At 65.6% G+C, this 56,498-nt stretch carries 50 protein-coding genes (2 of these 50 only partly in view); 26 read left to right on the forward strand and 24 right to left on the reverse strand.

Annotation, left to right across the window (positions count from 1 at the left end):
• From typA to ACT89O_RS15720, 10 genes are all read right to left on the reverse strand, one after another.
• Nucleotides 1-380 carry the 5' end (the start) of a translational GTPase TypA gene (gene typA / locus ACT89O_RS15675; protein ID WP_055398157.1) on the reverse strand. The gene continues 1,447 nt to the left of window position 1, outside the view, so only the first 380 of its 1,827 coding nucleotides appear in the window; its start codon is at nucleotides 378-380; the stop codon falls past the left edge of the window.
• Nucleotides 377-1,369, reverse strand: a complete 993-nt coding sequence (truB, locus tag ACT89O_RS15680; protein WP_487260528.1) for a tRNA pseudouridine(55) synthase TruB — start codon at nucleotides 1,367-1,369, stop codon at nucleotides 377-379. The genes typA and truB overlap by 4 nt, the downstream gene beginning before the upstream one ends.
• A 3-nt stretch (nucleotides 1,370-1,372) precedes the next feature.
• On the reverse strand, nucleotides 1,373-1,744 hold the full coding sequence (rbfA, locus tag ACT89O_RS15685; protein ID WP_010458038.1) for a 30S ribosome-binding factor RbfA: 372 nt from the start codon (nucleotides 1,742-1,744) through the stop codon (nucleotides 1,373-1,375).
• 18 nt (nucleotides 1,745-1,762) lie between these two features.
• The gene (gene infB, locus ACT89O_RS15690) at nucleotides 1,763-4,636 is read right to left on the reverse strand and encodes a translation initiation factor IF-2 (RefSeq protein ID WP_487260529.1); all 2,874 of its coding nucleotides are present in this window, start codon (nucleotides 4,634-4,636) and stop codon (nucleotides 1,763-1,765) included.
• A 24-nt stretch (nucleotides 4,637-4,660) separates the two neighbouring features.
• The gene (nusA, locus tag ACT89O_RS15695) at nucleotides 4,661-6,145 is read right to left on the reverse strand and encodes a transcription termination factor NusA (RefSeq protein WP_121420486.1); all 1,485 of its coding nucleotides are present in this window, start codon (nucleotides 6,143-6,145) and stop codon (nucleotides 4,661-4,663) included.
• Between the two features lie 79 nt (nucleotides 6,146-6,224).
• Nucleotides 6,225-6,821: a ribosome maturation factor RimP gene (rimP, locus tag ACT89O_RS15700; RefSeq protein WP_176886345.1), complete on the reverse strand. Its 597-nt coding sequence runs from the start codon at nucleotides 6,819-6,821 to the stop codon at nucleotides 6,225-6,227.
• 276 nt (nucleotides 6,822-7,097) lie between these two features.
• Nucleotides 7,098-10,547 carry a DEAD/DEAH box helicase gene (locus ACT89O_RS15705; RefSeq protein ID WP_487260530.1) on the reverse strand — a complete coding sequence of 1,150 codons (3,450 nt, stop codon included), beginning with the start codon at nucleotides 10,545-10,547 and terminating at the stop codon, nucleotides 7,098-7,100.
• A 92-nt stretch (nucleotides 10,548-10,639) separates the two neighbouring features.
• Nucleotides 10,640-11,044 (reverse strand): thioredoxin family protein, encoded by a 405-nt coding sequence (locus tag ACT89O_RS15710; RefSeq protein WP_487260531.1) that lies wholly within the window; start codon nucleotides 11,042-11,044, stop codon nucleotides 10,640-10,642.
• 51 nt (nucleotides 11,045-11,095) lie between these two features.
• Nucleotides 11,096-12,376, reverse strand: a complete 1,281-nt coding sequence (locus ACT89O_RS15715; protein WP_218300149.1) for a cytochrome c — start codon at nucleotides 12,374-12,376, stop codon at nucleotides 11,096-11,098.
• A gap of 14 nt (nucleotides 12,377-12,390) precedes the next feature.
• Nucleotides 12,391-13,185, reverse strand: coding sequence for a c-type cytochrome (locus ACT89O_RS15720; RefSeq protein WP_121506020.1), 795 nt, complete (start codon nucleotides 13,183-13,185; stop codon nucleotides 12,391-12,393).
• A gap of 166 nt (nucleotides 13,186-13,351) precedes the next feature.
• Between ACT89O_RS15720 and ACT89O_RS15725 the strand changes: the two genes are divergently transcribed.
• Nucleotides 13,352-14,839 (forward strand): aminotransferase-like domain-containing protein, encoded by a 1,488-nt coding sequence (locus tag ACT89O_RS15725; RefSeq protein WP_487260532.1) that lies wholly within the window; start codon nucleotides 13,352-13,354, stop codon nucleotides 14,837-14,839.
• Between the two features lie 189 nt (nucleotides 14,840-15,028).
• Here ACT89O_RS15725 and ACT89O_RS15730 read toward each other — a convergent pair whose 3' ends face one another.
• On the reverse strand, nucleotides 15,029-16,840 hold the full coding sequence (locus ACT89O_RS15730) for a methyl-accepting chemotaxis protein (RefSeq protein WP_487260533.1): 1,812 nt from the start codon (nucleotides 16,838-16,840) through the stop codon (nucleotides 15,029-15,031).
• A 332-nt stretch (nucleotides 16,841-17,172) separates the two neighbouring features.
• On the opposite strand from ACT89O_RS15730, the gene ACT89O_RS15735 reads away from it, so the two are divergent.
• On the forward strand, nucleotides 17,173-17,979 hold the full coding sequence (locus tag ACT89O_RS15735; RefSeq protein WP_436131954.1) for an esterase/lipase family protein: 807 nt from the start codon (nucleotides 17,173-17,175) through the stop codon (nucleotides 17,977-17,979).
• A 185-nt stretch (nucleotides 17,980-18,164) separates the two neighbouring features.
• On the opposite strand, the gene ACT89O_RS15740 is transcribed toward ACT89O_RS15735, so the two are convergent.
• Nucleotides 18,165-20,012 (reverse strand): methyl-accepting chemotaxis protein, encoded by a 1,848-nt coding sequence (locus ACT89O_RS15740; protein WP_487260534.1) that lies wholly within the window; start codon nucleotides 20,010-20,012, stop codon nucleotides 18,165-18,167.
• A gap of 273 nt (nucleotides 20,013-20,285) precedes the next feature.
• A complete protein-coding gene (gene ppa / locus ACT89O_RS15745; protein ID WP_055398170.1) occupies nucleotides 20,286-20,822 on the reverse strand; it encodes an inorganic diphosphatase in 537 nt (178 codons plus the stop codon).
• A 259-nt stretch (nucleotides 20,823-21,081) separates the two neighbouring features.
• On the opposite strand from ppa, the gene ACT89O_RS15750 reads away from it, so the two are divergent.
• Together ACT89O_RS15750 and ACT89O_RS15755 are read left to right on the forward strand one after the other, a co-directional pair.
• Nucleotides 21,082-23,163 carry a sodium-translocating pyrophosphatase gene (locus ACT89O_RS15750; RefSeq protein ID WP_487260535.1) on the forward strand — a complete coding sequence of 694 codons (2,082 nt, stop codon included), beginning with the start codon at nucleotides 21,082-21,084 and terminating at the stop codon, nucleotides 23,161-23,163.
• 105 nt (nucleotides 23,164-23,268) lie between these two features.
• Complete coding sequence (locus tag ACT89O_RS15755; RefSeq protein WP_487260536.1) at nucleotides 23,269-25,650, forward strand: DUF1631 family protein; 2,382 nt, start codon at nucleotides 23,269-23,271, stop codon at nucleotides 25,648-25,650.
• A 307-nt stretch (nucleotides 25,651-25,957) separates the two neighbouring features.
• Here the strand turns inward: ACT89O_RS15755 and ACT89O_RS15760 are convergent, their stop codons facing one another.
• The 3 genes from ACT89O_RS15760 to ACT89O_RS15770 all read right to left on the reverse strand — a co-directional run bounded on the left by ACT89O_RS15760 (nucleotide 25,958) and on the right by ACT89O_RS15770 (nucleotide 28,553).
• Nucleotides 25,958-27,358 (reverse strand): sensor histidine kinase, encoded by a 1,401-nt coding sequence (locus tag ACT89O_RS15760; protein WP_487260537.1) that lies wholly within the window; start codon nucleotides 27,356-27,358, stop codon nucleotides 25,958-25,960.
• A gap of 11 nt (nucleotides 27,359-27,369) precedes the next feature.
• Complete coding sequence (locus ACT89O_RS15765; protein ID WP_487260538.1) at nucleotides 27,370-28,044, reverse strand: response regulator transcription factor; 675 nt, start codon at nucleotides 28,042-28,044, stop codon at nucleotides 27,370-27,372.
• Between the two features lie 125 nt (nucleotides 28,045-28,169).
• A complete protein-coding gene (locus ACT89O_RS15770) occupies nucleotides 28,170-28,553 on the reverse strand; it encodes a PepSY domain-containing protein (RefSeq protein WP_487260539.1) in 384 nt (127 codons plus the stop codon).
• A 117-nt stretch (nucleotides 28,554-28,670) separates the two neighbouring features.
• Here ACT89O_RS15770 and ACT89O_RS15775 point away from each other — a divergent pair, with 117 nt between their 5' ends.
• The 6 genes from ACT89O_RS15775 (at nucleotide 28,671) to ACT89O_RS15800 (ending at nucleotide 33,666) form a co-directional block, all read left to right on the forward strand.
• Nucleotides 28,671-29,084, forward strand: coding sequence for a DUF1924 domain-containing protein (locus tag ACT89O_RS15775; protein WP_055398175.1), 414 nt, complete (start codon nucleotides 28,671-28,673; stop codon nucleotides 29,082-29,084).
• An 11-nt stretch (nucleotides 29,085-29,095) separates the two neighbouring features.
• Complete coding sequence (locus ACT89O_RS15780) at nucleotides 29,096-29,620, forward strand: diheme cytochrome c (RefSeq protein ID WP_487260540.1); 525 nt, start codon at nucleotides 29,096-29,098, stop codon at nucleotides 29,618-29,620.
• 40 nt (nucleotides 29,621-29,660) lie between these two features.
• Nucleotides 29,661-30,425, forward strand: coding sequence for a cytochrome b/b6 domain-containing protein (locus tag ACT89O_RS15785; RefSeq protein WP_487260541.1), 765 nt, complete (start codon nucleotides 29,661-29,663; stop codon nucleotides 30,423-30,425).
• A gap of 31 nt (nucleotides 30,426-30,456) precedes the next feature.
• Complete coding sequence (locus ACT89O_RS15790; RefSeq protein WP_055398177.1) at nucleotides 30,457-30,621, forward strand: rubredoxin; 165 nt, start codon at nucleotides 30,457-30,459, stop codon at nucleotides 30,619-30,621.
• 100 nt (nucleotides 30,622-30,721) lie between these two features.
• Nucleotides 30,722-33,262: a cation-translocating P-type ATPase gene (locus tag ACT89O_RS15795; RefSeq protein ID WP_487260542.1), complete on the forward strand. Its 2,541-nt coding sequence runs from the start codon at nucleotides 30,722-30,724 to the stop codon at nucleotides 33,260-33,262.
• A gap of 17 nt (nucleotides 33,263-33,279) precedes the next feature.
• A complete protein-coding gene (locus tag ACT89O_RS15800; protein ID WP_121420501.1) occupies nucleotides 33,280-33,666 on the forward strand; it encodes a VOC family protein in 387 nt (128 codons plus the stop codon).
• Between the two features lie 4 nt (nucleotides 33,667-33,670).
• Here ACT89O_RS15800 and ACT89O_RS15805 read toward each other — a convergent pair whose 3' ends face one another.
• Nucleotides 33,671-34,288 (reverse strand): TetR/AcrR family transcriptional regulator, encoded by a 618-nt coding sequence (locus ACT89O_RS15805; RefSeq protein WP_228897876.1) that lies wholly within the window; start codon nucleotides 34,286-34,288, stop codon nucleotides 33,671-33,673.
• A 136-nt stretch (nucleotides 34,289-34,424) separates the two neighbouring features.
• On the opposite strand from ACT89O_RS15805, the gene ACT89O_RS15810 reads away from it, so the two are divergent.
• Nucleotides 34,425-35,246, forward strand: coding sequence for a metal-dependent hydrolase (locus tag ACT89O_RS15810; RefSeq protein WP_487260543.1), 822 nt, complete (start codon nucleotides 34,425-34,427; stop codon nucleotides 35,244-35,246).
• A 22-nt stretch (nucleotides 35,247-35,268) separates the two neighbouring features.
• Here ACT89O_RS15810 and ACT89O_RS15815 read toward each other — a convergent pair whose 3' ends face one another.
• Together ACT89O_RS15815 and ACT89O_RS15820 are read right to left on the reverse strand one after the other, a co-directional pair.
• The gene (locus ACT89O_RS15815) at nucleotides 35,269-36,150 is read right to left on the reverse strand and encodes a bile acid:sodium symporter family protein (protein ID WP_121506008.1); all 882 of its coding nucleotides are present in this window, start codon (nucleotides 36,148-36,150) and stop codon (nucleotides 35,269-35,271) included.
• Nucleotides 36,151-36,166: 16 nt separating this feature from the next.
• Nucleotides 36,167-36,691 (reverse strand): Mpo1 family 2-hydroxy fatty acid dioxygenase, encoded by a 525-nt coding sequence (locus ACT89O_RS15820; protein WP_121420505.1) that lies wholly within the window; start codon nucleotides 36,689-36,691, stop codon nucleotides 36,167-36,169.
• Between the two features lie 133 nt (nucleotides 36,692-36,824).
• On the opposite strand from ACT89O_RS15820, the gene ACT89O_RS15825 reads away from it, so the two are divergent.
• The 7 genes from ACT89O_RS15825 to ACT89O_RS15855 all read left to right on the forward strand — a co-directional run bounded on the left by ACT89O_RS15825 (nucleotide 36,825) and on the right by ACT89O_RS15855 (nucleotide 42,608).
• Nucleotides 36,825-37,529 carry a Crp/Fnr family transcriptional regulator gene (locus tag ACT89O_RS15825; RefSeq protein ID WP_436131213.1) on the forward strand — a complete coding sequence of 235 codons (705 nt, stop codon included), beginning with the start codon at nucleotides 36,825-36,827 and terminating at the stop codon, nucleotides 37,527-37,529.
• A gap of 104 nt (nucleotides 37,530-37,633) precedes the next feature.
• The gene (locus ACT89O_RS15830) at nucleotides 37,634-39,067 is read left to right on the forward strand and encodes an aldehyde dehydrogenase family protein (protein ID WP_487260544.1); all 1,434 of its coding nucleotides are present in this window, start codon (nucleotides 37,634-37,636) and stop codon (nucleotides 39,065-39,067) included.
• A gap of 91 nt (nucleotides 39,068-39,158) precedes the next feature.
• Nucleotides 39,159-39,776, forward strand: a complete 618-nt coding sequence (locus tag ACT89O_RS15835; protein WP_487260545.1) for a DUF2889 domain-containing protein — start codon at nucleotides 39,159-39,161, stop codon at nucleotides 39,774-39,776.
• 56 nt (nucleotides 39,777-39,832) lie between these two features.
• Entirely contained in the window at nucleotides 39,833-40,594 is a 762-nt protein-coding gene (locus tag ACT89O_RS15840) for an SDR family oxidoreductase (protein WP_487260546.1), read from the forward strand.
• A gap of 119 nt (nucleotides 40,595-40,713) precedes the next feature.
• A complete protein-coding gene (locus ACT89O_RS15845) occupies nucleotides 40,714-40,839 on the forward strand; it encodes a hypothetical protein (protein ID WP_255424236.1) in 126 nt (41 codons plus the stop codon).
• Between the two features lie 117 nt (nucleotides 40,840-40,956).
• Nucleotides 40,957-41,931 (forward strand): bactofilin family protein, encoded by a 975-nt coding sequence (locus ACT89O_RS15850; protein ID WP_487260547.1) that lies wholly within the window; start codon nucleotides 40,957-40,959, stop codon nucleotides 41,929-41,931.
• Nucleotides 41,928-42,608 carry a hypothetical protein gene (locus ACT89O_RS15855; RefSeq protein WP_487260548.1) on the forward strand — a complete coding sequence of 227 codons (681 nt, stop codon included), beginning with the start codon at nucleotides 41,928-41,930 and terminating at the stop codon, nucleotides 42,606-42,608. Before ACT89O_RS15850 ends, ACT89O_RS15855 begins: the two co-directional genes overlap by 4 nt.
• 28 nt (nucleotides 42,609-42,636) lie before the next feature.
• Here the strand turns inward: ACT89O_RS15855 and ACT89O_RS15860 are convergent, their stop codons facing one another.
• The gene (locus ACT89O_RS15860) at nucleotides 42,637-43,488 is read right to left on the reverse strand and encodes a type IV pili methyl-accepting chemotaxis transducer N-terminal domain-containing protein (protein WP_487260549.1); all 852 of its coding nucleotides are present in this window, start codon (nucleotides 43,486-43,488) and stop codon (nucleotides 42,637-42,639) included.
• 169 nt (nucleotides 43,489-43,657) lie between these two features.
• On the opposite strand from ACT89O_RS15860, the gene moaA reads away from it, so the two are divergent.
• From moaA to ACT89O_RS15890, 6 genes are all read left to right on the forward strand, one after another.
• Nucleotides 43,658-44,794 (forward strand): GTP 3',8-cyclase MoaA, encoded by a 1,137-nt coding sequence (moaA, locus tag ACT89O_RS15865; protein ID WP_487260550.1) that lies wholly within the window; start codon nucleotides 43,658-43,660, stop codon nucleotides 44,792-44,794.
• 66 nt (nucleotides 44,795-44,860) lie between these two features.
• Nucleotides 44,861-45,244 carry a DUF6713 family protein gene (locus ACT89O_RS15870; protein ID WP_121506000.1) on the forward strand — a complete coding sequence of 128 codons (384 nt, stop codon included), beginning with the start codon at nucleotides 44,861-44,863 and terminating at the stop codon, nucleotides 45,242-45,244.
• A gap of 30 nt (nucleotides 45,245-45,274) precedes the next feature.
• Nucleotides 45,275-45,919 carry a molybdenum cofactor guanylyltransferase MobA gene (gene mobA / locus ACT89O_RS15875; protein ID WP_121505999.1) on the forward strand — a complete coding sequence of 215 codons (645 nt, stop codon included), beginning with the start codon at nucleotides 45,275-45,277 and terminating at the stop codon, nucleotides 45,917-45,919.
• Between the two features lie 15 nt (nucleotides 45,920-45,934).
• The gene (locus ACT89O_RS15880) at nucleotides 45,935-46,480 is read left to right on the forward strand and encodes an N-acetyltransferase family protein (RefSeq protein ID WP_487260551.1); all 546 of its coding nucleotides are present in this window, start codon (nucleotides 45,935-45,937) and stop codon (nucleotides 46,478-46,480) included.
• Between the two features lie 19 nt (nucleotides 46,481-46,499).
• Nucleotides 46,500-47,858 carry a molybdopterin molybdotransferase MoeA gene (gene moeA / locus ACT89O_RS15885; protein ID WP_487260552.1) on the forward strand — a complete coding sequence of 453 codons (1,359 nt, stop codon included), beginning with the start codon at nucleotides 46,500-46,502 and terminating at the stop codon, nucleotides 47,856-47,858.
• Between the two features lie 164 nt (nucleotides 47,859-48,022).
• A complete protein-coding gene (locus ACT89O_RS15890) occupies nucleotides 48,023-48,355 on the forward strand; it encodes a thioredoxin family protein (protein ID WP_218300177.1) in 333 nt (110 codons plus the stop codon).
• A gap of 85 nt (nucleotides 48,356-48,440) precedes the next feature.
• Here the strand turns inward: ACT89O_RS15890 and ACT89O_RS15895 are convergent, their stop codons facing one another.
• From ACT89O_RS15895 to ACT89O_RS15910, 4 genes are all read right to left on the reverse strand, one after another.
• On the reverse strand, nucleotides 48,441-51,599 hold the full coding sequence (locus ACT89O_RS15895; protein ID WP_121505995.1) for an efflux RND transporter permease subunit: 3,159 nt from the start codon (nucleotides 51,597-51,599) through the stop codon (nucleotides 48,441-48,443).
• Nucleotides 51,600-51,621: 22 nt separating this feature from the next.
• Nucleotides 51,622-53,112 (reverse strand): efflux RND transporter periplasmic adaptor subunit, encoded by a 1,491-nt coding sequence (locus tag ACT89O_RS15900; protein WP_487260553.1) that lies wholly within the window; start codon nucleotides 53,110-53,112, stop codon nucleotides 51,622-51,624.
• Nucleotides 53,113-53,315: 203 nt separating this feature from the next.
• Nucleotides 53,316-53,765 (reverse strand): ribonuclease HI, encoded by a 450-nt coding sequence (gene rnhA, locus ACT89O_RS15905; protein WP_055398194.1) that lies wholly within the window; start codon nucleotides 53,763-53,765, stop codon nucleotides 53,316-53,318.
• Complete coding sequence (locus tag ACT89O_RS15910) at nucleotides 53,762-54,631, reverse strand: class I SAM-dependent methyltransferase (protein ID WP_233559237.1); 870 nt, start codon at nucleotides 54,629-54,631, stop codon at nucleotides 53,762-53,764. The genes rnhA and ACT89O_RS15910 overlap by 4 nt, the downstream gene beginning before the upstream one ends.
• Here ACT89O_RS15910 and gloB point away from each other — a divergent pair.
• The gene (gene gloB, locus ACT89O_RS15915) at nucleotides 54,630-55,406 is read left to right on the forward strand and encodes a hydroxyacylglutathione hydrolase (protein ID WP_487260554.1); all 777 of its coding nucleotides are present in this window, start codon (nucleotides 54,630-54,632) and stop codon (nucleotides 55,404-55,406) included. The genes ACT89O_RS15910 and gloB overlap by 2 nt on opposite strands.
• Nucleotides 55,403-56,498, forward strand: the 5' portion of a protein-coding gene (locus tag ACT89O_RS15920; protein WP_487260555.1) for a transglycosylase SLT domain-containing protein. Its footprint extends 425 nt past the window's final position; only the first 1,096 of its 1,521 coding nucleotides appear in the window; its start codon is at nucleotides 55,403-55,405; its stop codon lies off the right edge, out of view. Before gloB ends, ACT89O_RS15920 begins: the two co-directional genes overlap by 4 nt.

Genomic DNA, 56,498 nt, shown 5'->3' on the forward strand with positions numbered 1-56,498 from the left:
ACCAGGATGGGGCGCAGGCCCAGAGCCAGGGCCTTCTTGGTCACGAAACGCGTTTGGGGCATGGGGCCTTCTTGCGCGTCGATCAGCAGCACCACGCTGTCCACCATGGACAGCGCACGCTCCACTTCACCGCCGAAGTCCGCGTGGCCGGGGGTATCCACGATGTTGATGTGCGTGCCCTTCCAGCTCACGGCGCAGTTCTTGGCCAGGATGGTAATGCCACGCTCTTTTTCAATCGCGTTGTTGTCCATCACGGTGTCAACGACCTTTTCGTGGTCGGCGAAGGTGCCGGACTGGCGCAGCAGCTGGTCGACCATGGTGGTTTTGCCGTGGTCAACGTGGGCAATGATCGCGATGTTGCGGATTTGTTTCGTCGTCATAGTTTTTCCAATGTGCCGCTGGCTTGAGGGTGCGGCATGCCTTCCAAAATTTGTTGAATTTCCAGCGGACTCAGGAGCCTGTCCGGCACCAGCTCCCCGCCCACGATGTGGCCCACCCCCAGCAGTGCCGGAGGATTCTCGCCGAACACCGCCACGGCACTGGCATCGGGCCAAGTGCCACGGCGACGCACGCCCGACAGGAATCGGGCTGCATTCTCGCCGTCCAGCGTGACACGCACGTGTTGTGCCAGCAGCGACTCGGGCGCCTCCAGGCTGGCCAGGCGCTCCGCCTCCGGCATGGCTTCCAGCTGGGCCAGCGTGACGCAGCGCTCCACACCGATTCCACCCGTGTCGATGCGGCGCAAGAAGGTCAGGTGCGCGCCGCAACCCAGCGCCGCCCCGATGTCTTCACCCAGCGTGCGGATGTAGGTGCCTTTGCTGCAATTTACTATCATTTTAATAGCTACTTGCGCTTTATCTGTCTGCATCAGGGTCAGTTTTAATGCATGAATGACGACATCGCGCGCTTCGCGCTCTACCGTGACACCTGCTCGCGCGTACTCGTACAGCGCCTTGCCGTCTTTCTTGAGCGCACTGTGCATCGGCGGCACCTGGCGAATAGGGCCGGTGAACTGCTCTTGCACGGCCGCAAGACGCTCAGGGGTCAGCTGTGCCAAGTCCACATCACAGCGTTGCACCACATCGCCTTCGGCGTCGCCGGTGGTGGTGGTGGTGCCCAGCAGTGCAACGGCTTCGTAGGTCTTGGGCGCATCCAGCTGCAGCTGGCTGAACTTGGTGGCCGCGCCAAAACACAGCGGCAACACGCCGGTGGCCAATGGGTCCAGCGTGCCGGTATGGCCCGCCTTTTCGGCGCGCAAGAGCCATTTCGCCTTTTGCAAGGCGTCGTTGCTCGAAAGGCCGAGCGGTTTGTCGAGCAGCAACACCCCATGCACAGGGCGCCGCTGCACCCTGGTGCGAGGCGCGTGCATGGACTACTCCTCTTTTGCGCGGGAAGAAACTGCCTTGGCGATCAAGGCATTCATGTCGGCCGCACGCTCGGAGGTGCGGTCGAACACGAAGTGCAGCGTGGGCACCGTGTGGATGTGCAGGCGCTTGAACAAGCCGTTGCGCAGGAAACCCGCAGCCTGGTTGAGCGCCGCCTGTGTCTCCACAGGGTCGCCCGTCAACAGGCTGAAGAACACCTTGGCATGTGCGTAGTCTGGAGTCACCTCCACACCCTGCAGCGTCACCATGCCCACACGCGGATCTTTCAACTCGCGCGCGATCAGCTCCGTCAGATCGCGCTGGATCTGATCGGCGACCTTGAAGGCGCGGTTGGGGGTGGAAGATTTCTTCGCAGCCATGTCGTCGTCACCGATGCCTTACAGCGTCCGCGCGATTTCCTTGATGTCAAAGAATTCGAGGTGATCGCCTTCCTTGATGTCGTTGTAGTTCTTGAGCTTGATACCGCACTCAAAGCCTTCCTTGACATCCTTGACATCGTCCTTGAGGCGCTTGATCGAATCGACTTCGCCGGTGTAGACCACCACGTTGTCGCGCAGCAGGCGGAAGCGTGCGTTGCGATGGACCATACCCGAAGTGATGTACGAACCGGCAATCGTGCCGATCTTGGTCGCAACGAACACCGTGCGGATCTCGGCGGTACCGATGATCTCTTCGCGCTGCTCGGGGGCCAGCATGCCGGACATCGCCACACGCAGCTCGTCCACAGCGTCGTAAATGATGCTGTAGTAGTGCAGATCGACGCCATTGCCTTCGGCCAGCTTGCGCGCACCGGCATCGGCCCGCACGTTGAAGCCGATCACGATGGCCTTGGAGGCGATCGCCAGGTTGATGTCGGACTCGCTGATGGCGCCCACGGCGGCGTACACCAGCTGCACCTTGACTTCGTCGGTCGAGAGCTTGAGCAGCGACTGCGCCAGCGCTTCCTGCGAACCCTGTACATCGGCCTTGACGATGATGGGCAACATCTTCACTTCGCCCGCCGTCATGTCGGCAAACATGTTTTCCAGCTTGGCGGCCTGTTGCTTGGCCAGCTTGGTGTTGCGGAACTTGCCGGCACGGTAGGTCGCGATTTCGCGGGCACGGCGTTCGTCCGTGAGCACCATGAATTCGTCGCCGGCCTGCGGCACTTCCGTCAGACCCTGGATTTCCACCGGGATCGACGGGCCTGCCGTCTTGGCGACCTTGCCGTTTTCGTCCAGCATGGCGCGCACGCGGCCATAGGTCTGGCCAGCCAGCACAATGTCGCCCACCTTGAGCGTGCCGGACTGAACCAGCACCGTGGCCACAGGGCCGCGGCCCTTGTCGAGCTGGGCTTCGATCACCAGACCCTTGGCCAGTGAATCGACCGGTGCCTTGAGTTCCAGCACTTCGGCCTGCAGCAGCACTTGCTCCAGCAGCGTGTCGATGCCCATGCCGGTCTTGGAAGACACAGGCACGAACGGCGAATCGCCACCGTACTCTTCAGGCACCACCTCTTCGACCACCAGCTCCTGCTTGACACGGTCGGGGTTGGCATCGGGCTTGTCGGCCTTGGTGATCGCCACCACGATAGGAACACCAGCCGCCTTGGCGTGCTTGATGGCTTCCTTGGTCTGGGGCATGACACCGTCATCGGCCGCCACCACCAGGATCACGATGTCCGTGGCCTGGGCACCACGGGCACGCATGGCCGTGAAGGCCTCGTGGCCCGGGGTGTCAAGGAACGACACCATGCCGCGTGGTGTTTCCACGTGGTAGGCACCGATGTGCTGCGTGATGCCACCGGCTTCACCCGCAGCCACCTTGGCGCGGCGAATGTAATCGAGCAGCGAGGTCTTGCCATGGTCCACGTGACCCATGACGGTCACCACAGGAGCACGTGGCAACAATTCCACGTTCTGCTGGGTCGTATCGTCGTCGGTAAAGGCTTCTGGATCGTCCAGCGCTGCCACCACCGCCTTGTGGCCCAGTTCTTCCACCACGATCATGGCGGTGTCCTGGTCCAGCGGCTGGTTGATGGTGACCATCTGTCCCATCTTCATCAGCGCCTTGATCACTTCAGACGCCTTGATCGACATCTTGTGTGCCAGCTCTGCCACCGTGATGGTTTCGGGCACATGCACTTCAATGATGCGCGCCTCGACCGGTGCAGACTGCTGGTGATCGTCGCGATGGTCGCGGCTGTCGCCACGGCGGCCACGCGGGCCACCACGCCAGTTGTTGCGACCGACACCGCCGCTGCTGTCGCCACGGGTCTTGATTTCTTTTTTCTTGGCGGTGTCGTTGGCCCAGCTGGAGGACAGCTTGGCCGACTTCACTTCCTTGCCAGCGCCTGGCGCACCTGCGCCTGCCCCGGCAGTGGCGGGAGCGCCTGCGCGCGCCACACCGGTGCCGACAGCCGGCTTGTGCAGGGTGCCCTTCTTGGCATCCCCCACGGCAGCGGGCTTGGCCACTGGCTTGGGTTCTTCTGGCTTCTTGGCCACCATGACCGCCTTCTTGGGCGTGGCCATCATGGACCGGATCGCAGCAGCTTCCGCTTCGGCCTTGCGGCGACGGGCGTCCAGGTCAGCAGCGCGCGCTGTTTCCTCGTCGGCACGTGCCTTGGATTCAGCGGCAGCCTTTTCGCGGGCTTCAGTTTGGGCTGCATTGCGTGCAGCGGCTTCGGCCGCTTGCTCGCGGGTGGCCTCCTGCTTGACAGCAGAGGCTTGTGCCTTCTTCTCGGCTTCCTGGGCGGCATAGGCGGCAGCGCGCTCTTCAGCTTCACGCTCACGCTTTTCGCGCGCTTCACGCTCGGCACGCTTTTCGGCCAGCTCCGTCTCCTGGCGGCGGATCAGCTCGGCCTGGCGGCGAGCTTCTTCCTCGCGGCGGGACAGTTCCAGGTCTTCGCTGGAAACAGCGGCCTCTTCCGCAGCGGCGGGCGCATGGGATTCGGCAGATGCCTCGGCACCTTCGTCGCGCTGGATGAACGTGCGCTTCTTGCGCACTTCCACCTGGATCGTGCGGGCCTTGCCCGTGGCATCCGCCTGCTTGATCTCGCTGGTGGACTTCTTCACCAGCGTGATCTTCTTGCGGTCGGCCGAAGCCGTGCCGTGGCTGGCCTGCAAATAAGCAAGCAGCTTTTGCTTGTCCAACTCGGTCAACGCGTCGGAAGGGGCGGCCTTGCCCACGCCCGCAGCTTTGAGCTGGTCGAGCAGGGTTTCAGGCGATTTTTTGAGTTCGGTTGCAAACTCGGCGACAGTATTACTGGACATATGTGGTTCGTGCCTCCCTGACCTTTACTCTTGCCCCGCGAACCAGTGTTCGCGCGCCTTCATGATCAAGGCTTTGGCATCTTCTTCAGACTGTCCGGTCAGGTCGGTCAGTTCATCAATGGCCAGATCGGCCAGGTCGTCACGTGTGTGCACACCGCCTTCAGCCAACTTGGCAATCAGCTCGGGGGTGAGGCCTTCGAGGTCGCGCAGGTCCTGGGAGACCTCTTCCACGCTTTCCTCACGGGCGATTTCCATCGTGAGCAGCGCATCCTTGGCACGGGCACGCAACTCGTTGACGGTGTCTTCGTCGAAGCTTTCGATCTCCAACATTTCCTGCAGCGGCACATAGGCCACTTCTTCGAGGCTGTTGAAGCCTTCGGAGATCAGGATGTCGGCGATTTCCTCGTCCACATCGAGCTTTTCCATGAACAGCTTGCGGGCCGTGTCGGTCTCGTTGGCCTGCTTTTGCGCGCTTTCGGCGGCGTCCATGATGTTGATCTTCCAGCCGGTCAGATCGGACGCCAGACGCACGTTCTGACCACCACGGCCAATGGCGATGGCGAGATTTTCCTCGTCCACGACCACGTCCATGGCGTGTTTTTCTTCATCGACCACGATGGAGGACACGTTGGCCGGGGCCAGGGCGCCGATCACAAACTGTGCAGGGTCTTCGGACCACAGCACGATGTCCACGCGTTCGCCAGCGAGTTCGTTGGTCACCGCATTGACGCGGGTGCCACGCACACCGACGCAGGTGCCAATGGGGTCCACGCGCTTGTCGTGGCTCAGCACGGCGATCTTGGCGCGCGAGCCGGGGTCACGGGCGCAGGACTTGATTTCCAGCAGGCCTTGTTCGATCTCAGGCACTTCGTTGCGGAAGAGTTCGATCATGAACTCGGGGGCCGAGCGCGACAGGATGATGGGAGCGCCGCGCAGCGTCAGGTCCACTTCCATGATCATGGCACGCACACGGTCGCCACTGCGCAGGTTTTCCTTCGGGATCATCTCGCCACGGCGCAGACGTCCTTCCACACGGCCGGATTCGACAATGATGTCGCCCTTGTCCATGCGCTTGACGGTGCCGGTAAAGATTTTCTCGCCGCGCGACATGAAGTCGTTGAGCAGCATTTCGCGCTCGGCGTCGCGGATCTTCTGCAGGATGACCTGCTTGGCAGCCATGGCGCCGATGCGGCCGATGGGCACGGACTCGACACCTTCTTCGATGTACTCGCCCACTTCGATGTCCGGAATGCGGTCCTTCGCATCCATCAGCAGCTCTTCGGCCTCGGGGTTTTGCAGGCCGGCATCATCGGGCACCACCAGCCAGCGACGGAAAGTCTCATAGTTGCCGCTGTCGCGATCTACGGACACGCGAATGTCCACCTCGCCCTGATACAGCTTCTTGGTAGCCTGGGCCAGGGCCGACTCCACGGCGCCCAAGACCACATCACGCTCCACGTTCTTTTCGCGCGAAATGGCCTCAACCAACATCAACAATTCGCGATTCATGCGACGACTCTCCTGTTTCAATCACCCGAAGGCGGAGGCTGCGCGCGGCTGCCACCCACCCCAATTTTTCAGCAGCCACTCAGGCGGGTGCTGCCCCAGCCTTGCCTGCACGTCCCTTGAAATCCACGATGGGCGCCAGGCGCACATCCCGAACCTCGTCCAAGGTAAAGCCCAGCGCCTGCAAGGGGGCGGGCACACGTTTCTTGCTGACCCTTTGACCTGGCTTGACCGGCGGCTCGTCACTCCAGACGATCTGCCACCCCCCAGCCTCGGCGCGCTCCAGCGTGCCGCGAAATTTCTTGCGGGTGGCATTGACCTGCCCCGCCGCCGCCGCAACGCCGATGGGCGCCTTCAGGGTGACGTCAATGACCGAACCCTCGAAGCGAACAAAGTCTTGCTCATGGCGCAGAGGGCGATCGATGCCGGGGGACGACACTTCGAGGCGCTTGTACTCGACGCCATCGACCTCCAGCGCAAACTGCAGCTGGCGCGTGACCTTCTCGCAATCCTCGACGGTCACGAACTGATCAATCACGGGCTGGGGCGCATCAGCGGCCGGCTGCACCCAGGGCAAGTCGATGGTGACGCGCAGCAAACCGCCAGCGGAGCGTTCGATCTCCACCAGGTCATACCCCAGGCCCGTCACAATTTGTTCAACGACTTGCTGCAATGCCACGTGTTCAGTTCAATCCCGGAAAAACAAAAAACCCGATAACCCCCGGAGACTCTTCCCCGACAGCTTCGAGCTCCAAAAGCGTTCGACCAAAAAAAACGGGCGGTTGGTACCCGCCCGTTTGGTCGTGAGAGTTGTATTGTAGCGCGCAAAGTGTTGATTTGCAAAGGCGCGGACGGGCAAAACTGTTGTCAACGCGCCCAGGCCAGTGTGCATGCGGCCTGCCGGACGATGTGGTGCCAAAACGGCACCTGGCGCTTATCCAATCGGCGCGAGCAGCTATGACAGTGATAGCGGCTGCAGCAGCTCAGCCAGATCGCCCTCGGTGAACAGCGGCTCCTTGCGTGCAGCGGAGTCGCTGTACAGACTGCCCGCCAGCTGCGCCTTGCGCTCCTGCAGCGCCAAAATTCGCTCTTCAATCGTGCCCTGCGCCACCAGTTTGATCACCCATACGCTCTGTGTCTGTCCAATGCGGTGGGCGCGGTCGGTGGCCTGGTTTTCCACCGCCGGGTTCCACCAGGGGTCGTAGTGAATCACAGTGTCGGCCTGCGGCAGGTTCAGCCCCACCCCGCCCGCCTTCAGGCTGATCAAAAACAGCGGCACCTGCCCGCTGGTGAACTGTTCGATGATCGCGTCGCGCTTCTGGCTCTGCCCCGTGAGCTTGACCCAGGGCAGGTTGCGTTTTTTCAGCTCGGCCTCGATCAGCGTTAGCATGCTGGTGAACTGCGAGAACAGCAAAATGCGCCGCCCCTCGGCCAGCATCTCGGGCAGCAGCGCCATCAGCTGGTCCAGCTTGGCCGATGTCTTGACCTTTTTGGCGGCATCTAGCGGCACAAGTTGCGGGTGGCAGCACACCTGGCGCAGCTTGAGCAGCGCATCGAGGATGGTGATCTGCGACTTGGCCAGCCCCTTGGTCTGCAAGGCTTCGCGCACGGTTTTTTCCATACCCAGGCGGATGGTTTCGTACAGATCGGCCTGCGTGCCGGTCAGTTCCACGGGCATCACCGACTCGACCTTGGGCGGCAGCTCGCCCGCCACCAGGGCCTTGGTCCTGCGCAGCATAAAAGGCGTGATGCGCGAGCGCAGCTGCGCCATGCGCGCGCCGTCGCCCTGCTTTTCGATGGGCGTGCGAAACACCTCCTTGAAGCGTGTCTGACTGCCCAGAAAACCTGGCATCAAAAAGTGAAACAGGCTCCAGATCTCGCCCAGGTGGTTTTCCATGGGCGTGCCCGACAGGCACAGCCGGTGGCGCGCCTGCAGCTGGCTGACCACCTGCGCGGCATGCGTGCTGGCGTTCTTGATGTTCTGCGCTTCATCCAGCACCACCAGGTGCCACTGGTGCGCCAACCAGCGCTCGCGGTCGCGCTGCAGCAGCGAATACGGGGCAATGACCAGGTCATGCTCGGTGACTGTATCTGCCATGCCGTGTCGGCCGGCGCCATGCAGCACCAGACAACGCAGCCCAGGGCAAAAGCGGGCCGCCTCGCGCTGCCAGTTGCCCATGAGGCTCACGGGTGCAATGACCAGCGCAGGTGCGGTCAGCCGCCCCGCGTCTTTTTCGACCTGGATGTGTGCCAGGGTCTGCAGCGTCTTGCCCAGGCCCATGTCGTCGGCCAGCACCCCGGCCAGTCCGTGGGCACTCAGAAACTGCAGCCAGTTCAGCCCCTGCTGCTGGTACGGCCGCAAGGTGGCCCGCACGCTGGCGGGCAAAGGCACCTCCGGCAAGGCGCCGACGCCCTGCAACTGGGCCACCATGGCGCGCAAGGCATCGGCGCCCTGCCACACCGCGCCCTCGCTCAGCGCTGCGCTGGTGCGCAGCGCGTCCATGCGCGAGAGCTTGAGGCTGTCGCCGCTGAAGTCGTGCGCGCGGTCGCCCACCAGATCCAGCAAGGCCGCCATCCAGGGGCGCAGCGCGTCGGTCGGCACCCGCACAAAACCCGATGTACCCACACCCCGCAGGTAGGCAAACGGCGGCAGCTGCGGCTGGCCCGTGACGGGGTCGGGCGGCTGCTGGGCGGCAGCGGCGATCAGCAGGGGCAGCAACGGCAGGATGTTGTGGCGCACGCCGTTGATTTCCATGCCCAGCGACAGCGCAAACCAGGGCGATGTGGCCTCATCTTCGCCACTGGGTTGCAGTGACACGTCCAGCGTGTCGGCATGGGTGATCCATCCGTCCAGCGCCGCGTCCTGCGTAAGCACAAAACCGGCCTCACGCAACACAGAAAAACCGTTGTCAAACCAGTGCATCCAGTCGTCCTGCGATTCCTCGCCGGGGATGCCGAACAGGCCATCGTCGGTGGCCAGCAGCCCCAGGTCCATCAGGCGTTCAATGGCATCCAGCTCGGCCGCCGCGTCGCGCTGTAGCAGCACTTGGCCGCCGTCAGCGCCTGGCACCAGCACACTCAGGTCCTGCCCCGCCCACCAGCCCACATGGCCCTGGTAGTCAAAACGCAGCTGCGCGGTGATGAGGCCCAGACCGGGCACATCGGCTTCGGCCACGGGCGCCAGGTGCAGGCGCGCCACGGGCTTGACGCCCTGCACGCGCGCCAGGGGGCGGAGCACCGGCGGCAGCGGCAGCATGCCGCCCAGGCGGCTGGCCACCTCCGCATGGTGTTTTTGCAGCGCGGCGGCGCTCAGCGGGGGCGCCTGCAGCAGCAGCTCCAGCTGCCCAGGGCTCAACCCCTCGGCCGACACGGGGCCGCACAGACCCTGGGCGACATCGAGGTACAGGGGCGGGTGGTTGGCACACAGCGTGGCGCTGGGGCTGGGCAGGCGGGCCTGCAAGGTCCAGGCGTTGTCGCCACCGTCGCCACCACCGGACGTGACTTTTTCTTTCCAGGCCCAGGCAATGGGCAGCGGATCGCCCCAGCGCAGCGGCACGCCCACCGTGGAGTCGCCTGCATCCACAAACAGACGCCCCGTGGCAGCCGCCTGCTGCAGTGCCAGCAGGCCTACAGCTCCCTCCAGCACACCCGTCGGCGCGCCGCTGTAGGCCGAGTAGTAGCCCACGCTGCGCGGCATGGCACGCAGCAGTTGCAACAGCTGGCGGTCTGCATCCGTGGCGCGGTCATACACCGCCTGGCCGGGGCCAGGTTGGGTCCGGACGGCCTTGGGCTTGGCCCAGCCGCCGGTGAGCTTGGGGTAGGACACCACGGCCTCGATCTGCAGCTGTGGCGCGCCATTGCGCAGGCGCCCGATGGTGGAGAGCAGGTAGAGGTAACACTCCGGCCGGTCGGCCCGTGCGCCAGCCAGTGGCGGCGCGGCGTTGTCTGCCACCAGATCCCAGTCGTTCAACCAACGCACCAGGCGGGCCTCGGCCTCCGCGCGGGCCTGGGCGGCCACGCGCTCCTGCATGGCCTGCAGCGCCTGCTTCGACCGGGGAGGTAGGGGCGCAGGCTTAGCCTGAGGGCCGGGGCGCACCTGCTGGGCCTTCAAGGTCAGGGCGACGGCGTGTTTGCAGTCCTCACCCACCGGGCAGGAGCATTCGCCCGACCACGAGCGGACCTGGCCGTTGGGAGCCAGCACCAGTTCGACCGACAACACATAAGGCTCGTACTGGGTGCCCTGCACTTCACCGCCGATGTGCCAGACGCCGGGGTCGCCCTCGGCCACATCAATGCGGACGACGGCGGACTGCCGAAACAGGCCTGCGCCGCGCGACCAAGCGCCTTGATCGCAGTGGGCCTGTAGCGAACTGAGGGAGAAGTACGGAGCGGTAGGGAGGGGCACAACAATGGCAAAAATTGCCTCTATCGCTTTACCATCAAGCGCTAGCAGCTATTAAAAGGAGAGCACCAAAAACAAAAACCACAGCGTTGCGCTCACCGGCTGCGCGCAGCGCGCACACGCTCGAAGACGCTTTGGGCCTCCTGCCCTGCGCTGGCACCACTGCCGGGGGTGGCCGCCTGTAGGCTGGCCAGCAGCCGGGCCAGCACGGGCGCCTGGGGCAGCAGCGGCCCTAGGAACAGCGCGCGCTGGCCGTCGGCAATCAGCAGGGTGGGAAAGGTTTCCACGTCCAGGTCGCCAGCCAGATCGGACTCGTCTTCAATGTCCACCCATTCAAAACGCACCTCCGGATGCGCGCGGGCCAATTCGTTGAACAGGGGGCGGTAGATGCCACAGGTGCCACACCACGCTGCGCACAGGCACACGGCCCACCAGCCACCGGGCGTGGCGGCCGCAGGGCTTGAGGGGGTGGACGGGGGCAGTGCGGCGGGGCTGGACATCAAACGGACTCCTAGGGCTGGCGCGGCAGGGGCCAACTACACCAGGCCCCGCTACAAACCACGCCGTTCGCGGGCGCGGTAAACCTCGATGGTACCCACACCCGGCGCCTGGTTGCCCCAGCTGTTGCGCACAAAGGTCGTCACCGCCGCCACGTCCTCGTCGGACAGAAACTGCTGGAACGGTGGCATGCCGTGCGGGCGCGGGTTGCCCGCCGTGGCAGGCAGATAGCCGCCCTGCAGCACCACGCGCACCAGGTTGGTGGGGTCGGCCAGCGTGACGGCGCGGTTGCCCGCCAGCGCGGGGAAGGCGCCGGGCTCGCCCTGCCCCTGGTCGCCGTGGCATTGGGCGCAGTGCTGTTCGTACACCTTGGCGCCGCGCGCCAGGGCGCTGGCCGGGGGCGCGGCCCCGGCAGCAGGCGCTTTGTGTTCTTGCTGCGGCAGCACCTGCAGATACACCGCCATGGCACGCGCATCGGTATCGCTCAGATACTGCGTGCTGCGGAACACCACCTCGGCCATGGGCCCCAGCACTGAGCCCTGCGGGGCCACGCCGGTTTTCAGCAAGGCCACCACGTCGTCGGTCGCCCACTCCTTCACGCCCGCCTCATGCGCGGCATTGAGCGCAGGGGCATACCAGTTCTGCACCGGGATCAGCCCGCCGGTAAAGGCCTTGGCGTCGGTGGTGGCGCCCAATGCGTTGCGCGGCGTATGGCAGGCGGTGCAATGGCCCAGGCCGTTGACAAGGTAGGCGCCCCGGTTGTATTCAGCCGACTGCGTGGGTTCGGGTTGAGGAGCCCCGGGCGTGAAGAACAGCGCCCGCCAAACACCCAGCGCCGCCTGCGTGTTGTACGGGAAACGCAGCGCGTGGTCGCGGTTGGACTCAGCGGCGGCGGGCAGGCTGTGCAGGTAGGCAAAGATGGCGTCCGAATCCTCGCGCGTCACCTGTGTGTAGTTGGGGTACGGAAAGGCCGGATACAACAGCCGCCCGTCCTTGCTGCGGCCGTGGTGCATGGCGCGCCAGAACTCGGCCGAGGTCCAGCTGCCAATGCCATGTGCCTTGTCGGGCGTGAGGTTGGAGCTGTGCACCACGCCAAACGGCGTCTCGATGCCGCGCCCGCCCGCAAAAGGCGCGCCGCCCTGCGTGGTATGGCAGGCCATGCAGTTGCCCACGCGGGCCAGGTATTCGCCGCGCTGAATCAATTCAGGTGTGCTCTGCAGCGTCTCGCCAGCGGGCAGAGGCTCTTCGCCGCGCAAGTTCAGGCTGATCAGCAGTGCTGCCGCAATGCCCAACGCGGCCAGAATGGAAGAGATCGTCCAGAGGATGCGTTTCATCGGTGCATCCCTTCTCAACGTGCAGCCGCAGCGGCCACGGGCACTTCGGCCACACCACCGCAGCGCGCGGGCATCGCAGCAGGCAAGGTGCGGGCGGGCTTGCCCCCCGCCGCCACGGGCTGGGCGGCCAACCAGGCCGAGACAGCACTCACATCGTCGGGCGTGAGCTGGCGGGCAATGTCGGCCATGCAGTCGGGCAGATGCGCACGGCGCTGGCCGGTCTTCCAGGCGCCCAGCTGGCTGTTGAGGTAGTCGCGCGGCAGGCCTAGCAGGCCGGGTATGGACGGGGTCACACCCGTCATGGCTGCGCCATGGCAGGCCACGCAGGCGGGGATGTTGCGGGCCACATCGCCCCCTTGCACCAGCTTGCGGCCTTGCTCCAGCACAGCGGCGGGCGCTTGTGGTGCGGGCGGCGGCGGGTAAGGCAAGTCCAGCGCTGCAAAGTGCTCGGCCATCTCGCGCAGGTAGTCGTCGGTCAGGTGTTCAATCAGGTAAGTCATCTGCGGGTAGCTGCGCCGCCCGTCCCGAAAGTTGAGCAGTTGGTTGGCCAGGTAGCCCGCCGGTTTGCCCGCAATGCGCGGAAAGTACCCGTCCGGCGTGGCCCGGCCCTCTTTGCCGTGGCACGCGGTACAGGCCAGCACGCGCGAGGACATGGACGACACGGGCACCGTGGCCGCAGGGGTGGCAGGAGGCGTGCTGGCGGGCACCGTCTGGGCCGCAGCGCCAGCCGTCAACGCCAGCGCCACCAGGGCAGCCGCGCCGGGTGCGGAAAAAACAGGGCGCAGCAAGCCGCGCAGGCAATCGATCATGGGGATTTTTCCGTGGGGAAACGGTCGGCGGGCACCCACAAGCCGTGCGCTCGGGGCATGCACCAACACAAGCCGACACTCTACGCCCAGCGGCAAAAACAGTACAGATTCAGTTTCCTGTTAAAAATACAGATCAGTTTGACAAGCATCCAGCCCCACCACCCCAATGAAACGCTACGAACGCCACGCTGACACCATCGCGCAGCTCATCCACAGCGGCGCGCTGCGGCCTGGCGACCGCGTGCCTTCGGTGCGCGAGGCCAGCCGCACGCGGGGCATCAGCCCGTCCACCGTGTTCGAGGCGTACTACCTGCTGGAGGCACAGGGCCTCATCCACGCCCGGCCGCGCTCGGGCTACTACGTGAGCGCCCGGCTGCCCAGCACGGCCGAGGCCCGCCCCGCCGAGCCCCTGCCCTCGCAGCCCGCCGCCACTTCCACCGGCGTGGCGATCAGCGACCTGGTGTTCGAGGTGCTGGGCCTGGCCCGTGACCGCGATCTGGTACCGCTGGGCTCGGCCTTCCCGGGGCTGGAGCTGTTTCCGCTGGACCGCCTGGCGCGCTGCCTGGCCAGCGGCATGCGCAAGCTCGACCCGTGGAACATCGTGCAAAGCCTGCCACCGGGTGACGAACGCCTGCGCCAGCAGATCGCACTGCGCTACGGCCTGCACGGCATGGCGGTGGAAGTGGAAGAAATCATCATCACCAACGGCGCGATGGAAGCGCTCAACCTCTGCCTGGAGGCCGTCACCCAGCCGGGCGACGTGGTGGTGGTCGAATCGCCCACCTTTTACGCCGCGCTGCAGGCCCTGGAGCGGCTGAACCTGCAGGCGCTGGAAATCGCCACCCACCCGCGCGACGGCATTGACCTGGCCGCGCTGGCCGAGGCGCTGGAGCGCCAGCCCCCCCAGCAGCCCGTCAAGGCCTGCTGGCTCATGCCCAGCTTTCAAAACCCTCTGGGTAGCCTGATGCCGGAGGACAAAAAACGCGAACTCGTGGCACTGCTCGCCCGCCACCAGATCCCGCTGATCGAGGACGACGTGTATGGCGAACTGCACTTCGGCCCCCAGCGCCCGCCGCCTGCCAAGGCGTTTGATGGCGAGGGACTGGTCATGCACTGCAGCTCGTTCAGCAAAAGCCTGGCGCCCGGCTACCGCGTGGGCTGGGTGGCGGCGGGCCGCTTTGCCACGGCGGTGCAACGGCTCAAGCTGATGACCACACTATCAGCCGCCACACCATCGCAGCAGGCGCTGTCCGAATACCTGGCCCAGGGCGGCTACGACCGGCACTTGCGCGCGCTGCGCCGCAGCCTGGAACAGCAGCAGGCGATTGCGCTGGCGGCGGTGGCCCAGCACTTCCCGCGGGGCACGCGCGTGTCGCGGCCCGAGGGGGGTTACTTTTTGTGGGCAGAGCTTCCGCAGGAGGTCGATGCACTGGCGCTGCATCGTCAGGCACTCGCGCAGGGCATCAGCCTGGCGCCCGGGCAGATTTTTTCGGCCGACCGGCGTTTTGCGCACTGCGTGCGCATCAACTACGGGCACCCGGCACACGACCGCCTGCAACCCGCCCTGGAATGCGTGGGCCGCCTGGCCACTGTGCTGGCTGCCGAGGGTGCGCGCACACCCCTTGGTGAGTGCACCAACAGCTCAAATTTATAGAGCGGCCACTGCAGCACAACCTGTCCGGCACAGACACGGGTCTGAGCCGGGGCGAAAACAAAAAAGCACGCTAAGGATGCCCCTCAGCGTGCTTTACTTTTGATAGCTACCTGCGCTTGATGGGCAAGCGCCAGGGCCTGTTTTTATCCATATCCCTCGTCGCTATCCCTCACGCGCTGGCATACCCGCTCAGAAGCTCTCCCATTCGTCGTCGTTGCCGCCCTTGGCTGCGGCTGCAGGCGCTGGCGCGCTGGCAACCGGGGGCCTGGTGCTGGCTGCAGGGGCAGCTGCAGGGGTGGCCGCGCTGGCCTTGGGCGCTGCCAGGCTGGCCTGGGGTTTGGCGGGCTTTGCGCTGCCGATCTTGCTGGCGCCTTTGGTCGCGCCTGCACCGCGTTGGGCGGTGAATGCAGGGGCAGCGATGGGCGCTCGGGGTGCCGGTGCTGGCGCGCTGCGCATCGCGTTGGCGTCGAGCTTGAATACCGCCACGGCGTTGACCAGTTCGCCGGCCTGGGCGTTCAGGGCGCTGGCAGCAGCCGCCATTTCTTCCACCAACGCTGCGTTTTGCTGCGTGGCCTGGTCCATCTGCGTGACGGCTTCTCCCACTTGGCCCACCCCTGCGCTTTGTTCGCTGCTGGCGGCGCTGATCTCTCCCATGATGTCCGTCACTCTGCGGATGGAGGCCACCACTTCGGTCATGGTGGCCCCTGCCTTGTCCACGAGGGCCGTGCCTTGTTCCACGCGCTCTACGCTGGCGGTGATGAGGGCTTTGATTTCCTTGGCGGCTTCTGCGCTGCGCCCTGCCAGGCTGCGCACTTCACCGGCCACCACCGCAAAGCCCCGGCCTTGTTCTCCGGCCCGGGCGGCTTCCACGGCGGCGTTCAGGGCCAGGATGTTGGTCTGAAAGGCGATGCCGTCGATCACGCTGATGATGTCGGCGATCTTTCTGCTGCTGTCGTTGATGCCTTTCATGGTCTCGACCACTTCGGCCACCACGTCGCCGCCTTGCACGGCCACGGTGCTGGCGCTCACCGCCAGCTGGTTGGCGGCCCGGGCGTTGTCGGCGTTCTGGCGCACGGTGGAACCCAGCTCTTCCATCGAGGCTGCCGTTTCTTCCAGCGCGCTGGCCTGCTGCTCCGTGCGGGCCGACAGGTCGTTGTTGCCCGAGGCAATCTGTGAGCTCGCCGAGGCAACCCCTTCCGCGTTCTGGCGCACCGAGCCCACGGTGTTCACCAGGCTTTGCTGCATGCGCTGCAAGGCGCCCAGCAGGTGGCCGGTTTCATCCTTGGAACTCACGGTGATCTGGCCACTGAGATCGCCGCTGGCCACACGGTCGGCAGCCTCCACGGCCTGCGCCAGGGGGCGGGTGATGGAGCGGATGATGGTGATGGCGAGAAAGACGGCAAGCGCAATGGCGAGTACGCCAGCGATCAATACATCCCGTTGCAGCGCAACAGCTGCAGCTTCGGCCCGCTCACCTGCTTTGACCGTGGTCTGGGCCTGAAACTCAACCTGTTCGTCGATCGCAGCCTGGTAGGCCCGCTGTGCCGGGCGGTATTGCTCTTCCAGGAACTTAGTGGCTTCATCCCTTTGACCTTGTTGGATCATCGTCAGATATTGATCCCTCAACTTCACGAAATCGGCACGCCGCTGCTGCATGCGCGCGAGGAGTTCCTTGCCTTTTTCAGAGGTGATCAGCGCATTCAAGGTTTTGTATTGCGCCTCCACGTCCACTGCGGCGGCAGATATCTGGCTTGTTGCCGACTTCACAACGGACTCCGTGGTGAAAATCGCCAGATTACGCACCTGGATGGCTTGCTCATTCACGCCATCAGTGAGTGCGCCCAAAGCCTTGGTAATCGGTATACGAACGTTAATCACGTCCTTCAGCTCCGCGCGCTGGCTCGCAGACTGGATCAGGCTGACCGTCCCCAGCGCGATGAGCAGCAGCACCATGACGGCAAACGCTACGGTAAGTCGGGTTGATATCTTCAGCTGATTCATCCTGCTTCTCCTCTGGACTGGTGGTGGTTTGAAGGTGGTTTTTTTGGCTGCCACTACCTTATCCGTGAGCGATCTTTGTCACCAGTGCTATTTCGCCGCTGCGAAGCAACTCCGGCCTGGGCGCCACAGATCACCCTGCACTCGCCCGGGCATTTATTGACAAAACGCCGCATCCGGTCGTTTCAGTGCGCTCCCCCCTGTCGCAGCCCCGGCCTGCCCGGTTGGGATTGGAGAGCTAGCTCCAGTCCCAGCCCCGGTGCGCAGGCAAAAAAATGCTACCTTCCACAGCGGCCCTACCGCAGGTGCGCCCTCCGCTTTTGACTGACGATCCGATGCCCCTTTTCAGCAACAAAGAAACCGATCCCAACCACATCCCCGCCCCGGGCCTACCCCTGCTGGCGCTGGAGCTGCGGGCGCCCTGGGAGTTTGGCGCGGTGCTGCCCGCCTGGCCGGTGCTGCAGCGCGCCCCGCTGGGCGACGGCCACACGGTGATCGTGTTCCCGGGCCTCACGGCAGGTGACGCCACCACCGTGCCGCTGCGCCGCTACCTGGATTCGCGCAACTACGACACCCTGGGCTGGGGCCAGGGCCTGAACCTGGGCCCCCGCGATGGCGTGCTGGAAACCGCCAAGCGCCAGCTGCAGGAGGCAGCCCAAGCCAGTGGCGGCAAGGTGAGCCTGGTGGGCTGGAGCCTGGGCGGCGTCTATGCCCGCGAGCTGGCCAAGGAGATGCCCGACCTGGTGCGCTGTGTGATCACACTGGGCACGCCATTCGCAGGGCACCACACCTCGACCAATGCCTGGCGCATCTACCAGTTCGCCAGCGGCCGCAACATCGAGCGCGAAACCGAGAGCTACAACCTGCCCGAAGCGCCCCCCGTGCCCACCACCAGCATCTACTCGCGCACAGATGGCGTGGTGGCCTGGCGCGGCAGCATCCAGGCCCCGGCGGCGCACAACCCGCACACCGAAAACATCGAAGTGGTGGCCAGCCACTTTGGCATCGGCCTGAACCCCAGCGCCTGGTGGGCCGTGGCCGACCGCCTCGGACAACCGCATGGGCCGGAAGTGGTCTGGCAGCCTTTTCAGCGCCCCCGGGTTCCGGGCTTGCACCTGGTGTATCCAGATCCCCACCGCTAAGCGACTTGCGCGGGGCTATGCAGCCAATCAGCCCACAGAAATAGAAAACATAAAACAAAAAAGCACGCTGAGGATGCCCCTCAGCGTGCTTTACTTTGATAGCTACCCGCGCTTGATGGGCAAGCGCCAGGGCCTGTTTTTATCCATATCCCTCGTCGCTATCCCTCACGCGCTGGCATACCCGCTCAGAAGCTCTCCCATTCGTCGTCGTTGCCGCCCTTGGCTGCGGCTGCAGGCGCTGGCGCGCTGGCAACCGGGGGCCTGGTGCTGGCTGCAGGGGCAGCTGCAGGGGTGGCCGCGCTGGCCTTGGGCGCTGCCAGGCTGGCCTGGGGTTTGGCGGGCTTTGCGCTGCCGATCTTGCTGGCGCCTTTGGTCGCGCCTGCACCGCGTTGGGCGGTGAATGCAGGGGCAGCGATGGGCGCTCGGGGTGCCGGTGCTGGCGCGCTGCGCATCGCGTTGGCGTCGAGCTTGAATACCGCCACGGCGTTGACCAGTTCGCCGGCCTGGGCGTTCAGGGCGCTGGCAGCAGCCGCCATTTCTTCCACCAACGCTGCGTTTTGCTGCGTGGCCTGGTCCATCTGCGTGACGGCTTCTCCCACTTGGCCCACCCCTGCGCTTTGTTCGCTGCTGGCGGCGCTGATCTCTCCCATGATGTCCGTCACTCTGCGGATGGAGGCCACCACTTCGGTCATGGTGGCCCCTGCCTTGTCCACGAGGGCCGTGCCTTGTTCCACGCGCTCTACGCTGGCGGTGATGAGGGCTTTGATTTCCTTGGCGGCTTCTGCGCTGCGCCCTGCCAGGCTGCGCACTTCACCGGCCACCACCGCAAAGCCCCGGCCTTGTTCTCCGGCCCGGGCGGCTTCCACGGCGGCGTTCAGGGCCAGGATGTTGGTCTGAAAGGCGATGCCGTCGATCACGCTGATGATGTCGGCGATCTTTCTGCTGCTGTCGTTGATGCCTTTCATGGTCTCGACCACTTCGGCCACCACGTCGCCGCCTTGCACGGCCACGGTGCTGGCGCTCACCGCCAGCTGGTTGGCGGCCCGGGCGTTGTCGGCGTTCTGGCGCACGGTGGAACCCAGCTCTTCCATCGAGGCTGCCGTTTCTTCCAGCGCGCTGGCCTGCTGCTCCGTGCGGGCCGACAGGTCGTTGTTGCCCGAGGCAATCTGTGAGCTCGCCGAGGCAACCCCTTCCGCGTTGCTGCGGACGCCGGACACCACGTGCGCCAGGTTGGCACGCATGTCACCGAGCGCGGTGAGCAACTGGCCCATTTCGTCCTTGCCGCCAGGCGGCACCTCGGTGGTGAGGTCGCCCTCGGCAATTGCGCGGGCCGCCCGCACAGCATGGTGGGCCGGCCGGGAGACGGTGCGCGTAATGCCCACGCCCAGCAACGCCGCCAGCACCACACACACCGCCAGGGTGCCCAGCAGCCACAGGCGCGCCGTGGCGAATACTTCACGCCCTTCGGCACTGGCTTGCAACGCGGCCTCGGAATTGATCTTCTGCAGTTCGCCCAGCGTTTCTGCCGCGGCGACAAAAGCGGCTTCCGACTCGCCCGCATAGAGCATGCCCAGGGCGTCGCCGGTGAGTTCCAGCGTCTCGGCGTTGGTGAAGTCCACGCCCGAGGCGATCTCCAGCAATTTGGCCTGGAGCTTGATGTACTCGGCTTTGCGCTGCTTGTAGGCGGTATAGACCTCGCGCTCCTTGTCCATGTCGATGAGGGCCTCGTACGCAACCTCGACCTTGTCCAGATCCTTGTGGCGCAGGGTTACCTGCTCGGAAAACGCCTTGACTTCCGCCACGCTGCGCGAGGTGACCACCCCCGCCTCGGAGCGCCGCATGCGGTTGAGCAACACGCGCAGCTCCCCCGTTTGCGCCACGCTGGGCAGCAAGTTGGTGGCGATCTGGTCCGCCCCCTGGTGGATGCGGGACATCTGCACCAGCGCCATCACGCCCAGCAAGGTGGTGAACAGCACCACCGCCAAAAATCCCGCTCCCAGCTTGACACCGATGCGCAGATCGGAAACTCTCATGGATCACCCTTCACATTGCGTTTGCCCAAAAGGCACTTCGACGCATGCCAATCTGTATTGCTCAGCACCGCATACTTGTAACCAAATGCAGTCTAGCAGTGCCTGCCGCGCTGCAAAGTGGGCTTTCCCCTTACAGAACAACACCGCGCGGCCAAAAAAAAGCATGCGGGCTTGTGGCGCGCATGCTTTGTCGGGGACGCTGGAAGGCTATTGTATTTGTAGCTAATCCCGCTTTATCAAAAAGCCCTGAGGCTATTTGATACCCAATTTTCTTCAGGCGTTCGACTTCTTGAAAGCCTCGATGCCGTCCGTGATTTCCTTCTTGGCGGCGTCAATGCCTTCCCAGCCCAGCACCTTGACCCACTTGCCCTTTTCCAGGTCCTTGTAGTGCTCGAAGAAGTGGGCGATGGCGTTGCGGCGCATGGCATTCACGTCGTCGATGTTCTGCCAGTGGTCGTACATGGGCAACACTTTGGAGGTGGGCACGGCAATGACCTTGCCATCCACACCGGCCTCGTCTTCCATCATCAGGATGCCCAGCGGGCGGCACGGCACGACCACACCGGGGTGCAGCGCGTAGGGGGTGATCACCAGCACATCCACCGGGTCGCCGTCGCCCGACAGCGTCTGCGGCACGTAGCCGTAGTTGGTGGGGTAATGCATGGCCGTGGTCATGAAACGGTCCACGAAGATCGCGCCCGATTCCTTGTCCACTTCGTACTTGATCGGGTCAGAGTTCATCGGGATCTCGATGACCACGTTGAAGGCTTCGGGGACGTTCTTACCTGGGGGGACGTTGTTGAGGGACATGTCTTTGGAGAGTGGTTTGTTGACGGTAACCCGCGAAGCGGCCGACGCTGACACAGCGCAACGAACCGTCGGGATTAACCCTGATTTTAGGCGCACGCCCCTTTCTGCCCGCTTGCAAACCGGCGTTTGCCTGTAAATTGGGCCTGTTGGCCAATCGACTCCTACCGCACAACGCACGGGGAGCACGAGGAAGCAACGCAGCGGGGATGCCACCGATGCGTTGGTCCCCCTCCGTGCAACACAACCCTAGGAGAATTGAATGGCTGCAAGTTCAGCACTGACATCCCCTCTCATCCTCGCCTTCGTTTGCGGGCTCATCGCGGTGGCCTACGGCATCTGGGCTCGGGGCTGGATTCTTTCCAAAGACCCGGGCAACGCCCGCATGCAGGAGATCGCCGCCGCCATCCAGGCCGGCGCGGCGGCCTACCTCGCCCGCCAGTACAAGACCATCGCCATCGTGGGCGTGGTGCTGGCCATCCTGATTGGCATCTTTCTGGACATGACGACGGCCGTTGGCTTCGTGCTGGGCGCCTTTCTGTCGGGGGCCTGTGGCTTCATCGGCATGAACGTGTCGGTGCGCGCCAACGTGCGCACCGCGCAGGCGGCCACCCACGGCATTGGACCGGCACTGGACGTGGCGTTTCGCGGCGGGGCCATCACCGGCATGCTGGTGGTGGGGCTGGGCCTGTTGGGCGTCACGGGCTTTTACTGGTTCCTGGCGGGCAACGGCAACCTCACACCCACGGTCAACCTCGCCACGCTGCTCAACCCGCTGATCGGCTTTGCGTTTGGCTCGTCGCTGATCTCGATCTTTGCGCGCCTGGGCGGCGGCATCTTCACCAAGGGCGCCGACGTGGGCGCCGACCTGGTGGGCAAGGTGGAGGCTGGCATTCCTGAAGACGACCCGCGCAACCCCGCCGTGATCGCCGACAACGTGGGCGACAACGTGGGCGACTGCGCCGGCATGGCGGCCGACCTGTTCGAGACCTATGCGGTGACGCTGATCGCCACCATGGTGCTGGGCGCGCTGCTGGTGGCCACCGCGCCGGTCAACGCCGTGGTCTACCCCCTGGCGCTGGGGGCCGTGTCCATCATTGCATCCATCATTGGCTGCTTCTTCGTCAAGGCTTCGCCCGGCATGAAGAATGTGATGCCCGCGCTGTACAAGGGCCTGGCGATTGCGGGTGCGCTCTCGCTCGTCGCCTTCTACTTTGTCACCGTCTGGATCATGCCGGACAACTCCATCACCGCCACCGGCAGCCAGATGAAGCTGTTCGGTGCCTGCGCCACCGGGCTGGTGTTGACGGCTGCTCTGGTGTGGATCACCGAGTTCTACACCGGCACGCAGTATTCGCCGGTGCAGCACATCGCGCAGGCATCGACCACGGGCCATGGCACCAACATCATTGCAGGACTGGGCGTTTCCATGCGGTCCACCGCCTGGCCGGTGATCTTCGTGTGCCTGGCCATCCTGTCGGCCTACCAGCTCGCGGGCCTGTACGGCATTGCCGTGGCGGCCATGTCCATGCTGTCCATGGCGGGCATCGTGGTGGCGCTGGATGCGTATGGCCCCATCACCGACAACGCCGGCGGCATTGCCGAAATGGCCGAGCTGCCCAGCAGCGTGCGCGACATCACCGACCCGCTGGACGCCGTGGGCAACACCACCAAGGCCGTGACCAAGGGCTATGCGATTGGCTCGGCGGGCCTGGCCGCGCTGGTGCTGTTTGCCGACTACACGCACAAGCTGGAGAGCTACGGCAAGGCCATCACGTTTGACCTGTCCGACCCGTTGGTCATCATCGGCCTGTTCATCGGCGGGTTGATCCCCTACCTGTTCGGCGCCATGGCGATGGAGGCCGTGGGCCGCGCGGCCGGAGCCGTGGTGGTGGAGGTGCGCCGACAGTTCCGCGATATTCCCGGGATCATGGAGGGCACCGCCAAGCCTGAATACGGCAAGGCGGTGGACATGCTGACCACCGCCGCCATCAAGGAGATGGTGATCCCCAGCCTGCTGCCTGTGGTGGTGCCCATCGTGGTGGGCCTGCTGCTGGGGCCCAAGGCGCTGGGCGGTTTGCTCATGGGCACCATCGTCACCGGCCTCTTCGTTGCCATCAGCATGTGCACGGGCGGCGGCGCATGGGACAACGCCAAGAAGTACATCGAGGACGGCCACCATGGCGGCAAGGGCAGCGAGGCCCACAAGGCCGCAGTGACCGGGGACACCGTGGGCGACCCCTACAAGGACACGGCCGGCCCGGCCATCAACCCGCTGATCAAGATCATCAACATCGTGGCGCTGCTCATCGTGCCGCTGGTGGTCAAGTTTCACGGTGGGTGAAACCACAGCCCCGGTCTGACAAGCCGGGAATCCAGGTAAACAAGGGGCCGCGGGCCCCTTTTTGCCGCGTACCATGGCGGGCACCGGTTCCCGTCCTCCCAGAAGATGGCCTTGAAACACACCACACCGTCGGCCCCTGCCCCCTCCGCCAGCGACACCACGCCCTACCAGCACATCGTGCGCGACGTGCTGGCACAGGCCCGGCCCCTGATGGAGCGCGTCTCCGAGGCCACGCGCATGTCCCTGCTCACGCGCCAGGACCAGGCCCGCACACCGGGCGAACACAACGCCATGCACGAAGCGCGGCAGCAGCTGTCGCGGCTCACGTCCGTGATGGGCGAGCGTTACCCCGACGCGCTGCGCAAGGCACTCGACCAGGAGGCGGCACAGAACGAGGAAAAGCCCACACGCTCCCTGTTCACCGTCCATTTCGACGACCTTGAACTGATGGACGAGGCGCAGATCAACGACAGCGTGGAGCGCGCCCGCGCCCGGCAGGTGCTGATCTCGGCCGTGGAAGGGCCGCTGGCCGACCTCGACGCCCTAGTGTGCGCGGCCCTGGGCCTGGCCCGCGTTCAGCCGGAGCACAACCCCCTGCGCCCCGAAGTCTTTCTACAGGCGCTGCAGACCGTGGTGTCGCAGATGCAGGTCACGCCGCAGGTGCGGCACGACTGGATGGGCCCCATGGCCCAGGCGCTGGGCACGGAGCTGCGGGGGCTCTATCTGGCGCAGATTGATCGGCTCAAGCTCAGCGGCGTGCAGCCCGTGGGCTATGCGATGCGCCAGGCCGATGGCCAGGTGGTCTACGTGGCGCCCACCGAAGGCGGCGCATCCCCCGGCTTTGCAGCAGACAACGACCTGTCCACAGCGGAAGGCCACGCCGACTCCCTGCTCACACTCGACCGCCTGCGCCGCCTGCTGCTGGGCGAGTTCAGCGAGAACCCGGCCCCCACGTCGGCGCCGACACACACGCCCTCCCCCCATTCAGACGAGAACTTCGCGGACCAATTCGCACGCGAGTTCGATAACCCCAACCAGCTTCCCCCCATCGACCCACCCGCCACGGACTTCGCAGCCACCGTGCCCGCCGCCTTCGAAGCGCTGCAGGCCATGAACCAGATCGGCCACATGATGGAGAGACTGGGTGGCCAGCGCCCGCAGCAGGTCGGCAGCAGCACAGAGGGCAACCCTGCAGCCCCGCCGCGCAAACATTCCGGTGGACTGGGAGAGGCCTTGAGCATGGAGGTGGTGGCGCTGATGGTGGACAACATTGCGCGCGATAGTCGGCTGCTGTGGCCAGTGCAACAGTTCATCCGCGCGCTGGAGCCGGCCTTGATACAGCTGGCCGTAGCCGACCCCCGTTTCTTCAGCCACAAGGAGCACGCCGCGCGCCGACTGCTGCAAGACATCACCGACCGCAGCCTGGCCTTCAACAGCCCCGAAGCCCCCGGCTTCCAGAGCTTCATGCGCTCGCTCATGAACATCGCGGGCCCGCTGGCCACCGCCACCATCGACGGGCCCGACGATTTCGAGCACGTGCTCCAGCAATTGCACGCCAAATGGGCAGAAAAGGACCAGCAGCGCAAACAGGAACGCCAGCGCGCCATCGAGGCCTTGCAGCACGCTGAACAGCGTCACCTGCTGGCCGCCCGGATTTCGCGCGACCTCTCGCTGCGGCCTGATTTCGGCAAGGTGCCCGACGAAATTTCCCGTTTTCTGCTCGGCCCCTGGTCCCAAGTCATGGCCCAGGCGCGCCTGACCGACACCACCCGCAGCGCCGACCCAGGCCGCTACGAGGAGCTGGTGGACGCCCTGATCTGGAGCACGCAGCCCGCCTTGACCCGCGCGAACACAGGCCAGCTGGCGCGCCTGCTGCCCAAACTGCTGGCCAAGCTGCGCGAGGGCCTGGCGTCCATCGACTACCCGGCCGCCCGAACCGAGGCCGTCTTCGAACTGCTGATGGAACTGCACCAGCAAGCCTTCAAGCCCGGGCCCCGGGTGGCCACCAAGCCCGCCGCCCCGCCGCCCCAACCACCGGCTGTGGCGCAGCCCGCCCCGCTGGAGGATGACGATCCGTGGGTCGCCCCGTCCGAGGCCAAGGAATCCGGCTATGTGGACATCTCACAGTCCCCGGTATCGGAGAGCGCCGAGCTTGTGCCCGAATCCACCAGCACCACCAGCGGCCCGGCCACTTTGCCCCACCTGGCCTCAAGCGCGCCCTTGGCCCCATTGGCTGTTGGGACCTGGGTCAACCTGCAAGTGGCAGGCCAGTGGGAACGCACCCAGCTGTCCTGGATCGGCTCGCAAGGCCAGCTTTTCCTCTTCACCAGCGCATCGGGCCGGACCCAATCGATGACTCTGCGGCTGCTGGAGCGGCTCTTCCACCAGGGCGCCGTGCAGGTGTTAACCGAGCAGACTGTGGTGGACGGCGCCCTGGACGCCGTGGCACAGGCGGCCATGCGCAACAGCGTGGAGAGCAGGCTATGAATTTACTCCTAAAAAAATAGCTTATAACGCTTGATGGATAAGCGCTAGAGCCCATTTTCAATCAAAATTAATATCCCATCTCCTTGGCCATCCGGCCAAGGCCCGCCACCTTCGCGGCACACCCTGGTGTTCCCCGGGTAGTCAAACTCCAACGGGGGTGCTACGCTGGGGGCGTCCAGTCCAAGGCTTTGCGACATTCGAGAGATTGAAGGGATTTGTCAGGGCCTTAGCCCGCTTCGGCGGGCTTTTTTACGTCCTTCTGCTTCGGCGGGCTTTTTTACGCCTCTCTCGCTGACAGGCGGGCTTTTTACGCCGTCTCCCGAGCGGCGGGCAACACAAGCACCACACGCAGGCCGCCCAGGTCGGCAGGCTCCAGATCCAGCCGCCCGCCGTACAGGGCCGCCAGATCCTGCACGATGGCCAGGCCCAGCCCCGTGCCCGGCACCGTTTCGTCCAGCCGCACGCCACGCTCCACCGCCTGCGCACGCTGCGCTGCACCGATGCCGGGGCCGTCGTCCTCGACACTGACGACCATCTGGGACGGCTGCCCGCCAAGGACCTGCGCCTGCAAGCGCACGGTGGACTGCGCCCATTTGCAGGCGTTGTCCAGCAGGTTGCCCAGCATTTCCTGCAGGTCCTGCGCCTCGCCCGCAAAGAACAGCGGGGCATCGGGCAGCGCCACCGTGATGTCCACCCCGCGCCCGGCATGCACCTTGTTCATCACGCGCACCAGTCCGCCCACCACCGACTCCAGCGCCGTGCGCTGGCCCGGCAGGTGTGCCGATGCAGCCACGCGAGACCGCGCCAGGTGCCAGTCGATGTGGCGCCGCGCCACCTGCACCTGCTCGCGCGCCAGTGCAGCCAGCGCTGCGCCATCACTGGGTGCTGGCGCGCAGGCCGCGTTCTCCAGCACCGAAAGCGGGGTTTTCAGGGCATGCGCCAGATTGCCTGCCTGGGTGCGCGCGCGCTCCACCACTTCTGCATTGCGTTCCAGCACGGCGTTGAAGTCATCCACCAGCGGCTGCATCTCGGCAGGGAATGCGCCCTGCAACCGTGTGGTGCGTGCCTGCTGCACATCCTGCAAGCCCCGCTGCAACGCCTGCAGAGGCCGCAGGCCCACGGCCACCTGGGCCCACGCGGCCGCTGCCAGCAGCACCAGCAGGGCCGCCAGCGACAGCGCCAGCACGCGCGTGAACTGCGCGGTGGCCGCTTGGGTGGCCTGCAGATCGGCCGCCACGATCAGGCGCCAGCGTGCTGCATCCACGCCCTCGGCACGCACGGTGCGCTCCAGCACCAGCAACGGCGCGCCCTGCGGGCCTGCCACTTCGTGCATATGCACGGCACCGTCAGCCAGCGCATCCACCTGGAGCGTCAGGCTGGTGTCCCACAACGAGCGCGAACGCAGCACCCCGGCCCGGCCACGCCCATCGGGCGCCATGGCGTCCACCTGCCAGTACAGGCCCGAATAGGGTTTGAGCCAGCGCGGGTCCGACAGCGACTGGGCAGCAATCACAGGCTGGCCCTGGGCATCAAACTCCAGCCGCGCCGTGACCTGGTCCAGCTGCTGCACAAGGGCCGCCTCGAACTGGCGCTGCACATGCTCGCGGAACAGCCCACTCAGCACCAGGCCCGCCAGCACCACCGCCACTGTCAGCCCCGCCACGGTCACGGCCAGTAGCCGAAACCGCAGGGAGCGTGACCAGTGCAAGCCGCCCCGGTTCACGGCGGCACCAGGCGGTAGCCCATGCCACGCACCGTCTCGATACGGGCCGCGCTGGCCGACGGCGACTGCAGTTTTTTGCGCAGGCGCCCCACAAAGACTTCGATGGTGTTGGAGTCCCGGTCAAAGTCCTGCGCGTAGATGTGTTCGGTCAGTTCTGCACGTGACACCAACACGCCAGGGCGGTGCATGAGGTAGTCGAGTACCTTGTACTCGTGCGCCGTGAGTGCCACGGGCTGCCCTGCGCAGGTGACGCGGCCGCTGCGGGTGTCCAGCGACCAGTCGCCACACTGCAGCACCGCAGACGCCAGCCCGCTGGCGCGGCGGATCAGCGCGCGCAGGCGTGCCAGCAGCTCTTCGAGGTGAAAGGGCTTGGTCAGATAGTCATCGGCACCCGCATCAATGCCCGCCACCTTCTCGTGCCAGTTGTCCCGCGCGGTGAGGATCAGCACCGGCATGTTGCGCCCCTCGGCCCGCCAGCGCTTGAGCACCGTGAGCCCATCCACCACCGGCAGGCCCAGGTCCAGCACCACGGCGTCCACGGCCTCGGTGTCGCCCAGGAACTGCGCGTCGCGCCCGTTGTCGGCCTCGTCCACGGTGTATCCCGCGCCTTGCAGCGCGGTGCGCAACTGGGTGCGCAGCTGCGTGTCGTCTTCTACGAGGAGGATGCGCATGGGCTTTAGAACCTGTTCAGTGTTTTTTTAGGGTCGCACAAGTACCTTGCCCGAAGGGTTGGAGCGAAATCGGGCGATTGGAAGCCTCGTCTGCTTGCATGGGCACGAGCCCACGCGGGGCAGTCTTAGCGGTGTTTTCGGCCGGTACGTTGATCGTCGCGCGATTTGACGCGCAGCACCTCGGCCGTGCGTGCATCGAGCTTGACCTTGGTCAACTGCCCCACAGGTGTGAGCAGCTTGATCTCGTAAATCCAGCGATCCCGCTCCTGCTCCTGCTCCAGCTCCACTTCGAGCACCTGGCCAGGCACTTCGCGCTGCAGGCGCTCCAGCACTGCAGGCAGCGGCAGCACCTGGCCCGCCTGCACGGCCTGGCGGGCCAGGTCGTGGTCGTCCTTGCCGCTGGCCAAGGCGTTTGGCGTGATTACCGCTGCCGCCCACAGCAGACAAGCCGCCGCGCCCCAGCGCATGGCGTGGCAGCGCTCTGAAGCACGGTGGGGGGAAAAAAGCATGGGTGCATTGTCCCGCGCAGTGTCTGAACGGCCGATGAACAGCCCTTTCACGCGCCGTTCAGACTGGGGATTCAACAATGGCTGCATAGGACAACCAACACCTACAAGGACACCACGATGACAACCGTTCGCACTCTGGCCCTGGCTGCACTGTGCCTCTGGGCCGCAGCCAGCCCCAGCCACGCCGCCGACACCACCGCCGCCCAGCAGCTCGCGCACTGGAGCGCACAGGCAGGCAGCCCCGGCAATGCCGACAAGGGCAAGGTGTTCTTCACCACCCGCCACGGTGGCGAGTGGTCTTGCGCATCCTGCCACGGCACGCCGCCCACCGCGCAGGGCAAACACGCCAGCACCGGCAAGTCGATAGCGCCCCTGGCCCCTGCCTTCAACCCCAAGGCATTCACCGACACCGCCAAGGTGGACAAATGGTTTCGCCGCAACTGCAACGACGTGCTGAGCCGCGAATGCACTGCCATGGAAAAGGCCGATGTGTTGGCCTACGTTAGCGCCTTCAACGCACTCAAGCCTTGAATCGGAGCACCATGAAAAAACTTGCCCCCATTCGCCCCGCCGCCACGGCCGCAGCACTGTGCATGCTGGCCCTGCAAGCGATCCCCAGCGCCCACGCCGACAGCGGGCGCGCCATGCCCCGCAACGTGCCTAGCGCCTACACGCAGGAATGCGCCGCCTGCCACACCGCCTACCCACCCGGGCTGCTGCCCGCCGCGTCGTGGAACCGCGTGATGACGGGGCTCGACAAGCACTATGGCACCGACGCATCGCTGGACGCGGCCACCGTGCGCCAGCTCAACCAGTGGCTGCAGGCACACGCCGGCACCTACAAGCGCGTGAACGAGGAGCCCCCCGAGGACCGCATCACCCGCTCAGCCTGGTTTGAGCGCAAACACCGAAAGATCGAGCCCGCCGCCTGGAAGCTTGCCAGCGTGAAAAGCGCCGCCAACTGCGCGGCCTGCCACACGGGTGCCGACCAAGGGCAATTTGACGACCACGACCTGCGCATGCCGGCGGGGCTGGATGCCCGATCACGCCGCGCCTGGAACGACTGAGAGCGGTGAATCTGAGATGCATCCCATCAAGGAAAACACTATGAACAACACCCCTTCCCTCCAACCCGCCAGCGCCGCAGCGCAGCCAGCCGCTGCCAAGGGCCCCAGCCGCCGGGTCACCGACGCGCCCACGCGCATGTTCCACTGGCTGTTTGCGCTCTGCTTTGTGGGTGCCTACGCCACCGCCGATGGCGAGCACTGGCGGCTGCTGCACGTCACGTTGGGCTACACCATGGCGGGCCTGCTGGGCTTTCGCGTGCTGTACGGAATCTTTGGCCCGCGGACTTCGGGCCTGGGCCTGCTGTGGCGCAAGCTGGCCGGGGCTCCCGCATGGCTGCGCACCCTGTCCCAAGCACGCTCTGCCAGCCAGGTGAGCCAGGTGAACTGGCGCCAGGGGCAAAACATGCTGATGACACTCGCGGTGGTGCTGCTGCTGGTCCTGGTCGTTCCTATCACCTTGAGCGGCTATGCCACCTACAACGATTGGGGCGACGTGTTGGGTGGCGACTGGATCGAAGAAGTGCACGAGTTCTTCGGAGAAGCCATGCTGTTTGTCGTGCTGGCCCACCTCGCATTGATTGCCGGCCTGAGCATGCTGCGGCGCAAGAATCAGGCGCTGCCCATGCTGACCGGGCGCGTGGAAGGCCCCGGGCCCAACCTGGTACAGAAAAACCGCACCTGGCTGGCGGCCGCGCTGCTGCTGGCAGTGTTGGCCTTTGGCGCATGGGAGTGGCAGCAATCGCCCAATGGTTTGATTGCCAGCGGCACGACGAGCGAGCGCAGCAGACACCACGATGACGACTGAAGCCCGTCAAAACAACTTTCAGGATCAACCCATGAAAATCTATATGTGCGTGGTCTGCGGCTGGATCTATGACGAAGCTGCAGGCTTGCCCGATGAGGGCATTGCGCCAGGCACCCTGTGGGCCGATGTGCCCGACGATTGGCGGTGTCCTGAGTGCAATGTGGGCAAGGCAGACTTTGTGCTGTGCGAGGTGTGAGGTGCAAGGTGTGATCTGGGAAACAGCTGCACCAGCACACTGACACTTTCACCGATCAAAGGTATAAGAAAGATCGCCTCAAGACTCCCCACGCCCCCAGATGCCCGCACAACCCCCACCGACTGGCCTTGACCCGGCCGTTGCCGTCCAGCGCCTGCGTGAAGAAGGCCCCAACGAACTGGGCATCAGCCAGCGCCGCACGCTGCGCGACATGGCCTGGGACGTGGTGCGCGAGCCCATGTTCTTGCTGCTGCTGGGCGCAGGCGGCATCTACCTGGCAATGGGCGACGCGCACGAGGCCCTGATCCTGCTGGGCTTTGTGGTGATCATCATGACCATCACGGTGCTGCAGGAGCGCCGCACCGACAACGCGCTGAACGCCCTGCGCGACCTCTCCAGCCCCCGCGCGTTGGCGCTGCGAGGCGGCACCATGGTGCGCATCGCAGGCCGCGATGTGGTGCGCGAGGACCTGCTGATGATTGCCGAGGGCGACCGCATCCCGGCTGACGGCACCCTGCTGCAGGCGCACGAACTGGCCACCAACGAATCGATGCTGACCGGTGAGTCCGAGCCCGTGGCCAAGCAGATTGCCGACAAGGTATTTGCAGGCACGCTGGTGGTCAGCGGCCAGGGCCTGCTGCGGGTGACTGGCGTGGGACGCCACACCGAACTGGGCCGCATTGGCCAGTCGCTCGACACCATTGCGCTGCAGGCCTCGCCCTTGCGTGAAGAAATGGCACGGCTCACCCACAAGCTCGTGCTGATCGGCCTGTCGCTGTGCGTGCTGCTGGTGGCCCTGTTCTGGGCACTGCGCGGCGACGCGTTGCAAGCCGTGCTGGCAGGCATCACCCTGGCCATGGGCATCCTGCCGCAAGAGCTGCCGGTGATCATGATCGTCTTCCTGGCCCTGGCTGCACGGCGGCTGGCGGCGCAGCAGGTATTGACACGGCGGCTCAACGCCATCGAAACGCTGGGGCAGACCACCGTGCTGTGCGTGGACAAGACCGGCACCCTCACGCAAAACCGCATGGCCGTGGCCGCACTGTGCATTGCGGGCGAGGAGCTGGATGTGCAGAACCTGCCCGAAAAAGCAGCCGAGGCAGGTGGCACGGCACTGCCAGAGGCCTTCCACGAACTGCTCGAATACGCCGTGCTGGCCAGCGAGATCGAACCGCACGACCCCATGGAGCAGGCCTTTCACCGCATGGCGGGGAATCATCTGGCAGGCACCGAGCACCTGCACCCCGCCTGGTCGCTGGCGCGCGAATATGAGCTCTCGCCCCAGCTGCTGGCCATGAGCCACTTGTGGCGCGACGGCACATCCGCGCACGATACCGTGGCCACCAAGGGTGCGCCTGAAGCCGTGGCCGACCTGTGCCATCTGTCTGACGCCGAGCGCGCCACCGTCAGCGCCCAGGCCGCCCGGCTGGCCGATCGGGGCCTTCGGGTGCTGGGCGTGGCCAAGGCCCGGCACCGCGTGCAAGACGACTGGCCAGGCATTCAGCACGACTTTGACTTTGAATGGCTGGGCCTCGTGGCCCTGGCCGACCCCTTGCGACCCGAGGTGCCCCAGGCGATCGCAGAGTGTCACCAGGCGGGTATCCGCGTGGTGATGATCACGGGCGACCACCCCCGCACCGCACGCGCGATTGCAGCCCAGGCGGGCATCGCCCACGACCAGGTCGTCACCGGCGATGAAATGGCCCTGATGTCCCCCGACATGCTCACCGGCAAAGTCCGGCAGATCAGCGTGTTTGCACGCATCAAGCCGCACCAGAAGCTGGCGCTGGTCGAAGCCCTCAAGGCCCAGGGTGAGGTGGTGGCCATGACGGGCGATGGCGTGAACGACGCCCCCGCCCTCAAGGCCGCCCACATCGGCATCGCCATGGGCCAGCGCGGCACCGACGTGGCGCGCGAGGCCGCAGCGCTGGTGCTGCTGCACGACGACTTCGCAGCCATTGTTCAGGCCATCCACCGGGGGCGGCAGACCTTTGCCAACCTGCGCCAGGCCATGGTCTACACGCTCGCCGTGCATGTGCCCATCATCGGGCTGGCGCTGTTGCCGGTGTTGTTTGGGCTGCCGCTGGTGCTGGCACCGCTGCACATTGCGTTTCTGGAACTGGTCATCGACCCGGCCTGCTCCATCGTCTTTGAGGCCGAGGAAGGTGCGGCCGACCTTATGCAGCAGCCGCCGCGCCGCGCCGATGAGCCCCTGCTTTCAACCCGCCACATCCTGCTGAGCCTCGTGCAGGGCGGCGTGGTGACGGCTGCCGTGGTGGGCCTCTATGCCTGGCTGCTGGGCCAGGCCGCGCATGCCGCCACGGCCAGCACGGTCGCCTTCGTGGTGCTGGTGGCTGCCAACGCAGCGCTCATCCTGCCCAGCCGCAGCAACCAGACGAGCTGGCGCAGCCTGTGGGCGGGCCTCACACCCGTCAGCCTGTGGGTGCTGGGCGGCACACTGGCGGCGCTGACTGCCATCACCACAGTACCTTGGCTGGCCTCAGCCTTCAAGTTTGCGCCGTTGCCGCCCCTGCATTGGCTCATGGCGATGGTGGCCGGGTTGACATTGACAGGGCTCTTTGCAGCCAACAAACGATGGCTCCGCCCCACAACGCTGGCGCACAATCATCCGACCGTCTGACCATCCCGCCACACGCCATGCCCATTGTTCTGGAATCGCTCGACCACGTTGTACTCACCGTTGCCAGCATTGAAAAAACCATCGCGTTCTATGAGCGTGTGCTTGGCATGACTGCGCGGGAGTTCAAGCCCCGGCGGTATGCGCTGCACTTCGGCGATCAAAAGATCAATCTGCACGAAGTAGGCACGGTGGTGGACCCGAACGTGCGACATGCCACCGCGGGTTCTGCCGACCTGTGTTTTCTCACGCAAACCCCGTTGGAAGAAGTGGTGACACATCTGCAAGCTGAAGGCGTCTCCATCGTGCAAGGCCCGGTGGGTGCTACGGGAGCGTGCCACAAGTTGCTGTCGGTTTACATCTATGACCCGGACGAAAACCTGATCGAGATCGCCAACGAAGTGTGAACGGTCAAAGATCCGTCGAGGTGGCCGCGCGCAGCAGCGATGCAGCGGGCGCCACCAGCTCCTGCAGCTGTCCGGCGCGCCCCTGCTCGATGGACTGGAGCACCATCTCGTTGATACCTCCCACCACCGCCATGGCCATCATGGGCTGCAGCGGGGCCTTGCGCAGGGGCGCCCCCGGGCGGTTGTTCACCACCTCCAGCATCAGGTCCACCAACTGCTGGTTGACGCGCCGCCGCGCGGCCAGGCCGGGCATGCCCAGGCCCAGGATTTCAATGAACAGAGTGCGCAGCAGAACCGGATTGCAGGCCAGCGCACCAAAGTACGCCGACAGCGCCTGCTCCACCTGGGCCTGCCAATCGCTTTGGGGGTTGATGGCGCCACGCAGCACCGCCAGTGCGTTGCCGCTGGCCGATTCGTACAGCGCTGTCAGGCATTCGGCCTTGTCGGCAAAGTTCTCGTAGAAAGTACGCCGCGAGACGCCAGCCTCGCGCACGATGTCTGCAATCGTGGTGTCGGCATAGCCTTTGGTCGCCACGGCGCGGGCCATGCCCTGCAGCAGGCGATCCCGATGTTCCCTACCCTCGGTGGCGCCAGGTCGGGGGGCGGCTTGCAGTGCGGTCATGCTGGCAGATTCCCTTGGGGTTAACAGGTACTTGACAGTACCACATGCGCACCCCATGATCCCTCACCACTGGTACTACAACGTACCAAACCACAAAGACGTTATCTTTTTACCGAGCTCCCGGAGATCCATCCCCATGACCGAACTCGTCGTGCGACGCCTGCTCATTGACCTGGAAACGCCTTTTGACCGCCACTGGTGCGGCGGCGATGCGTTTCGCACGGCGTTCTTCAATGCGCTGTCGATGAGCTTCCCGGTGGGCGAACAGTTCTTCATCGACGCTGTGAAGGGCGGGCACAAAGCCATGCCGCCCGAGCAACACGCGCAATTTGCCGACGAGGTGCGCGGCTTCGTCGGGCAAGAGGCCACTCACCGCCGCATCCATGCGCTGTTCAATGGGCACCTCGAAAAGCAGGGCCTGGTCAACGAATGGGCGTCCCGCGCGCAGGAGCGCATGAAGCTTTTTGCCGGAGCCGACCCACGCCACCCCCTGGCCGTGACGGCTGCCAACGAGCACTTCACCGCGCTGCTGGCCGAATGGCTGCTGGCCCACCCCGAAACACTGGCGGGCGCCGAACCCCGCCTGGCCACGATGTGGCAATGGCACTGCGCCGAAGAGGCCGAGCACAAGAACACGGCGTTCGACATCTACCAGGCGCTGGGCGGCAACCACGAGTGGCGCATCACCTGGTTCCGCCGCATCACCCTCGTCTTCTTGGGCGACGCCCTGCGCCAGACGGTGCTGAACCTGCGCCGCGACGGAACGCTGTGGAAATGGACAACCTGGGCCAGTGCGGCGCGCACGCTGTTTGGCCGGGGTGGCCTCGTGCGCGAAACCTGGCGTCCATGGCGGCAGTACCTGCGGCCAGACTTTCACCCCAGCCAGCATGGCACAGACCTGTCACAGCAGTGGCTGACCCAGCACAGCGACGCCTACGTGCCCGTGGGCGCACGCTGAGCCACAACGCCAGAATGCGGTTTCAGGCGCTGACGGCGGCTGCTGGCTGGGCACCACGCCGCAGCACCAGACCACCAAACAGCGTCGCCAGTATGTACATGCTGACCGAGTAGATGGCCGCAGGCAGTGCCAGCTGAAAGTTGCCCAGCACCGACAGCGCGATGAAGATGGCCAGCGTGGAGTTGTGGATGCCGATCTCGAAACTGATGGCCGTGGCCATGGACTTGTCGAGCCCCGCCGCCCGCGACAGGTAGTACCCCGACGCAAGACTGATCGCGTTGAACAACAACACGGCCGGACCGATGCCCGCGAAGGACTCGACCAGCGCCGTCCACTCCTTGGCAATCGCAATCAGCGCAAAAGCGGCCAGCACCACGGCGCTGAAAATCTTCATGGGCTTTTCCATGCGGGCGCTGAAGGCCGGCGCGCGCCGGTGCACCGCCATGCCCAGCACCACCGGCACGAGCACGATGATGATCACCTCGACCACCTTGCCAAACTGCAGCGGCACCACCTGGCCCGTGTGCGCAAAGGTGTTGATCGCCCAGTTGGTGATGAGCGGCAGGCTCACGATGGACAACACGGTGTTGATGGCGGTGAGCGAGATGTTCATCGCCACATTGCCACCAAAAAGGTGGCTGAACAGGTTGGCCGACACCCCACCCGGTGAAGCCGCCAGCAGCATCAGCCCCACCGCGTAGAGCGGCGCCACGCCCAGCAGCACGATGAGGGCGTAACAGGCCGATGGCAGCACCAGCACCTGCAGCACCAGGGCCAGCACCACGGCACGCGGATGCTGCAGCAGGCGCTTGAAGTCGCCCACCGTGAGCGAAAGGCCCAGGCCGAACATGACCAGCCCCAGGGCGATGAACAACAAGGTGGGAAGTATGGAAACAAAGCTCATGGGTCACGCGCGGGGCTTATGCAGGTGCCTGGCCGGTGCGCAGTCGCACCGGGCCGCTGCGCTGCTCGATCGCCGCCTGCACTTCCTTGCGCAAACCCAGCGCAAAGGCCCACTCGGCCACCACAAACAGCGGGCCGACGATCAGGCCCACCAAGTCGTCCACAAACGCGGGCTTGCGACCTTCGTAGTAGTGGCCCACGAACTGAATCACCCAGCCCACCGCAAACAGGCCAATGCCCGTGGCCAGCCACACCGCCATGCTCTGCAAAGCTACCCACTGCCCCCCCACCAGCATGGCCGCCAGCAGGGTCGCCATGGCCAGGCCAAAACGCATATCCAGCCGGAAGTAGAAAACGCTGGCCGCCAGCGCAGCGAACAGCGCAGGGCTCAGCGGCAACGCGCCCGCCATCCAGGTCGGGCGCGACAGCAGGATGACCACCGCAAACATGATCATCGGGACGCCCACAAAATGGGTGTGGATGTTGCGCGGGTCGCGGTGGTAGTCGGCGTACTGCGCAAGGTGGTCGATCAGGGTTTTCATGGGTGTCTCCGGCTGTTGTTTTGAGCAGCATCAATACTCCCCCCGGGGCATTGCCAGCGTCTGTCGTGCAGACGACAAAAAGGCACACTCCCACGGCACCGCCCCACCCTGCCTCGCGCCCAATCTGCACTGCATGACCGACCCCGCCACCTATCTGCCCGTCCTCCAGTCCGGCCGCTGGTTTGCCCACCTGCCGCCCGACTTTGCCCAGCCGCTGCTGGCCATGGCGCAGGTGCGCCATTTGCAGACGGGCGAAGTGCTGTTTCTGCGTGGCGATTCGCCCTGCGGGCTGTATGCGGTGGTGCGCGGCGCGGTCAGCATCTCGGGCACGGGCGGCCGGGCCGACGAGGCGCGGGCCGCGCTGCTGATCCGCCTGGAGCCGCCGCACTGGTTTGGCGAAATCTCGGTGTTCGACAACTCCGCACGCACGCACGACGCGCAGGCCACCGAGCCCACCACGCTGCTGCACATTCCGCACGAGCGGCTGCAGGCATGGCTGCAGGCCCACCCGCAGCACTGGCATGCGCTCGCGCTGCTGCTCACCGACAAGCTGCGCTCGGCCTTCGTGGCCATGGAAGAGCTGGCCCTGTTGCCTGCGCCACAACGCCTGGCGCGCCGCCTGGTGATGATGGCCGAGGGCTACGGCCAGTGGACGGCCGAGGGGCGGTCGCGCCGCGTGCTGTCCATCTCGCAAGAGCAGTTGTCGCTGATGCTGGCCATCTCGCGCCAGACCACGAACCAGATCCTCAAGGACCTGGAATCGCGCCACCTGGTGCGCGTGCAACGCGGCGAGCTGGAGATTCTGGACCTGGCGGCGCTGCGCGCCACCTGCTATTGAATTGCTATTATATTTATAGCTACCAGCACTTTACCAACAAGCGCCAGAAGCATTTTTTACTTAAATAATAAGCACACATTTCATTTCCGGGCAAAATGACGGCCATGCAACTGAACTACATCGCCAACGCCTCGGTGCCGTCCGCCTCGGGCCGCACGATTGCCATGATCGACCCGTCCGACGGCCAGCCCTTCGACGAGATCCAGCGCAGCAACGCCGACGACATCGACGCGGCGGTGCATGCGGCCCGCCAGTGCTACAACGCGGTGTGGCAGAAGTTGGCCCCGGTGGAGCGCGGCCGACTGCTGCAAAAGCTCTCCGCCAAGATCCTGGAGCATGCGGACGAGCTGACGGCGCTGGAGCAGCGCGACTGCGGCAAGCCCACCAAGCAGGCACGCGCCGACGCGATTGCGCTGGCGCGCTACTTCGAGTTCTACGCTGGGGCGTGCGACAAGTTCCATGGCGAGACCATCCCCTACCCCGACGGCTACAGCGTGCTGACCTGGCGCGAGCCCCACGGCGTCACGGGCCATGTGATCCCCTGGAACTACCCCATGCAGATCTTCGGCCGCAGCGTGGGCGGCGCGCTGGCGGCGGGCAATGTGTGCGTGGTCAAGCCTGCTGAGGACGCCTGCCTGTCGCTGATCCGCGTGGCGCAGCTCGCGGCCGAGGTGGGCTTTCCCTCCGGCGCGCTCAACATCGTCACCGGCTACGGCCATGAGGTGGGCGACGCATTGGCGCGCCACCCCGGCATCGACCACATCAGCTTCACCGGCAGCCCCAAGATCGGCACGCTGATCCAGCAGGTGGCCGCCGAGCGCCACTGCCCCGTGACGCTGGAACTGGGCGGAAAAAGCCCGCAGATCATCTTTGCGGATGCGGACCTCGATGCCGCCATCCCCGTGGTCATCAACGCCATCGTGCAGAACGCGGGGCAGACCTGCTCGGCGGGTTCACGCGTGCTGATCGATTCGCTGATTTACGAACCGCTGCTGGAGCGTCTGGGCAAGGCGTTTGAAAAGTTGCGCGTCGGCCCCGCCGCCATGGACCTGGACGTGGGCCCGCTGATCCGCCAGACGCAGCAGCAGCGCGTGTGGGATTTCCTCTCCGACGCGCAGGTGGCAGGCATCCCCATGGTGGCGCAGGGCGTGGTGGTGGACGAAGCGCCCGAAACCGGCTACTACCAGGCCCCGACCCTGCTGCGCGATGTACCGGTAGGCCACCGCCTTGCGCAGGAGGAAGTGTTCGGCCCCGTGCTGTCGGCCATGGCCTTTCAGGACGAAGACCATGCGGTGGAGCTGGCCAACGCCACACAATTCGGCCTGGTGGCCGGCATCTGGACGCGTGACGGCCCGCGCCAGTTCCGCATGGCCAAGCGTGTGCACAGCGGGCAGGTGTTCATCAACAACTACGGCGCGGCCGGCGGTGTGGAGTTGCCCTTTGGCGGCGTCAAATCCAGCGGCTACGGGCGTGAGAAGGGCTTTGAGGCGCTGTACGGCTTCACCACCCTCAAAACGGTAGCCATCAAGTACGGCTGATTGCGGCTCGGCGGTGTCACGCCCGCGCGCGACGGCACGGCCGAGCACCGCTAACCTCTGGTCCTTCTGTACGACGCCTGTAATTTTCTCCATGCCCCTGAGCCCCCCCGCCCCCCGCACCCTGAAACATGTCCGCCGGGTGAACTACCAGGGCTTTGAACGCGACGATGGACTGTGGGACATTGAAGGCGAGTTGCACGACAGCAAGGCCTACGACGCCACCTCTTTTCGCGACCCTACCAAACAGCGCCTCGCGGGCGAGGCCATCCACCACATGTGGCTGCGCGTGACCGTGAACCGCCAGCTGGTGGTGCAGGCGATCGATGTGGCGATGGATTCGCACCCGCTCCAGGGCTGCACCGAGGCCCAAACTGCACTGCAGCACATGGTGGGCTGCAGCATGGCGCGCGGCTGGCGCCAGTCCATCCAGAAGCACCTGGGCGGCGTGGCGAGCTGTACCCACCTGCGCGAGCTGTTGTTCAACCTGGCCACCGCGGCGTTCCAGTCGGTGCCCGCCGTGTTTTCGTCCAGCCACCCCGACGAGCCACCGCGCCACCTGGGCCAGTGCACGGGGTGGGACTTCAACGGCAATGGCGTCAAAGAGTTCTTTCCGCAGTTCTATGGCAGGGAGCCCAAGGCACCCGCCCCGGCAGCCCCTACGGCTCCTGCCACTGAAATTTCAGCCCCATCGGGCGCTAGCGCTAGTTGAATATGCGCTGCTAGCTATCAATTTTGATATATCACCACAACCCATCGGAGACACCCATGCGTGTGCAGAACAAATCCATCATCGTCACCGGCGCTGGCAACGGCATTGGCGAAGGCATCGCCAAACGCCTGGCCGCAGAGGGCGGCAAGGTCATCGTCAACGACATCAATGAAGCCGGTGGCCAGCGCGTGGTGGCCGAGATCACGGCCGCCAGCGGCACCGCCGCGTTCTTCAAGGCCGACGTGACGAAGTCCGCCGAAGTGAAGGCGATGGTCGACGAAGCCGTGCGCCTGTACGGCCGCCTGGACGTGGTGGTGAACAACGCAGGCTGGACGCACCGCAACCGCCCCATGCTCGAAGTGAGCGAGGACGAGTTCGACAAGGTCTATGCCATCAACATGAAGAGCATCTACCTGTCGGCCATCCACGCCGTGCCTGCATTGCGCCAAGCCGGTGGTGGCAGCATCATCAACATCGCCTCCACCGCCGGGCTGCGTCCGCGCCCAGGCTTGACTTGGTACAACGGCTCCAAGGGCGCCGTCATCATCACCAGCAAGTCCATGGCGGCCGAGCTGGGCCCGGACAACATCCGCGTGAACTGCATCAACCCCGTGTTCAACCCCGACACCGGACTGGCCGCCGAGTTTGCGGGCGGCCCGGTGGACGAGGCGCGCCGTGCCAAGTTTCTGGCCACCATTCCGCTGGGGCGCTTCTCCACCGCGCTGGACGTGGCGAATGCGGCGCTGTACCTGGCCAGCGAAGAGGCTTCGTTCATCAGCGGCGTGTGCATCGAGGTGGATGGCGGACGCTGCGTGTAAACAAGAGTCCAAGCGCGCTCGCAAGCCACCATCACTTGCGTTTGCGCGCGCGCCCAATCCGCACCAAGGCAGTGCGGATTGATTTGACGGTCTTGAAACCGCTGCCTATAGTGCCGCCGATGTTTGCGAGCCACTCCACCGCCACGACCGCCAGCGCCACAGCGCCGCTGCGCCGTGCCGCGCGCTCGCAGGCCACGCTCCAGGCCGGTGACCGCCAAGTCTGCACCCTCGCTGCAGATTCCTGAGCCCGGCGACACCCCCTCCCCTCCGCATTCTTTTCGCGCACTTCCTGTCGCCGGGCCCCACGCCCAGCGCCAGCTTGCGCCTTGGCCACGGCCGGGGCGCGGACGTCAGGAGTGTCCATGCCCCCGTTTCCTTCGGGCGAGATTTCGCTCGCCCCGTGCGCCCCTGCGCGCAGCCTGCCCGCCGATGAGGCCATCGCCAGCGCGGCGGTCGCCCCCGACATCACCCGCAACTTCATCCGTGCCAAGCAGCCCTGCGCCGACGGCTACCGCTGGTACCTACGCCGCCAGGAGGGCGCCAGCAACTACCAGGCGCTGCTGGACGACCTGGTGCGCGAGGACCGTGTGGAAGACGCTTGCTGGATGCTGGACCAGTTCGGCCCCACCAACGATGTGCTGGAGGTGGACCACTTGGAGGCAGACGCGCTGGTGTTTGCGGGCAGCGTGCGCTGCCGGGGCCACGCCGACGTGGAGGGTGTGCTGCGCACGGGCCGCAGCCTCAGCGTGCTGGGCGGCCTGCGGGTAGGTGGAGCACTGCGCGTGGGCGAAGACCTGCGCGTGGCGGGCGCAGTGCGCTGCGAGGGCAGCGCGCGGCTGCACGGCGATGCGCGCGTGGGCTGGTCGCTGACAGTGGCGCAGCGACTGCAGTGCACAGGCAGCCTGCGTGTGGGCGGCGAGCTGGACTGCGGGGCTGCCGCCCACGTCGGTGGCCACTGCCGGGTGACCCAGGATCTGCGGGTGGTAGGCGACCTGGGTTGCGACGGCGGCATCAAGGTGGGTGGCCACTTGCAAACCGATGCTGCCGTGCAGGCTGCCCGGGGCGTGTGGGTAACGGGCGACGTGGACTGCAAGGGCCACCTGCAAGCGGGCTGGGGTGTGCGGGCCGGTGGGCACATTCACGCCGGAGGGGCCATCCGTGCGGGCGAGAGCCTGTGGGCGGGCGAAACCATTGCGGCGGGTGAGGCCTACGGCGTATACGCAGGCTTGGTGGTGCCGCTGCCCGACTGGCCCCACAGCGCCCAGGTGTGCGCCCGCGAACAGCCTGCACGCCTGCTGAGCGGCTGCTGGACCGATGGCCAGGGGCACACGCCATGATGGCCATCGCCTGCAGCCTGTGCGACCCACGCGACGCCACCGTCTTCGCCAACACGTGGCCCGGCAAGGGCTTGCTGGGCCGGTGGGCCCAGCGGCTGACCGAACTGCGCATCGACGTGGATCTGTCGGGCCGCGACATCCAGCGCGAGTTCGAGGCGCTGTACGACCGCATCCGCACCAACCACCGCACGCGCGATGCGATGCAGCCGTTGCCCTTGCATCTGCATGGGCTGGTGTTTCGCCAGCGCGAGGCCGACGGCGAATACTTTGTGTATGCCATCGACCCACAGCGCAAACGCATCGTGGCCTACACCGTGTTCAACCGGCTGGTCGAGGTGAACCGCCACACCGACCGCCACCTGCGCGCGCCCCACACCAAGGTGGTGGACGGCTACCGCCGCATGGGCATTGCATCAGCCATCTACCGATGGTGGCTGGACTCGGGCCGCAGCCTCATGACGGGCGCACGCCAATCTGCAGGTGCCCATGGCCTGTGGATGGCCCTGGCACGCGACTACGAACTGGCAGCGGCGCGCATCGACACCCACAAACGCGTCCAGCAGCTGCCGCTTCCACCACCCCCAGGGTTTTTCAACGCGCTGGACACGCGGCTGGTGCTGGTGGGGCGCGATTGCCGCCTGGCGGACTTCATGCAGCATGCGGGCTGGGGCGGCTGATCGGGTGACCCCGGCCGTTCCCCGCCTCTCAGCCCAGCACCTCGCGCAGGGCAGCGTCGTACAGGCCGGTGAGCTTGTCCATCACCCCCAGCAGGCGTTCGCTGGTGGTGGCCACGGCGTTCAGCCCCGCGTCATCGGCCGCGCGGCGCAGCGCGGATTCAAAAAACAGCCACTGCGAATCGGCCAGCTCCAGCTCGTTGCGGATGGACGATGTGGACACGGGCGCCGCCTTCAATGTCTGCAAGGCCTGGCGGAAGTCCGCCGCATCGGACGCCAGCTGCGCCTGCACCACCTTGGAATCCACCTTGGCAGCACTCAAAAAGTAGTTCTTGGCCAGGCGCTGCGACAGCATGCGCTGGCGGCCCGCCAGGTTCACCAGGCGGGCACTGGGGGCCTGTGCCATTTTTTCGATGGCCTCGGTCACGGCCTGCGCAATGAGCAGCGTTCGATCGGCCTGTTCCGATGCCGCCGCTACCAGGGCCGTGGTCGTGGCGGGCGCCGAAGTCATCTGGTTGAGCAGGGAAAACTGCTTTTGCACTTCTGCCAGCTGCCGCCCGACTTCTGCAGGCCACTGGCCCGACTGCATGCCTCGGGCCAGTTCGCCGCTGCCCGTCTGCACCATCTTTCGCGCCAGCCCCATCACATCCACCGCCGCAGCAGGCAGCACCTGCAGGTACTGCTGGCAATAGGCCTTGGCCATGCGCTGCGACAGTGCGCGAAACCAGCCCGCATAGTTGATGGCCCCCGACAACCCCATCTGCGCCTGGGCTCCTGTCGCCCAAGTTGCCCAGGTGGGCAGCAGAACACCCGCCGCCACCCGCTGAAGGGCCACACGGCGCTGGCATGGCACGGCATCGACAGAAAATTCTCGCGTCAACATGGGAATCCCCTTGAAATCGAATGGGCAGATTGTTGCAACGCAGCAAACAGAACGCCCTGCGCCATGTCAAAGGCGGGCCATACCAGCGCCTGGGCAAAACTTGACCGCGATCAACTCCGCGCGCAGGGGCTTGCCCCCTCTGCAGGCCCCCTTGCGGCAAAATCACGCCATGGCCGAACGTGTGATTCCTCTGGTGGACCAACGCATCGCCGCTCTGGCGGCGCGGGTGCCCACACACCCCGTGGCCCCCACCGGCCTGCTCACCGACACCCGGGGCCGCCCGCTGCGTGACCTGCGCATCAGCGTGACGGACCGCTGCAACTTCCGCTGCAACTACTGCATGCCCAAGGAAGTGTTCGACAAGGACTACCCCTACCTGCCCCATGGCGCGCTGCTGAGCTTTGAAGAGATCACGCGGCTGGCAAAGCTCTTCCTGGCGCATGGCGTGCGCAAGATCCGCCTGACCGGTGGCGAGCCCCTGCTGCGCAAGAACCTGGAAGCGCTGGTGGCGCAACTGGCCCAGCTGCGCACGGTGGACGGGCTGGCGCCCGACCTCACGCTGACCACCAACGGATCGCTGCTGGCGCGCAAGGCCAAAGCGCTGAAAGACGCGGGCCTGAACCGCGTGACCGTGAGCCTCGACGGCCTGGACGACGCCGTGTTTCGCCGCATGAACGATGTGGACTTTCCGGTGGCCGACGTGCTGGCGGGCATCGAAGCGGCGCACGCCGCCGGGCTGTCGCACATCAAGGTCAACATGGTGGTCAAGCGCGGCACCAACGACCACGAAATTTTGCCCATGGCCCGCCACTTCCGGGGCACGGGCACCACACTGCGTTTCATCGAATACATGGACGTGGGCGCCACCAACGGCTGGCGCATGGACGAAGTGCTGCCCTCGGCCGAGCTGATCAAACGCCTGCGCGCCGAGCTGCCGCTGGTGCAGCTCGACCCGAGCAGCCCCGGCGAAACCGCCGAGCGCTGGGGCTACGCCAATGCCGCAGGCCAATATGACCCCGCCCTGGGCGAGGTGGGCGTGATCAGCAGCGTGACCCAGGCGTTTTGCCACGACTGCAACCGCGCGCGCCTGTCTACCGAAGGCAAGCTCTACCTGTGCCTGTTTGCCTCCGAGGGCTACGACCTGCGAACCCTGCTGCGCGGCGGCGCCAGCGACGAGGCGATTGCCTCGGCCATCGCGCCCATCTGGCAGCAGCGCGCTGACCGCTACTCCGAGCTGCGCAGCACCCTGCCGGCAGACAACACGCCAGGGGTGCGGCGTGTGGAAATGAGCTACATCGGCGGGTAAGCAAAGTGCCGACTTTTTAGGGCACCATCGGTGGCTTCGGTCCTCGCGTTGTCCTTACAGCCACCCATGTCCCTTCAACCCAAACACCGCGCACTGTTTCTGGCCAACGCCGCCGTTCTGGTCACCCACCAGATCGACGCCGCGTACTGGCACGAGTGGGAGCTGTTTCACATCCCCGGCGGCAACCAGGTCAACTTGCTGCTGAACCTGCCCATCATTGCGCTGGTGCTGTACGCGCAGTCGCAAGTGGCCCGTGGCGAGGGTTCAGCAGCCCTGATGTTCTACAAACTCATGCCTTGCCTCGGTGCCTTGACCGTGGTGATCCACGGGCTGTTTTTTGCCCTGGGACACGAGGCCTTTGTACAACCTGTGTCCCTGGGCCTGCTGGTCGGCACGGCTGTCCTTTCCTGCCTGCAGTTGACCGCGCTGCGTACCCGGCCGCTGCGGTAGCCCTCTATTTCACGCTCCATCGCGCGCACCATGACAAAGATTGACACCCAAGACATTACCGGCATCGTCCTTGCCGGCGGCCGCGGCTCCCGCATGGGCGGGGTCGACAAAGGCCTGCAGAACTTTCGGGGCCTGCCCCTGGCCCTGCACACCCTGATGCGACTACAGATGCAGACCGGCGCCACCATGGTCAACGCCAATCGCAATCTGGCCGCCTACGAAGCCTTCGGCGCACCGGTGTGGCCCGACGTGCTGAGCGACTATGCCGGGCCGCTAGCGGGTTTTTTGACAGGACTGGAGCGTTGCGAAACGCCCTGGCTGCTGACAGTGCCCTGCGACACCCCGCTGTTCCCCCTGGACCTGGCCCAGCGCCTGGCGGCGGCGGCTGACGCCCAGGACGCCGACATCGCCATGGCCGCAGCGCCCGAGGACGATGGCACGGGCCGCACCACCGTGCGCACCCAGCCGGTGTTCTGCCTGCTGCGCGTGGACCTGCTCGAAAGCCTGGTCGCTTTCACCCAGGCCGGTGGCCGCAAGATTGACGCATGGACGGCACAGCACCGCTGCGCCATAGTGCCGTTTGACCAGCCCGGCGACGACCCCAAGGCCTTTTTCAACGCCAACACCCTGGCTGAGCTGCACGCGCTGGAAAGCGCGAGCGCACCGCAGGCCTGATCACGCACCGCTGCGATGAACGCGCACACGCCTGCGGCCGCCCGTGCAGTGTTGATCCGCCCGTTGGTCGCATCGGACGCTGTGGCCTACAAAGCCCTTCGCGACGAGGCTTTGCGCACCGCGCCGGATGCATTCACGTCCGACTACGAATCCTCGGTGGGCCGCGATGCCAGCGAGTACGTGGCGCGTTTTGGCGCGCCGGAGTCGGGTCAGTTCTTCCTCGGCGCCTTCGATGCCGCAGGCCAGCTGGTCGGCTGCCTGGGCTGTGAGCGCGAGCAACGCACCAAGCAGCGGCACCTCGCCACGCTGGTAGGCATGATGGTTGCGCCACAAGCCCAGCGCCAAGGCATCGGCCAGCAGCTGGTAGCCGCCTGTGTAGAGGCCGCCAGCGGCGTGCCCGGACTGACCCAGCTGGTGCTGACGGTCACGGCCTCCAACACGCATGTCGTGCGCCTGTACGAGCAGGCCGGGTTCCGCGCCTGGGGCCTTCTGCCCCACGCCATCGTGGTGGACGGCGTGGGCTTTGACAAGCTGCACATGGTGCGCGTGCTGCACGACTGATTGAAAGTTACTGAGACCCATGAAAACCATTGCCCAGATTGCCGCCGAACTGCAAGGCTACGACCCGCAGGCCCTGAGCGCTGCCGATGTGAACACGTTTCTGGAACGGCTGGTCGAGCCCGTGATCGCCACCGAAGACTTGCCCCTCTTCAGCGCCCTGGGACGCGTGCTGGCGCAGGACGTGATCTCCCCCGTCAGCGTGCCGCCCCACGACAACTCGGCCATGGACGGCTATGCGTTTGCGGGCGCCCAACTGGTCGCAGGCCAGCCTCTCACGCTGCGCGTGGTGGGCACGGCGCTGGCGGGCAAGGCCAGGGTGGGCACCGTGGCGGCGGGCGAGTGCGTCAAGATCATGACCGGCGCCATCATGCCCACGGGCCTCGATACCGTGGTGCCGCAGGAGTTCACCACAGCCGCCGCAGCTGACGGCCACATAACCATCGCGGCCGATGTGCTCAAGACCGGCGACAACCGCCGCTTCAAGGGCGAAGACCTGATGGAGGGTAGCGTGGCGCTGGCCAAGGGCACGCTGCTGGCGCCTGCTGCGCTGGGCCTGGTCGCCAGCCTGGGCCTGCCCACCGTCACGGTATACCGCCGCCTGCGCGTGGCGTATTTCTCGACCGGCGACGAGATCCTAAGCCTCGGCGAGCCACCCCGCGAAGGCGCCGTGTACGACAGCAACCGCTACACCGTGTTCGGCCTGCTCACGCGGCTGGGCGTGGAGGTGATCGACCTGGGCGTGGTCCGCGACGAGCCGGAATTGTTGGAGGCCGCATTTCGCAACGCGGCGCAGCGCGCGGACGCCATCATCACCAGCGGCGGCGTGAGCGTGGGCGAGGCCGACCACACACGCACCATGATGAAGAAGCTGGGCGACGTGGCCTTCTGGCGCATTGCCATGCGGCCGGGCCGCCCTATGGCGGTGGGGCGCATTGCCACCACAGAAAATCAAGCCGAATTGGCCTCCAGCGCTTACCCATCAATCGCTAACAGCTATCAAAATGATACCAACCAACCCCACAGCGGCGCGGTACTGTTCGGCCTGCCCGGCAACCCCGTGGCCGTGATGGTGACCTTCCTGGCCTTTGTGCGCCCCGCTCTGCTGCGCATGATGGGCAGCACACAATCCGCCCCGCCGCTGCTGCGCGCCATCAGCACCGAAGCCATGCGCAAGAAGCCTGGCCGCACCGAATACCAGCGCGGCACCGTGACCACCGCAGCCGACGGCACGCTGCAGGTGCGCACTACGGGCAACCAGGGCTCGGGTGTGCTCCGCTCGATGGTGCAGGCCAACGGACTCATCGTGCTGCACCACGGCCAGGGCAACGTGGCCGTGGGCGATGCGGTGGATGTGATGGTGTTTGACGGCGTTATTTGACCCCCTGAGTCGCTTTGCACCGTCCCCCAGGGGGACCGACGCCTTCACTGCGGGGCGGCCCTTGCTAAGCATCTCTCACAGGAGCCGCGCCCGTGGCACCCCGCGCGGGCGGAGCACAGCACAATGGCTTTTTTCATTTGCACCCGTTTGGAAATCTTGCGCCTATGCCCTACACCGCCCAGCACCTTGCGCAACCCCCATCCCGTGACGAGGTGGACCGCCTGACAGGCGCCGCCGTTGTGGAATTTGGCACCCCCTGGTGCGGCCACTGCCAGCGCGCGCAGCCACTGATCGAACAAGCGCTGAAGGACCGCGCAGACGTAGCGCACATCAAGGTGGAAGATGGCCCCGGCCAGCGCCTGGGTCGCACGTTCGGCGTCAAGCTGTGGCCCACGCTGGTGTTCTTGAAGGACGGCAAGGAGGTCGCTCGCCTGGTGCGGCCGCAGGGGCAGCAAGACGTTCTGGACGCCGTAAACACCGTCTCGGCACCTGCATGAGGCACGCGTCCGACTCCGAATAGGAAGAAGCCCCATCGGGGCTTCTTATTGGGTCGCAACGCTCCGCCGTTGGGGCTCCGCATGGCTACTTGGCCACGTAATCATGCGGCGGGTGCAGCGGATGCTCAGGCTCCTCGGCAGCCACGGCCGTGTTCGCCCCCGGCACTGCCTTGCGTGCAAACAGGGTGTACATGGTGGGCACCACAAAGATCGTGAGCAGCGTGCCCAGCGACATGCCCCCCACAATCACCCAGCCGATCTGCGTGCGCGTCTCGGCGCCCGCGCCTGAAGCCAGCGCGAGCGGGATGGCTCCAAGCACCATGGCGCCGGTGGTCATCAGGATGGGGCGCAGGCGCTGGGCCGAGGCCTTGACGAGCGCATCCACCATCTCCATGCCCTGCTCACGCAGCTGGTTGGTGAACTCCACGATCAAGATGCCGTGTTTGGTGATGAGCCCCACCAGCGTGATCAGCCCGATCTGCGAATACACGTTGAGCGAGCCGCCGCTCCACTTGAGCGCCAGCAGCGCACCAATCATCGACAGCGGCACCGAGACCATGATGACCAGCGGGTCGATGAAACTCTCGAACTGCGCGGCCAGCACCAGGAAGATAAAGACCAAAGCCAGTACGAAGACGATGCCCAGCGCCCCCTGCGAGCTCTTGAACTCGCGCGAGGTGCCGTTGAGTTCGGTGGTGTAGCCGGGCTTGAGCACTTTCGCCGCCGTGGCGTCCATGAAGCTCAGCGCCTCGCCCAGCGAGTAGTCAGGCGACAGGTTGGCCGTGATGGTGGCCGAGCGGCGCTGACCAAAGTGGTTCAGCTCGCGCGGGCTCACGCTTTCGCGCACGTTGACCAGGCTGGACAGCGGGATCATGGCTTCGTTGCGGCCGCGCACGTAGATGGTGTCGATGTTCTCGGGCGTGGTGCGGCCCCTGGCCTCGGTCTGCACGATCACGTCGTACTGCTCGGCATCGCGCTTGTAGCGCGTCACTGTGCGCCCTCCCAACATGGTCTCGATGGCCTTGGCCACCACATCCACGCTCACGCCCAGGTCGGCGGCGCGTTCGCGGTTGACTTCGATGCGCAGCTCGGGCTTGTTCAGCCGCAGGTCCACGTCAGGGCCGACGATGCCGGGGTTCTGCGCGATCTCGGCCATGAAGGCGTTGGTGACGGCGTTGAGGTTTTCGTAGCTGTCCGAGGTCTGGATCACGTAGGTGAGCGGGCGCGAGCGAAAGCCCTGACCCAGCGACGGCGGCGTGATGAGAAAGGCGTTGACGCCAGGCAAGCCCGACACCTTGGGCTGCAGTTCGCGCGCCAGCTCCAGCGTGGTGCGGTCACGCTTCTCCCAATCCACAGTGCGGTAGATCACGCTGCCCTGGGCCACGGTGGGGTTGCCGATGTTGGCGAAGATGCGGTCGAACTCGGGGTAGTCCTGGCCGATCTTTTCCAGCTCCAGTGCGTAGCGGTTGGTGTAGTCCAGCGTGGCGCCATCGGGGGCGGTGACGCTGGCCAGGATGGTGCCGCGGTCTTCCAGCGGCGACAGCTCTTGCCGCATGCTGGGGTACACCACCACCAGCGCCGCACCACTCACCGCCATCACCGCCAGCACGATCCAGCGGGCCTGGAAGATGGCGCCGCGCACGCCCCCGCGCTCGCTGCCCTTGGCCGACCAGCGGGCCGTCACCAGCCATCGCAAAAGGCGGCCATAAGCGTCTGACAGAGACGTGAGCCAGCGCTCCATCGAGCGGTCGAACCAGTTGGGCTTCGGGTTGTGCTTGAGCAGCAGCGAACACATCATGGGTGACAGCGTCAGCGCCACGAAGCCGGACACCACCACCGCGCCCGCCAAGGCCAATGCGAACTCCACAAACAACCGGCCCGTGCGGCCCGGGGTAAAGGCCAGCGGGGCATACACCGCCACCAGCGTCAGCGTCATGGCCACGATGGCAAAGCCGATTTCGCGCGCGCCCTTGATGGCGGCTGAGAACGGGTCCAGCCCTTCCTCGATGTGACGGTAGATGTTCTCCAGCATCACGATGGCATCGTCCACCACCAGGCCGATGGCCAGCACCAGCGCCAGCAACGTGAGGGTGTTGATCGAAAAACCCGCCAGCGACATCAGCGCAAAACTGCCCACGAGGCTCACCGGGATGGTGATGATGGGAATGATGGACGCGCGGAAGGTGCGCAGAAACACGAAAATCACCAGGGCCACCAGCACCACGGCCTCGGCAATGGTGGTGTAGACGCTTTTGATGGACCGGTCGATGAACAGCGAGTTGTCGTTGGCAATGTCGATGCCGATGTCCGGTGGCAGGTCGGCCTTGAGCGTGGGCAGCATGGCGCGCACGCCCTGCGACAGCTCCAGCGGGTTCGCGGTGGCCTGGCGGATCACGCCCACGGAAATGGCTTCGCGCCCGTTCAGGCGCACGCGGCTGCGGTCGCTGGCGGCGCCCTCTTCCACCCGCGCGACGTCGCGGATACGGACCGGGAAGCCGTTCACGGTGCGGATCACCACCTCGGAAAACTGCGACGGCGTGGCCAGGTCGGTCTGCGAGGTGACGCTGAACTCGCGCTGCTGCGACTCGATGCGGCCTGCGGGCAGCTCCAGGTTGTTGCGGCGGATGGCGTCTTCCACGTCCTGCGTGGTCAGGCGGTAGCCCGCCAAACGCTCGGGGTCCAGCCACACGCGCATGGCGTATTTCCGCTCGCCGTAGATGGGCACATCGGCCACACCGGTCACCGTCTGCAGCCGCGGCTTGACGATGCGGTTGATAAGGTCGTTGATCTCCAGCGGCGTGCGTGTCTCGCTGCTGAAAGCCAGCCACATCACGGGCGAGGCATCGGCCTCCACCTTGGCGATCACGGGCTCATCCACAGCATCGGGCAGGCGGTTGCGCACCCGCGCGGTGCGGTCGCGCACCTCGGCGGCGGCGTTGTCGGCGTCTTTCTCCAACCGAAAGCGCACGCTGATCTGGCTTTGCTCGGCCCGGCTGATGGAGGTGATCACGTCCACCGCGTCAATGCCCGCAATGGAGTCTTCGAGCGGCTTGGTGACCTGGGATTCGATCACCTCGGCCGACGCGCCCGCATAACGCACGCTGACGGTGACCACGGGTTCGTCGATCTTGGGGTATTCGCGCACCGACAGGCGCGTGAAGCTCACGGCGCCGATCAGCAGCACCAGCAGCGAGAGCACGGTCGCAAAGACCGGTCGGCGTATCGATATTTCAGCGAGTTGCATGGCAGTCCTGGAACTTCATCGATCACGCAGGATGGCGTGGGCTGCCTTGTGGTGCGCGGCCGGGCGTGCCCGCAAGCTGGCAAGGATTAGGGCCGGGCAACGGCGCCACTACGGCATTGGCCGATGCTGCAGTGGCAGTGGCAGTGGCAGTGGCAGTGGCAGTGGCAGTGGCAGTGGCAGCGGTAGCAGCATTGGCAACGGGTGCGGCTGCCATCGGCTGCGCCGCTGCGCGGGGGCTGCTGGCGCTGCCAGCCCCAGTGGGCGCTGGTGCATCGGTCGGTGCCACGGCACCTGCAGCACGGTCTGCACCTGCCGCCCCGGCCGAGGCGGCTGCGCGCGCTGGTGATGGCGCGCCGCCATTGCTCTGCTTGCCTGGCTTGCCCAGTTCCACCACACGCACTGGGGTGCCATCCTTTTGGATGCGCTGCTGGCCTGCGGTCACCACCACATCTCCCATGGCCAGACCATCCACCACTTCCACAAACCCGGGGGTGCGCGCACCCAGCTTGACGGGGGTGCGCCGCGCCACGCGGCTGCCAGGCTCCTTGCCATCCACAATCTTGAACACATATGGGCTGCTGCCGTCGGGCACGATGGCTTCCTCGGGGATCACCCGGGCATCGCTGCGCTCTGAAAACACGGCCGTCACGCGCGCAAACATGCCGGGGCGCAACTGCAGGCGCCGGTTGTCAATGCAGCCGCGCACCACCACCGAGCGGCCATCGGCGTCAATCTGGGGGTTGATGGCCTGCACCACGGCGCTGTAGCGCACGCCGGGCAAGGCGTCGAACGCCACCTGGGCGGTCTGGCCCGTGCGGACCTTGCTCTGCAAACGCTCGGGCAGGCGGAAGTCCACATACACCACATCCAGGTCTTCGACATTGACGATGTCGGCACCGTCCTTGAGGTAGTCGCCCACGTTCACCCCGCGAATACCGGCGATGCCGTCAAACGGCGCCACGATCTTCAGGCGCGAGGCCGTGGCCTGCGCCAAGGACAATTTGGCCCGCGCCACTTCGAGGTTGGCGGCACTTTCATCGACCGAACGCTGGCTGATGAAGCCCTGGGCCACCAGTTCCTGATTGCGTTTGTGGTTGGCCTGGGCGATGGAGAGCTCGGCTTGGCTCTGCTGCACCTGGGCGCGGGGCAACTGGTCGTCAAACTGCACCAGCACCTGCCCGCGCCGCACGCGCTCGCCGTCGCGAAAGTTGAGCGCCGTGATGCGACCGCTCACCTCGGGGCGCAGCACCACGCTCTGGCGCGACCGCAGACTGCCCACGGCCTCGGCATCGTCGCGCAAGGCCATCTGCCGCACGGCCACGGCCTCTACCGCCACGGGGCGGCCTGCGCCCCCACCCTTGGCCGCCGCACCAGCCGGCGCGGCGCTACCCCTGCCGTCGGCAGGCGCCTCGCTGCGCACGGACTGGGCCGGTTTCTGAAGCCACCAGGCTGCGCCCGACGCGGCAGCGATGCCGATGACAGCGAAAACGATGTATTTGTTCTTGGACGCCATGGATCAATGAAGCGGGTGATGTGGGGAAGGCAGCCAAACAATGTATCAGTGCGTGTCTTGCGCTGCAGCAAACCTTGGCATACCCACAAGGGCAATTGCGGCAGATTTACGCAGGCTTTACATGCTGCAGAGACAAAAAAAGCCCCGGAGGGGGCTTCTGATGCCGTGGTGCACAGACGCTGCGCACCGATAGATGCCCACCGTCACCCACGCCCCAGGGCTTTTTCGACACCCCGATTGGCCAGTGCATCGGCCCGCTCGTTGCCTGGATCGCCCGAGTGCCCTTTCACCCAGCGCCATTCGATACGGTGGCCAGCCGTGCTCACCAGCGCGTCCAGCCGCTGCCACAGCTCCACGTTCTTGACCGGCTGCTTGGAGGCCGTGCGCCATCCCTTGGCCTTCCAGCCGTGAATCCACTCGGTGATGCCCTTGCGTACATATTCGCTGTCGAGGTACAGCGTCACGGCGCAGGGGCGCTTCAAGGCCGACAGCGCCTCGATCACGGCCATCAGCTCCATGCGGTTGTTGGTGGTGCCCAGCTCACCCCCAAAAAGCTCTTTTTCTGTCGATCCCGAACGCAACCATGCACCCCATCCCCCAGGGCCGGGGTTGCCCTTGCAGGCGCCATCTGTGTATATCTCTACCTGGTTCAAACTGTGTTCCTGTCTCTGTCGTCGCTGTCTGTGAATATGCGCGAGGTGCTGCCCGTTGCACCCGCCGGGCCTGCCCGGTTGGCAATGGGCACTGTGGAGGCGGCACGCTGTCGGCTGGACCGCCAGGCGGGCTCCAGCAAACGCATGCCGTGAACCCGCTTGACCGCCACCAGAAAATAGGCCGCGCCAAAAATAGGCCACCACCGCTCGCCCAACGGGTCCATGAAGCCAAAACGCTCCAGCCACTGGGTGCTGCGCACCGCCGGACGATAACAGCCAAACTGGGCCGACTCGACCTCAAAACTCAAAAGCCTGAGCCAGTCGCGCAAGCGCCGGTAGCCAATGAACTCGCCCACATCCGGCAGGTATAGAGTGCCCCCGCCCAGACGCTGGATCATGCGGGCACGCCACTGGCGCAGCCCCCACAGGCTGGTCGGGTTCAGCCCGCTGATGACCACCCGGCCCTCGGGCACGAGCACGCGCTCCACTTCACGCAGGGCGGCGTGGGGGTCAATGCTCAACTCCAGGGTATGGGGCAGCACCAGCAGATCGAGGCTCGCCGCCGCAAACGGCAAGGCCACGGGCTCTGTCAGCAGATCCACCGCGCGGCGCTGCAGGGGGGCATCGCCATTACCGGTCTCTAGAAAGGCGATGGAACCCCGCACCGCCTCCTGCCCCAGCGCCAGCCATTGGTGCGGCATGCGGTTGGTGCGAAGGCCATCCAGCAAGGGCATTCCAAGCTGCAGGCTGTGGTAGCCAAAGATATCGGCCACCGCCTCATCGAAGCGCGCCTGCTCCCACGCCAGCAGGTACCGGCCCGGCGGGGAATCGAACCAGTGGTGCAAACCTATAATTTGATCGCTCATGAACTTGCTGCCGCTGCCCGCCTTTACCGACAACTACATCTGGATGCTGCACGACGGCCGCCAGGCGATCGTTGTGGACCCGGGAGATTCCGCGCCTGTGCTGCAGGCCCTGCAGCACCTTGGCGTGCAGTTGAAGGCCATTCTAGTCACGCACCACCATGCCGATCATGTCGGCGGTGTGGATGCCGTGCGCAGCGCCACCGGCGCCGTGGTCTACGGCCCCGCACGCGAGAAAATCCCCGAGCCGCTGCACCGCCTGGCGCACGGTGATGCCGTGGAAACCATGGGACTTCGGTTCGAAGTCATTGATGTACCTGGCCATACCGCTGGCCACATTGCCTACTACTGCCCCGACATCGACGGGGAACCCCTGCTGTTCTGCGGCGACACGCTTTTTTCGGGCGGCTGTGGCCGGCTGTTTGAAGGCACGCCCGCCCAAATGCTGAACTCCCTGGACCAGCTGGCGGTGTTGCCCGGCAACACCCGCGTATGCTGCACCCACGAGTACACCCTCTCCAACCTGAAATTTGCGCGGGCCGTGGAACCCGGCAATGCCGCATTGCTCCACTACAGCAGCCAATGTGAAGCACTGCGGACCCGCCACCAGCCCACACTGCCATCGCGCATGGCCCTGGAGCAAGACATCAACCCCTTCCTGCGCGTGCGACAGCCTGCAGTGGCCCAGGCGGCCCATGGCTACGACGCAAAGGTGAATCAAGACGATGCCGTGGCGGTACTGGCCGCACTGCGTCAATGGAAAAACGAGTTTCGATGAAAATTTTGCACATCGCCTGCCTGGCGTGCGCGCTCTGGCTCACGGGCTGCGCCACCACCGGGCCTTCGCAGGACAGCGCGGCTGAAAGCGCACCCTCCACACCCACCGGTGCACCACCCCGGACCGCCCACACCCCCGTCATCCCCAACGGCCCGCTCAGGCCCATCACCGCCGCGCAGGCCTCCAGCGGCGAGGTCGCATCGCTCTCGGCCCCCGCCGACCTGTGGGACCGCATCCGCCGGGGCTTTGCCATGCCCGACCTGCAGCACGAACTGGTCCAGGACCGCGAGCAGTGGTACGCCACGCGACCCGACTACATGCAGCGCATGACCGAGCGCTCCAGCAAGTACCTTTTCCATATCGTTGAAGAGCTGGAGCGACGCGGCATGCCCACCGAGCTGGCGCTGCTGCCCTACATCGAAAGCGCGTTCAACCCGCAGGCTGTGTCCAGCGCCAAGGCGGCCGGCATGTGGCAGTTCATGCCCGCCACCGGCAACTATTTCGACCTCAAGCAGAACGCCTTCCGCGACGACCGCCGCGATGTGCTCGCCTCCACGCGCGCTGCACTCGACTACCTGCAAAAGCTCTACGGCATGTTTGGCGACTGGCACCTGGCCCTGGCCGCCTACAACTGGGGCGAAGGCAGCGTAGGCCGGGCCATTGCCCGCAACCAGAAGCAGGGACTGGGCACCAGCTACACCGACCTGAACATGCCGGCCGAAACCCGCATGTATGTGCCCAAGCTGCAGGCCGTGAAGAACATCGTAGCCAACCCCGAGGCCTTCCGCACCGAGCTGCCCCTCATCGAAAACCACCCCTATTTCCAGACGGTGGACATCACCCATGACATCGACGTTGCGCTGGTGGCCACGCTGGCAGGCATTCGCGAGGAAGATTTCCGCGCGCTGAACCCGTCGTTCAACAAGCCTGTCATTCTGGCTGCCGGTACGCCACAAATCCTGCTGCCCTGGGACAACGCCAAGGTGTTCCAGCGCAACCTTGAAGCGCGCCGCGAGGGCCAGTATGCAAGCTGGACCGTGTGGTCCGTGCCCTCCACCATGACGGTCTCCGAAGCCGCCCAGCGGGCAGGCA

It is taken from the genome of Acidovorax sp. NN32, from assembly GCF_057597245.1.

What these genes read in the sequence shown, in the direction of transcription:
- truB (WP_487260528.1), bottom strand. Translation starts at nt 1,369, where the DNA reads ATGCACGCGCCTCGCACCAGGGTGCAGCGGCGCCCTGTGCATGGGGTG.
- rbfA (WP_010458038.1), bottom strand. Translation starts at nt 1,744, where the DNA reads ATGGCTGCGAAGAAATCTTCCACCCCCAACCGCGCCTTCAAGGTCGCC.
- infB (WP_487260529.1), bottom strand. Translation starts at nt 4,636, where the DNA reads ATGTCCAGTAATACTGTCGCCGAGTTTGCAACCGAACTCAAAAAATCG.
- nusA (WP_121420486.1), bottom strand. Translation starts at nt 6,145, where the DNA reads ATGAATCGCGAATTGTTGATGTTGGTTGAGGCCATTTCGCGCGAAAAG.
- ACT89O_RS15710 (WP_487260531.1), bottom strand. Translation starts at nt 11,044, where the DNA reads ATGTCCAGCCCCGCCGCACTGCCCCCGTCCACCCCCTCAAGCCCTGCG.
- ACT89O_RS15715 (WP_218300149.1), bottom strand. Translation starts at nt 12,376, where the DNA reads ATGAAACGCATCCTCTGGACGATCTCTTCCATTCTGGCCGCGTTGGGC.
- ACT89O_RS15720 (WP_121506020.1), bottom strand. Translation starts at nt 13,185, where the DNA reads ATGATCGATTGCCTGCGCGGCTTGCTGCGCCCTGTTTTTTCCGCACCC.
- ACT89O_RS15725 (WP_487260532.1), top strand. Translation starts at nt 13,352, where the DNA reads ATGAAACGCTACGAACGCCACGCTGACACCATCGCGCAGCTCATCCAC.
- ACT89O_RS15730 (WP_487260533.1), bottom strand. Translation starts at nt 16,840, where the DNA reads ATGAATCAGCTGAAGATATCAACCCGACTTACCGTAGCGTTTGCCGTC.
- ACT89O_RS15735 (WP_436131954.1), top strand. Translation starts at nt 17,173, where the DNA reads ATGCCCCTTTTCAGCAACAAAGAAACCGATCCCAACCACATCCCCGCC.
- ACT89O_RS15740 (WP_487260534.1), bottom strand. Translation starts at nt 20,012, where the DNA reads ATGAGAGTTTCCGATCTGCGCATCGGTGTCAAGCTGGGAGCGGGATTT.
- ppa (WP_055398170.1), bottom strand. Translation starts at nt 20,822, where the DNA reads ATGTCCCTCAACAACGTCCCCCCAGGTAAGAACGTCCCCGAAGCCTTC.
- ACT89O_RS15750 (WP_487260535.1), top strand. Translation starts at nt 21,082, where the DNA reads ATGGCTGCAAGTTCAGCACTGACATCCCCTCTCATCCTCGCCTTCGTT.
- ACT89O_RS15755 (WP_487260536.1), top strand. Translation starts at nt 23,269, where the DNA reads ATGGCCTTGAAACACACCACACCGTCGGCCCCTGCCCCCTCCGCCAGC.
- ACT89O_RS15765 (WP_487260538.1), bottom strand. Translation starts at nt 28,044, where the DNA reads ATGCGCATCCTCCTCGTAGAAGACGACACGCAGCTGCGCACCCAGTTG.
- ACT89O_RS15770 (WP_487260539.1), bottom strand. Translation starts at nt 28,553, where the DNA reads ATGCTTTTTTCCCCCCACCGTGCTTCAGAGCGCTGCCACGCCATGCGC.
- ACT89O_RS15775 (WP_055398175.1), top strand. Translation starts at nt 28,671, where the DNA reads ATGACAACCGTTCGCACTCTGGCCCTGGCTGCACTGTGCCTCTGGGCC.
- ACT89O_RS15780 (WP_487260540.1), top strand. Translation starts at nt 29,096, where the DNA reads ATGAAAAAACTTGCCCCCATTCGCCCCGCCGCCACGGCCGCAGCACTG.
- ACT89O_RS15785 (WP_487260541.1), top strand. Translation starts at nt 29,661, where the DNA reads ATGAACAACACCCCTTCCCTCCAACCCGCCAGCGCCGCAGCGCAGCCA.
- ACT89O_RS15790 (WP_055398177.1), top strand. Translation starts at nt 30,457, where the DNA reads ATGAAAATCTATATGTGCGTGGTCTGCGGCTGGATCTATGACGAAGCT.
- ACT89O_RS15795 (WP_487260542.1), top strand. Translation starts at nt 30,722, where the DNA reads ATGCCCGCACAACCCCCACCGACTGGCCTTGACCCGGCCGTTGCCGTC.
- ACT89O_RS15800 (WP_121420501.1), top strand. Translation starts at nt 33,280, where the DNA reads ATGCCCATTGTTCTGGAATCGCTCGACCACGTTGTACTCACCGTTGCC.
- ACT89O_RS15805 (WP_228897876.1), bottom strand. Translation starts at nt 34,288, where the DNA reads ATGACCGCACTGCAAGCCGCCCCCCGACCTGGCGCCACCGAGGGTAGG.
- ACT89O_RS15810 (WP_487260543.1), top strand. Translation starts at nt 34,425, where the DNA reads ATGACCGAACTCGTCGTGCGACGCCTGCTCATTGACCTGGAAACGCCT.
- ACT89O_RS15815 (WP_121506008.1), bottom strand. Translation starts at nt 36,150, where the DNA reads ATGAGCTTTGTTTCCATACTTCCCACCTTGTTGTTCATCGCCCTGGGG.
- ACT89O_RS15820 (WP_121420505.1), bottom strand. Translation starts at nt 36,691, where the DNA reads ATGAAAACCCTGATCGACCACCTTGCGCAGTACGCCGACTACCACCGC.
- ACT89O_RS15825 (WP_436131213.1), top strand. Translation starts at nt 36,825, where the DNA reads ATGACCGACCCCGCCACCTATCTGCCCGTCCTCCAGTCCGGCCGCTGG.
- ACT89O_RS15830 (WP_487260544.1), top strand. Translation starts at nt 37,634, where the DNA reads ATGCAACTGAACTACATCGCCAACGCCTCGGTGCCGTCCGCCTCGGGC.
- ACT89O_RS15835 (WP_487260545.1), top strand. Translation starts at nt 39,159, where the DNA reads ATGCCCCTGAGCCCCCCCGCCCCCCGCACCCTGAAACATGTCCGCCGG.
- ACT89O_RS15840 (WP_487260546.1), top strand. Translation starts at nt 39,833, where the DNA reads ATGCGTGTGCAGAACAAATCCATCATCGTCACCGGCGCTGGCAACGGC.
- ACT89O_RS15845 (WP_255424236.1), top strand. Translation starts at nt 40,714, where the DNA reads ATGTTTGCGAGCCACTCCACCGCCACGACCGCCAGCGCCACAGCGCCG.
- ACT89O_RS15850 (WP_487260547.1), top strand. Translation starts at nt 40,957, where the DNA reads ATGCCCCCGTTTCCTTCGGGCGAGATTTCGCTCGCCCCGTGCGCCCCT.
- ACT89O_RS15855 (WP_487260548.1), top strand. Translation starts at nt 41,928, where the DNA reads ATGATGGCCATCGCCTGCAGCCTGTGCGACCCACGCGACGCCACCGTC.
- ACT89O_RS15860 (WP_487260549.1), bottom strand. Translation starts at nt 43,488, where the DNA reads ATGTTGACGCGAGAATTTTCTGTCGATGCCGTGCCATGCCAGCGCCGT.
- moaA (WP_487260550.1), top strand. Translation starts at nt 43,658, where the DNA reads ATGGCCGAACGTGTGATTCCTCTGGTGGACCAACGCATCGCCGCTCTG.
- ACT89O_RS15870 (WP_121506000.1), top strand. Translation starts at nt 44,861, where the DNA reads ATGTCCCTTCAACCCAAACACCGCGCACTGTTTCTGGCCAACGCCGCC.
- mobA (WP_121505999.1), top strand. Translation starts at nt 45,275, where the DNA reads ATGACAAAGATTGACACCCAAGACATTACCGGCATCGTCCTTGCCGGC.
- ACT89O_RS15880 (WP_487260551.1), top strand. Translation starts at nt 45,935, where the DNA reads ATGAACGCGCACACGCCTGCGGCCGCCCGTGCAGTGTTGATCCGCCCG.
- moeA (WP_487260552.1), top strand. Translation starts at nt 46,500, where the DNA reads ATGAAAACCATTGCCCAGATTGCCGCCGAACTGCAAGGCTACGACCCG.
- ACT89O_RS15890 (WP_218300177.1), top strand. Translation starts at nt 48,023, where the DNA reads ATGCCCTACACCGCCCAGCACCTTGCGCAACCCCCATCCCGTGACGAG.
- ACT89O_RS15895 (WP_121505995.1), bottom strand. Translation starts at nt 51,599, where the DNA reads ATGCAACTCGCTGAAATATCGATACGCCGACCGGTCTTTGCGACCGTG.
- ACT89O_RS15900 (WP_487260553.1), bottom strand. Translation starts at nt 53,112, where the DNA reads ATGGCGTCCAAGAACAAATACATCGTTTTCGCTGTCATCGGCATCGCT.
- gloB (WP_487260554.1), top strand. Translation starts at nt 54,630, where the DNA reads ATGAACTTGCTGCCGCTGCCCGCCTTTACCGACAACTACATCTGGATG.
- ACT89O_RS15910 (WP_233559237.1), bottom strand. Translation starts at nt 54,631, where the DNA reads ATGAGCGATCAAATTATAGGTTTGCACCACTGGTTCGATTCCCCGCCG.